The following is a 51,576-nucleotide window of genomic DNA, read 5'->3' as shown; positions in this document are numbered from 1 at the left end:
TAGAGGTCTTTGGTGGTGGCGTGTCGGGCTATGACGTCGGTGTTGCCGTCGTTGTTGAAGTCGCCGGGCGAGAGGATGGTGTCGAATGCGGACCAGTTGGCCCCGATGATTGTCGAGCCGGAGATGAAGCTTCCGGTGCCGTTGCCTTTGTAGAGGTAGAGGTCTTTGGTGGTGGCGTGTCGGGCTATGACGTCGGTGTTGCCGTCGTTGTTGAAGTCGCCGGGCGAGAGGATGGTGTCGAATGCGGACCAGCTGGCCCCGACGACGGTCGACCCCGACTGGAAGCGACCGCCGCCGTCGCCCTTGTAGAGAAGGATGTTGTTGTTGGGCGTGTACCGCGCCATAACGTCCGGGTAGCCGTCACCGTTGAAATCTCGTTGAGGACCAGCCGGAACCGCTTGGACCGGGCTCACCACCGTGTTCCATGCGAGCACCTGGCTAAGCTGACCCTTGAACCAGCCGCCGTGCCCGGTAGCGGACGTCCGGTGCGCGCCCATCCGGAACGGCCCGTTCGCCGTCCAGTTCCCGGCGTGGTTGACCACCGCCTTGTTCAGGTTGCCGAGGTAGAGCCCGAGACGGCTGTTGGCTTTCTCGTAGCTGACCGTCACGTGTGTCCAGACACCCAGCCTGGCGGTGTTCGCGCCAGCGCTGGCGACGTCCCACACCGGGCTAGTCACGTCACTTTGTGACATCGCGACGCGCCAGCTGCTGTCCGAGGCGTCGATCCAGAGCTTGAAGCCGGCCGTGTTCGTTGCGTCCTGGGAGAGGACGGTGCCGCCCGCGGCGGTCGGCTTGACCCAGGCGGACACCGTGAAGTCGGCGTTCGTCGCCACCGCGGGCCCGGTTGTGGCCAGCATGCTGTTCGTACCATCCAGCAGTACGTCCCGCTCGAACAGGTCTCCGGTGTTCCAGGTGCTGTTGCCGGCCCCGGTGGCGTGCAGGATGCCGACGGAGTCCTCAGCCACGTCGGCGCCGGTCACGGCGCCGCTTCCCGCGTCGTTGAGTTGCCAGCTGTGGTCCGCGGTGATGAGGTTTTGGGTGGGTTGGGCGGCGATGGTGCCGGTGCCGGTGGTGAGGTTGGTGACCTTCCAGAGGGTGATGTTGCCGCCGGTGCCGGTGGTCCAGAGGTCAGGGGTGCCGTCGGCGTTGGTGTCGGCGGCGCGGAGGGTGAGGTTCGTGCCGGTGTTCCAGGTGGTGGAGAGGGTGTGGGGGGTGTAGGTCAGTTGACCGGTTTCTTCGGTGTAGTTGAGGTCGGTCCAGAGATGTAGGGCGCCGGTGGTGCGGTTCCACAGGAACATGGCGGTGCCGCCGGTGAGTTGGGCGGTGGTGATGGTCCAGTTGTTCCAGTCGGTTCCGCCGTTGGGTGTGGTGGCAGTGGTGTATTGGGGGTTGACGTTGCCGCCGATCATGCCGAGGTTGGGGTAGTAGGTGAGGTGGTAGCCGTTGGTGGGGTCGCCGCTGGTGCCGATCAGGTCGGGGTATGGGGAGTTGAGGTTGCGGGTGTCGTCGGCGTTGGCGAGTTGGATCGGTCGGTTGCCGTTGTCGTCGAGGAGTTGGCCGGGGTCGATGCTGAACTGGTTGCCGCTGAGTTGGGCTTGGATGGTGGAGCCGTCGCCGTTGGTGCGGAGGATTCCGGCGCCGCCGGGGTTGACGCCGCCGGGATAGTAGACGAGGACGTCCTGGAGGCCGGTGCCGGTGAAGTGTCCGGTGAGGGCCTGGGCGCCGTCGAAGTCGGCGGGAGAGTTGTTGCCGGTGACGCCGTTGCCGCGGGTGCCGATGTTGGTGCCGGGGAGGGCGGTGCCCTCAGTGTTGCCGGCGCCGAGCCAGAGTCCGGAGGGCAGGCCGTTGGTGGCGCCGACGGTGAGTAGGTCGGCGGTGCCGTCGCCGGTGAGGTCGGCGTCGGCGGCTGTGGCGGCCGGGTTCGAGTTGAAGGTGACGCTGGCCGAGTCGCCGAAGTTGCCTCCGGTTGACACGCTCGTCACGGTCAGCGTGTTCGTGAACCGGGTGGGGGAGACGGCGATCGTGGCGTTGCCGTTGCTGTCGGCTGGGACGTCGTTGGGCGGGCCGGCGTTGAGTTGGTAGACGTAGCTGGTCGGGGTGCTGCCGGTGCTGCTCTCCGACTTGGTGATGGTGAAGGCCGCCGGCTCGCCCACCGTGGTGGTCAGGTCGCCCGGGTGGGAGACGGCCGGTGACCCCGGCCGGGTCGGGTCGAAGGTGAATGTGCAGGTGGCCGACCAGTCGCTGGGGGTGCGGAAGTCGGTGGCCTGGACCTTCCAGGAGAAGCTGGTGGCCGCGCCGGTGCTGGTGGTGGTGACGCCGGACGCTGTGCGGAGGGTGGCGACGGGGACGACGAGGACGGCGGTGCTGCCGGAGGAGTAGGTCAGCAGGTTCGGGTTGGAGGAGGCCAGCGCGGTCTGGGTGGCGTCGGTGGTCTTCCAGAGCTTGAAACTGGTGCCGAGGGTGCCGCCGTTGCGGTCGGAGACGGGGGCGTAGAGGGACACGCCGGCGTCGCCGATGGTGGTGCCGCCCGTGCAGACGGTCTTCGGCGAGGTTGTCAGGCCGGCCGGCTTGTTGGGTTTGTGGTTGTAGCGGATGGTGAGGGTGGGGCTGGTTTCGAGGAACTCTTTCCAGCTCTGGGTGTCGCTGGCCTCGTTGGCGGCGATCATCCGCAGGGTGCGGGTGGCCTTCTGAGCGGTGACGTCGGCCTCGACCTGGTTCGTGATGTCGAAGGAGACGGCGGCGGCGTCGCAGCCGCTGTAGCCGTGGGCGAAGCTCTTCGACGCGGCCAGGGGGCCGTTGGCGACGCCTTCCCAGTGGTTCCAGGTGGCGTTGGCGGCGGCCAGGGTCGTCGCGGGGGCGTAGACGTTGACGGTCTTGGCGGTGCAGCTCCAGGACAGGGTGTTGGTGATTTTGAAGATGGCGTCGTAGATCTCGGCCCCGGCCAGGGTGCTGTAGGGGATGGGGAAGTTGACCAGGGTCTGGGAGCGTTGGCTGCCGGAGTTGCCGACCTGCATCCGGTCGTTCGGGTCCGGGGTGTCCTTCCAGTAGTTGGTGGACTGGTGCTGGTAGGAGATCGTGGCCCAGCCGGACATCTTCGGCCCGACCGGTGTCCAGGTGAACGTCGGGTCGATGAAGACCGGGTAGACGCTGCGTGGATCGTTCAGGAGCTTCCGGTCAGGGGTCAGGCGGAGCGTGCCTGCGGTGATCTTCACTGCGATGGGGGCGCTTTTCGCGGCGAGGCCGGGGGCGGCGGGGCTGGAGGCGGCGGTGCCGCGTCGCGCCGTACCCGCTGCCTTGGCGGCGGTGGAGTCCCACATGGTGGGGGCGGGAGCGGTGAGGACGGTCTGGCCGGCGCGGTCGCGGCCGGTGATGTTCCCGGCCGTGTCGGCGGCGAGGGCGATCCCCTTGGCGGTGGTGGCCAGGTCGAGGGCGGCGAGTTTCGGGTTGGCGGCGGCCTGGCGGTTCTTGACCACGAAGACGTGGGAGAAGCCGCCCTCGGCGGTGACGGTGACGGTGAGGTCGACCCCGGGCAGGACCTCGGGGTAGGTGGCCGTCGGGCCGGTGAGGGCGGGCTTGGGCAGGGGCATGGGGGCGGCAAGTGACAGGGCCCGGTCGCCGCTGACCAGCTCGGCCAGGGGGCCGGTGCCGCCGGGGGACAGCCGGACCTCGTTGGTCGTCACCGCCGGGGTGATGCTGCCGTCAGCGTGCCGGACGAGGGTGGGGTCAAGGTTCTTCCATGCCCCGTCGACCCGGGTGCGGGTCGGCACGGCGGTCTGGGTCAGCTCGATGGTGCCGTCGGGGCGGGCGGTGAGGGTGGCGGTGGACGTGCCGGCGGCGTTCGCCTCGACCGGTCTGCCGGTGCGGCGGGCCTGCGCCACCGCCTGATCCACCCCGAGCACGGGTGCCGGCGTGGCGGCGGCTGGGGCGGCTGTTGCCACCGCTGGCGAGGCGGCCAGGACTGCGGCCGAGCTGGCCGCGACGAGGCTCACCACCGCGCTGATCGCGATGGTTCTCGTCGATTTCGTCGGGTGTGGTGGGTGACCTGTGGGCATGGCGTGGTTCCTCCCCGTGAGCGTGTCCGATGGACACATGACCGCGTCCGCTGAGCGGCCACAGTGAATCAGCTCGCGCTCACTCAAGGAACGGTTGAGGTCACACTGTGTCGTCCCTTTCGGACGCACTGCGACGGATTTGATCTATGGAAGTATGTCTATCGTTATCCCCTCGTGACCTTTGGCGGCTCTGGACGTGAAACATTGTCGGGCGCCACGGGGGTGCGCATTCGACCACCCTGCGTGGTTTTCCTTGTCTCTCGCGGAGTGGGGTGCGCATGATCGAGTACGGGGGCTTACGCCTGCTGACTCGTCCCAGACGTCTGGTCGCGGTGATCGCGTCGGCGTCATTGGCGGCGGGCATGTTGACGGGTACGCCGGCGTCGGCGAAACCCAAGGGCGCGGAGGTGACGAAGCCACCGGCGACGTCGCCGGGGCAGTCGGTCAAGGGCGTGAAGCCGTTGCCGACGCGGTTCGTGACACCACCGGACGACGCGAAGTCGAACCACCGTCCGTCGCGGACGGTGTGGCCGAGGGCCGCGTCGGGGCAGGTCGAACTGTCGGCGTCGCAGGCACTGTCGGCGTCATCGGTCAAGGCACGGGTGGCGGGTACGCCGGTGTGGGCCCAGCCGGTCGCGGCCAAGGACGGCAAGCGCACCGGGCCGGCCCGGTTGACGGTGACGGTGGCGGACCGGAAGGCCGCGGAGGCCACCGGAGTCGACGGTGTGCTGCTGTCGGTTGTCCCCGACACGTCGTCCGGTGCGGTCCGGGTCGGGGTGGACTACGAGGGGTTCGCGGAGGCGTACGGCGGTAACTACGGCTCCCGGCTGAGGCTGGTGCGGCTGCCCGAGTGCGCGCTCACCACCCCGAATCTGCCCGCGTGCCGGACGGGCGAAGCGCTGTCCTCGACCAACGACGTGGCGGCGAAGTCGGTCTCGGCCGTGGTGCCCATGGCATCCTCCGGTGCGGGCGCGCGGACGGTGCTGGCGGCGGTGGCCGCGGCGGGTGATGAGGGCGGTAAGGGCGGCACGTACGCCGCGACGGACCTGAAGCCGTCGGGTTCCTGGACCGGTGGCGGGAACACGGGTTCGTTCACGTACTCGTACCCGGTCACGGTGCCGCCTGCGGCGTCGGACCTGGTGCCCACGGTCGCCCTGTCCTACGACTCGGGCAGCGTGGACGGGCAGACCGCCTCGACCAACGCGCAGGCGTCCTGGGCCGGCGACGGCTGGTCGAGCCCGCGCTCCTATGTCGAGCAGACCTTCGCCTCGTGCATGGACGAGCCGGGCGGCAGCGCGTCGCCGGTGAAGACCGCGGACCGCTGCTACGACGGGCCGATCCTGACCCTGTCACTGAACGGCTCGTCCACCGCACTGGTCTGGGATTCGACGACGAGTGTGTGGGAGCCGGAGTCGGACAACGGCGAGGTCGTCACCCGGGTGACGAACTCGAACAACGGCAGCGGCACCTACAACACGGACTACTGGCGGGTGACCCTGCGCGACGGCACCATGTACGAGTTCGGCCGCAACCGGTTGCCCGGCTGGACCTCGGGCAAGGCGGAGACCAAGTCGGTCGACCACAGCCCGGTGTACTCCCCGCACTCCGGGGACCCGTGCTACGACTCGGCCGGGTTCTCCTCCTCGGTCTGCACGATGGCGTACCGGTGGAACCTGGACTACGTCAAGGACGTCCACGGCAACGCGATGGCCTACTACTACAACCAGGCCACCAACTACTACGGCCGCAACAAGGGCGCCACCGACGTCGCCTACATCCGGGACAGCAACCTGGCGCGCATCGACTACGGCTTCACCGACGGCAACGCCTACGGCACTGTGCCGAACCAGGTCGTGCTCAACACCGGCGACCGGTGCCTGTCGGGCACCTGTCAGCCGCTGAACTCGGCGAACAAGGCGAACTGGCCCGACGTGCCGTTCGACCTGATCTGCAACTCCGGTACCGACTGTGACGACTGGAGCCCGTCGTTCTTCTCCACCGTCCGGTTGACCTCGATCGAGGCGCAGCAGTACAACACCGCCACCTCGGCCTACGAGAAGGTCGACTCGTACGCCCTGACCCACACGATGCCGGCCACCGGTGACGGCACCTCCCCGACGCTCTGGCTCTCCTCGATCGCCCGGACCGGGCACGACACCAGCGCGGGCGGCTCGACGGCGGCGATCACCCTCCCGTCGATGTCGTTCACCGGCATCAAGCTGGCCAACCGGGTCGACACCACCGGCGGCCTGCCCAACTTCTACCGGCAGCGCATCGCGACCATCACCACCGAGACCGGCTCGGTAATTTCCCCGACGTATGAGTTGCCGGTGCCGTGCACCGCGCCGGTCACCACCGCCCCGGCCAGCAACACCAAGTCGTGCTACCCGGTGTACTGGACCCCGGACGGGTACGTGAACCCGTTCCTGGACTGGTTCCACAAGTACGCCGTCACCCGAATCACCTCCACCGACCCGACCGGCGGGGCACCGGCGCTGTCGACCAGCTACAGCTACCTGGGCGGGGCGGCCTGGCACTACGACGAGAACGAGGTCGTCAAGAAGAAGTACCGCACCTACGGCCAGTTCCGCGGCTACGGCAAGGTGCGCACCTTCAACGGTGACGGCGTCAACGACCGTCGTACCCAGTCCGAGGTGGTCTATCACCGCGGGATGAGCAAGAACAACAACACCACCGTGGTCAACCTGACCGACTCCGCCGGCGGCACCCACGAGGACATCGACGAACTCGCCGGTAAGGAACTGGAGACCACCCAGTACCTCGGTGAGGGCGGCCGGGTCGACTCCTCGACCATCACCTCGTACTGGGTGTCCGGGGCCACCGCGACTCGGACCCGTACCGGCCTGTCGGCGTTGACCGCACAGTGGGTAGCGCCGATCAAGACGTACACCCGGCAGGCGGTCACTAGCAGCGGCGCGGTCACTTGGCGGTACACCGCCACCGACAGCGCCTATGACGCGAGCACCACCAGCGCGACCGTCGGCGAGCTGAAGCACACCTACAGCTACACGGTGCCGATCAACGCGGAGCACGACCAGTGCACTACCTACACGTATGCCCCGGTCAATGCTGGCAAGAATCTGGTTGGCCTGGTGGGCCAGACCGAAACGGTGTCCGTGGCCTGCGGCGGCTTCACCCTGGGGAGCCCAGCCTCGGAGCCAGGTGGTGTGAATACGCTAACTGCGCCGGGGACAGTGAACCGGCCGGCCCAGGTGGTCAAGGTCGAGCGGAGCTTCTACGACGACCCGACCTTCGCGACCACCTTTCCCCAGACAGCCGCCCCGACCAAGGGCAACGTCACCATGACCCAGATCGCCAAAGATTCTGGCTCGGGCACCTATATCTGGCAGACCGGAAGTAGGTCGGCATACGACTCCTTCGGCCGGGTGACGGACTCCTTCGACGCCAAGGGGAACAAGACGACCAACGGCTACACCATGAACACCGTCAATCTGGTCACCGGCACATCGGCGACCAATGCCCTGAACCAGACCTCGTCGGTCACGGTGAACCCGAAGCGCGGTAGCAGTATGGCCAGCACCGCTGTGAACACCGTGGTGACCCGGCAACAGTATGACGCGCTTGGGCGGAACACCGCTGTCTGGTTGAACAACCGCCCCCTGAGCAGTGCAGCCAACCATAAGTTCACCTACACGGTGTCGAAGACCGGTGTCACGGCCGCGACCAGCCAGAAGCTGAACAACTCCAGCGGCTACCAGACCTCGGTCACTCTCTACGACGCGCTGCTACGTAATCGGCAGACTCAGTCGGTCACCCCACAGGGTGGCCGGATGATCACCGACACGTTCTACGACACCCGGGGCTGGACGAGGGCGTCGTACAACGGCTGGTGGGACGACGCGACGACGCCGACGGTAAGCGCGCCGGTGTCGGCCGCGGACCTGGGTAAGCAGGTGCCGAACCAAACCTTCACCACCTACGATGGCCTCGGCCGTGCCGTCATCACCGCCGCTGTCAAGAACGGCGTGACCGTCTCCACCACGACCACGGTCCAGGGCGGGGACCGCGCCACGGTCATCCCGCCCGCCGGTGGCGTCGTCATGGCCACCGTCACCGACGGACTCGGGCGCAAGAAGGAACTGCACGAGTACAGCACCCGTCCGACGGTGACCGCTCCGGCGGACACGTTCACCGGCGACTTCGCGGTCACTGGCGGCACTGCCGCGATCAGCAGGTACGGGTACGACAGCCGCGGCAACCAAGCGACCCTGACCGACGCGGACAACAACGTGTGGACCTCGACCTACAACCTGCTCGGCCGGGTCGTGGCAAAGTCCGACCCCGACGCCGGCAACAGCAGCATGGTCTACGACGCCAACGGCAACCTCGTGCAGTCCATCGACGGCCGCAACAAGACCCTGTCGTTCACCTTCGATGCCCTGAACCGCAAGACCGGCGAGTACGCCGCCACGGTAGACAACCAGTCGACTGCCAACCAGCGAGCCGCCTGGATCTACGACAACAGCAACGCCGTCGCCGGGGTTACCAACGCCATCGGCAAGCTCACCACCACGATCGCCTACCGGGGCGGGCAGGCGTACACCACCCAGCAGAAGGCGTTCGACAGCTTCGGCAACAGCCTCGGACAGACGATCACCATTCCCGCCACCGAAGGCTCCCTCGGCGGGTCCTACGTGTTCGGGCACACCTACACCTCGGTGCTGGGCCTGCCGCTGACCGACACGTACCCGGCCAAGGGCAGTCTGCCCGTCGAGACCGTCCTGCACGGCTACTCCGGCCTGCTGGACCTGCCCTCCACCCTCGGCGGACTCGCCGGTTACGCCAACGGCGTCACCTACGATGCATGGGGCCGGGTCAACCAGCAAACCCTCGGCACCGCCACCAGCGCCGCCTACGTCACCAACACCTACGATGCGCACACCAGCCGGCTGACCAACCAACTTGTCACCCGCTCCACGGTTACCCCGAGCACGATCGACGAACAGGAGTACAAGTACGACCTGGTCGGCAACTTCACCCGCAAGACCAGCAAGCGCCTCGGTGTGACCACCCCGGCGGAGACGCAGTGTTACGGCTACGACGGCCTCGCCCGACTCGCCGAGGCCTGGACCGCCACTGACAACTGCGCCATCACCCCGACTACCACCAACAGGACCATGGTCGGCAACACCATCGGTGCCGGCAGCGCCTACTGGACGAGCTGGACCATCGACCCGATCGGCAACCGCACCCAGCAGGTCGACCACAACCTCGGCACCGGCGCCGACACCACCACTACCTACACATACGACGGCAACGGCCAGAACAAGCCCCACACCTTGACCTCCTCCGCCACCAGCGGCGGAGCGGCCGGGGCCACGGCCTACACCTACGACAACGCCGGCAACACCACCGGCCGCAACGCCGCCCAGGGTAACCAGACCCTCACCTGGGACGACGCCGGCAAACTCACCGGAATCACCGGCGGTACCAGCGGCGTCAATACCTTCACCTACGACGCCGACGGCAATCTGTTGCTCCAAAAGGAAACCGGCAAGACCACCTTGTACCTGCCGGGACAGCAGCTCACCCTCATCACCAGCACCAGCGCAATTGATGGAAACCGCTACTACAGCCTCCCCGGTGGCGGTAGCTGCATCCGCTCCGGCAGCGGCACGGCCTACTCCTTCGCCATCGTCGACCATCAGGGCACCCCGACCCTCTACCTCGACAACACCGCACAGCACCCCACCTGGCGCCAGTACACCCCGTACGGGGCGGCTCGGGGCGCGGCCGTCACCGCACCCGACAACCGCGGCTTTCTCAACCAGCCGACCAGCCCCACCGGCCTCGCCGTCGTCGGTGCCCGCGCCTACGACACGGCAACGGGACGATTTACCTCCGTCGACCCCGTTATTGACGTCGCTGACGCACAGCAGTGGAATCCCTACGCCTATGGGCATAACAGCCCCATCCGCTACAGCGATCCCACCGGCATGAAGGACTGCGGTGACGACCGGTGCACCACCTACTCCACCCCCGCACCCGGCGGCGGCTACACCATCCACGAGCCCGGCGGCAAGAAGACCACGTACGGGGGCGGCAAGGGTGGTAAGGGCAAGGGTGGCGGCAAGCCGAAGCCCCCGCCGGAGGCATGCACGCTCGGGACGCCGGAGTACTGCCACGCGGAGGGTACGCGCCACGAAAGCCCTGACGCCATAGTGAAGAAGTGGTTTCAGAACATGATTCAGGGCTTCAAGTCCCCGAACCTGAACTGTGGCATCCTGGGCCCGACTGATCAATGTGCGACCTATGAGTACTTCCGCTGGGGCGATCGGATGACCAGGGAACTCTGGATGACGTCCGAGTTTGCGAACATCTATCTGGAAATCGATAGGCGTGCTGCTGCGGGTGAACTGGGCGGGCGTCAGGACTTCCACTACTCTGACATGCCGAAGAGTGAAAGCTACAAGCACTTATTCGGAGACATGCTGAGTAACGCGTCGAAGGGTGCGTTGGGTAGTAGCAGATTCATGGCGGTCACCGGATCGTATGACGTTGACTGGCGCGTTGTGGGCTACGAGAACGACAATCCTGTCGTCGAGTATCATGTACAGAACGCCACTACCATTTACTCTGGATCTCGAATTCCTGGAGTGACACCGCCGCGCGGTGACGGGAATGCAGGGAGTGGAGCGGATGCCTACCCGATCGAGCGTTACATGATTCAGAGTTACCGTTTCAGGTCTACCACCTGTGTCAACGCGGCGTGTCCGCAGTGACGAGACGTACCCGGTGGCGACTCGCTGTGGGAGTTGCCGCGGTCGCCTCATCCGTGGTGTGCCTTGTCGCCGTGGTCGCCATCGGCGTAGTGAGGTGGTTTGACGATCCCCGTCCGGAGTTGTCGAGCGACATGGTGGCCGGTGTGTGGCAGGGGGCTGATCGGGCGGAGTTGTCGTTCGACGGCGATGGGTTGTTCCGCGCGTCGCGGATTCCCGTCTCGCTGCTGGGATCGGCGTCATCCGGGCCGACGACAAGGTCAGGGACTGGAAAATGGTCAATCCGCGCTGCGGTCAACGACCCCAGCGAGAAGAAGACCCAGGTTGCTCTCGTCTTCGAGGCGCTTGACGGGTTCCCGGTTCCTTATTCGGTCAATCTGCGAGCTGAGTCAGTCGACGGAAAGGTGGTTCTGTTCTGGTTTGTCGGTGATCCTGACCTGAATCGTCGGTTCATTCTCGAAAGGAACTGACCGGGTCGTGCTCTCGCGCACGCACCGAAAGTCGACACGCTGATTCCGGTACGACGTGCGGGGCTCCTGCGGGTGCCCCGCACGTCGTACCCGCGGATCCAGAGCATGCCGAGGCCGCAGGCTGACGGGGAGGCACGCCGTCGAGATCGGCGTTGCCTTGGCGGCACCGACGACTTCACGGTCGCTGGGCGTGACATCGGGGTCGGCGAGGGCGAGACCGTCGACCTGTGCTGTGCGGCTTCCCAGGGCTATCGCGGCGAACTTGGTCAAACTGCGCCTTTGACTACGTCGTCTGACGACCGTGCAGGTAACTGACGGGCGGCCTGCGGTGCGGCCAACCGCGGGCCCCGATCCCGCCCGGACGTAACGTGAGCAGATCGCCGCGTATGAGCGGCGCGGCCCGTCCTGGGGGCGCGTGACGCAGTTCGCGGTGGTGGTCGCCGCGATCGTCGGTTCGACGCTGGTGTTCGACACGCTGGCGAGCTTTCATCCGGGCACCGGGGCGGGGAAGTCAACCCCTGCCGAGCGGTCGGCAGAGGCCACGGTGCGGGACTGCCGCAGGGCCGGCCCGGTGAGCGGCGACGGCCTTGGGTGCTGGTGGCGCTGCGCGGTAGCCGTCCAGGTCAGCGACGGTCGCGAGGTGGAGACCGTGGCCGGCGGCACCACCGGTACGACGTCGTACATCTACGACCGCCGTAGGCGACAGCACCGGCCGCAACGCCGCTGAGACCCGCTGGTCCACCTGGAATCCCACATCAGGCACACGATGGAATCCGTTGCCGCCTTGCGTTCCCGACCTCGCTGAACCGCCGCGAAAGAGCGGGGAAGGGCCTGACCCTGGGGCTCACCGGGCCGGGCCGGGCAGCAGGGTGCCGGAGTGACCCCGGTCGGTGAAAGTTGTGAAGGATACTTGCGCAACAGCCCGGCAGCATCGAATATTCTTTTCGTGCGCAGAGACTATGGTCGATTCCTGTCCGGCGCGGCGCTGACGGTGGCGCTGGCGCTCGGCGTGGCCGTCCCCACGGGCGCCACCGCCTCCCCGCCCAGCACGCCCGAGACCGCGCCGATCGCCGCCCAGGCGGCGGCCTGCGTGACCGATCCGGCCACCCCGAAACGGCAGTTCCGGGGCATGTGGATCGCCAGCGTTGCCAACATCGACTGGCCCAGCCGCACCGGGCTCACCCCGGCCGCCCAACAGGCGGAGTACCGGGGCTGGCTCGACCTGGCCCAGCAGCGGCGGATGAACGCCGTCGTCGTGCAGATCCGCCCCACCGCCGACGCGTTCTGGCCGTCGACCTACGAGCCCTGGTCGCACTGGCTCACCGGCACCCAGGGCGGCAACCCCGGCTACGACCCGCTGGCCTTCATGGTGGCCGAGGCGCACGCCCGCAACCTGGAGTTCCACGCCTGGTTCAACCCGTACCGGGTCGCCAACCACACCGACCTCACCAAGCTGACGGCCAGCCACCCGGCCCGCAAGAACCCGGGCTGGGCCGTCGCTTACAACGGCCAGCTCTACTACAACCCCGGCATTCCCGCCGTCCGCGCCTTCGTGCAGAACGCCATGATGGACGCCGTCAGCCGGTACGACCTCGACGCCGTGCACTGGGACGACTACTTCTACCCGTACCCGGGCAGCGGTGGCGGCTTCCCCGACGCGGCCACCTTCGCCCAGTACGGCACCGGCTTCAGCAACATCGCCGACTGGCGGCGCAATAACGTGAACCTGCTGGTCCAGGAGATGCACAACCGGATCCAGGCGATCAAGCCGTGGGTGAAGCTCGGCGTGAGCCCGTTCGGCATCTGGCGCAACGCCGGCACGGACCCGCTCGGCTCGCGCACCACCGGCCTCCAGTCGTACGACGCGATCTACGCCGACACCCGCCGCTGGGTGAAGCAGGGCTGGATCGACTACATCGCCCCGCAGATCTACTGGCACATCGGCCACCCCTCGGCCGACTACGCGGAGCTGGTCCGCTGGTGGTCGGAGACCGTGACCGGCACCAACGTGCAGCTCCTCGTCGGGCAGGCCACCTACCGCGCCGGCGCATCGGGGCAGGACGCGGCCTGGCAGGACCCGGCCGAGCTGACCGACCACCTTACGCTCAACCGCGCCCACCCCCGGGTCACCGGGGACATCCACTTCAGCGCCAAGGACGTCCGCGCCGACCGGATCGGCGCCGTCTCCCGGGTGGCGGCCGACCACTACCGCCGGCCGGCGCTGGCGCCCGCCGGGGTGGGCGGCAGCGCGCCCGCCGCGCCGAGCCTCACCTCGGCCGTGCGCGGCACCGGCGGCGTGACCCTGAGCTGGCAGCGCGGCGGCACCGGCAGCACGGCCGCGTACGCGGTGTACCGGCTGCCCGGCGACGGCGCGGTCGACCCCTGCGACCTGGCCGACGCCCGCAACCTGCTCGGCACGGTCCGCGCCTCGGGCAGCACCGGCACGTTCACCGACGCCACCGCCGCGCCCGGCTCGACCTACCGCTACCTGGTGACCGGCCTGGACCGGCTGCAGCACGAGAGCCCCGCCAGCAACGCGCGGGTGGTCACCGGCACCGGCGGCACGTTCAGCGTGATCGTGGACAACGCCACCGCCAGCGGCTTCACCGCCGCCGCCACCTGGGGCACGTCGTCGTACTTCGCCACGCGGTACGGCACCAACTACCGGTTCGCCGAGCCGCAGGCGGTCAGCGACCCGGCCTGGTTCACCGCGACCCTGCCCGCCGCCGGCTCGTACCGGGTCGAGGTCTGGTACCCGGCCGACGCCGGCTACAACAGCGCCACGCCGCACCTGGTGGCGACGGCGAACGGGACCGTGACGACCAAAGTCGACCAGCGCACCGGCGGCGGGCAGTGGCGGGTGCTGGGCACCTACGACTTCGCTGCGGGGACGCGCCAGGTCGTCGGGGTCAGCCGCTGGACCAGCACCCAGGGGTACGTCGTCGCCGACGCCGTCCGGATCACCCGGCTCTGAGCCGGCAGAGAAACCTCTCGTACGGTCAATGCCGTGCCCGCTCCATTCGGCCGTAGGTGCTCTTCCGGGTGCCTACGGCCGAATGGCAGCAGCCACGTAGGCCTCGGTGAACTCCCGGCTGGCGGCCGTCGACCGTTGCGGCTGTCCCAGGGGCGACCGGAGTTGCGCGAAGGTGTAGACGTCCCCCGGACGCCAATCATCTCGTGGTCGGTCACGAAGCCAAGGAACGGCAGATCGTCTTGATGGGTGCCACGCTCGAACTCGCGACGTGCCTTCCTGCGGCGGAACTCTTCGACCAGGGAGGTGGCGAAGCGCCAGCTTAAGATCAAATTGACGGATAGTCGGCGTGCTGGGCCGCCGAGGCGGGTTTCGCCGGGGGCAGCGTTGTCGTGGCGGGGGCCGCCTGCGGGCTAGGCCGGGACCCACGCACGGCCAACATGGCGATGCCGCTCGCTATGGTGCCGGTCAGCGCGACTGCGGCCACCGGCACGCCGACCAGGAACACCGTCCGCCAACTCACCGCCTGCGCCACTATGCCGCTCACGACGGGTCCGAGCAAGAGAGCGGCGCCGAGCGCCAGGCCGAGCACCAGTCGTGCCTGGGAGCGCCAGCGTCCGAGCTGGCCGGACAGGGCGAGAGCCACGCCGATCACAGTTCCGGCACCCAGCCCGACGACCACCCCCCCAACCGCCATCAGCGCCGCCCCCGGCGCGAACGCGCTCACCACGCTCCCGAGGACCAGGAGCACCAGCGCTGGCACCCCGGTTGCGGTGGGCCACCGGCGGCCGAGCAGGTAGCCGGGCACGACCAGGGCCGCCGTCGTCACCGCGTACGGTGCAACCACGGTCATTGTCACGGCCATCGTGGACAGTCCGAGGTCGCGGCTGATCGCGCTGCCCAGCGGGCCGATCGGCGCGGTGAGCAGTCCGGCAGCGACCATTGCACCAAGCGCTGGACCGGCCAGCGACCACAGTGGGCGAACCACCGGCGGTCGGGCCGGTGCGGGGTATCCGGGTGCGCTCATACGGCGAGTGTAGGCCCCGGCGAGGCAGCCTCGAACGGCACGACCAGGCACCGGCGAGGGAATCCGATGCTCCGCCCCGTCGCGCCCCGCCTAGTTCCGGCGCAGCCAGAGCGCGCCCAGCGGCGGCACCCGCAGTGCCACGGATGCCGGCAGGCCGTGCCACGGCACGTCCTCGGCTTGGACCTCGCCCAGATTTCCCACCCCCGACCCGCCGTAGTGATGGGCGTCGGTGTTGAGCACCTCCGTCCACGTGCCGGCGGCGGGCAGCCCGATCCGGTAGTCCTCCAACGGCAGGGCGGAGAAGTTCGCCACGCAGACCAGGGTCGCGCCGTCGGGGGCGATCCGGATGAACGACACCGTGTTGTGGGTGACGTCGTCGCCGGCGATCCAGCGGAACCCGGCCGGTTCGGTGTCCTGCGCCCACAGCGCCGGGGTGTCCCGGTAGACCCGGTTCAGGTCGCCGACGAGGCGCTGCACGCCGGCCCGCGCCGGGTCGTGCAGCAGGTACCAGTCGAGGCCGCGTTCCTCGCTCCACTCCCGGTCGTCGCCCAGCTCGCAGCCCATGAAGAGGAGCTGCTTGCCCGGGTGCGCCCACATGTACGCCAGCAGCGCCCGCACGTTGGCCAGCCGCTGCCAGGTGTCCCCGGGCATCTTGGCGGCGAGGGAGCCCTTGCCGTGGACCACCTCGTCGTGGCTGATCGGCAGCATGAAGTTCTCGCTCCAGGCGTACGCGAGGGAGAAGGTGAGCTGATGGTGGTGGTGCTGCCGGTGGATCGGGTCCTTCGAGGTGTAGAGCAGGGTGTCGTGCATCCAGCCCATGTTCCACTTGAACCCGAAGCCCAGCCCGCCGTCGGCGGTCGGCCGGGTCACCCCCGGCCAGGACGTGGACTCCTCGGCGATCATCACCACCCCGGCGTGGTGCTTGTAGACGGTGGCGTTGACCTCCTGCATGAGGGCGATCGCCTCCAGGTTCTCCCGGCCGCCGTGCTCGTTGGGCAGCCACTGGCCCTCGGGGCGGGAGTAGTCCAGGTAGAGCATCGAGGCGACGGCGTCGACCCGCAGCCCGTCGACGTGGAACTCGTCGCACCAGTACAGCGCGTTGGCGACCAGGAAGTTGCGTACCTCGCGGCGGCCGAAATCGAAGACGTACGTGCCCCAGTCGGGGTGCTCGCCCCGGCGCGGGTCGGGGTGCTCGTACAGCGGGGTGCCGTCGAACCGGCCCAGCGCCCACTCGTCCTTGGGGAAGTGCGCCGGCACCCAGTCCAGGAGCACCCCGATCCCGGCGGCGTGCAGGGTGTCGACGAGGTGCCGGAAGTCGTCTGGGTTGCCGAACCGGGACGTGGGCGCGTAGTAGCCGGTGACCTGGTAGCCCCAGGAGCCGCCGAACGGGTGCTCCATCACCGGCATGAACTCCACGTGGGTGAAGCCCAGCTCGGTGACGTACGCGGTGAGCTGCTCGGCCAGCTCCCGGTAGCCGAGGCCGGGCCGCCACGAGCCGAGGTGCACCTCGTACACGCTCATCGGCTCCTGGTGGGGCTGCCGCCGCGCGCGTCGCGCAAGCCAGTCGGCGTCGTTCCACTCGTACGTCGAGCGGTGTACCACCGACGCGGTGGCCGGCGGCACCTCCGCGTACGCGGCCAGGGGGTCGGCCTTGTCCCGCCAGTGCCCGTCGGCGCCGAGGATCCGGTACTTGTACCGCGCGCCCTCGGGCGCGTCGGGGACGAAGATCTCCCACACCCCGCTGGAGCCGAGCGAGCGCATCGGCCAGCCGTCGTCGGGGCCCCAGCCGGTGAAGTCGCCGACCACCCGCACGCCGCGCGCGTTGGGCGCCCACACGGTGAAGGCCACGCCCCCGTCGCGGACCCGGGCGCCGAGCGCCTCCCACAGCCGTTCGTGCCGCCCCTCGCCGATCAGGTGCAGGTCCAGCTCGCCGAGGGTGGGCGGGTGACGGTACGGGTCGTCGTGCACCGCGCCGTCGACCTCGACCCGGTAGTCGAGCACCTCACCCGGCAGGACGGCCTCGAAGACGCCCGCGTCGTGCACCCGGGTCGCCGGGTGCCGCTCGTCGCCGACGAGCACGCTCACCACCTGAGCGCCCCGGCGCAGGGTGCGGACGGTGGTGCGCCCGTCTGCGGGGTGCGCGCCGAGCACGGCGTGCGGGTCGTGCGCCACGCCGGCGATCAGCTCGTCCATCGTGCGTCGTCCTTGTCAGCCGCAGCGGTGGGGGTGGTGCCCCCGGAGAGTTCGGAGGGCACGTCCTGCACGGTCAGGTCGGGCGCGGCCGGCGCGGCCGGCTCCACCGGGGGCGGGACCGGCCGGCGCACCGTGAACACGTGCGCGGGTTGCAGGTACGGGTCGAGCCGTACCGCGTTGTGCTGCCCCCAGTCGTAGCTGGCGCCGGTCAGCTCGTCGTGCACGGTGAACCGCTCGTGCCAGTCGAGGCCCAGCTCCGGCATGTCGAGGGTGGTGTTGCCCCACTGCACGGCCTGCGAGTCGAACGAGCAGACCACGATCACCGCGTTGCCGGTGTCCGGGTCGTGCTTTGACCAGCACAGCAGCGCCGGATTGTCGATGTCGTGGAAGACCAGGTTGCGCAGCCGGTGCAGGGCGGGGTTGTCGCGCCGGACCCGGTTGAGGGTGGCGACGAACGGGGCCAGCGAGCGCCCCTGCGCCTGCGCGTCCGCCCAGTCCCGGGGGCGCAGCTCGAACTTCTCGTTGTCCAGGTACTCCTCCGCGCCGGGGCGGGCGGTGTGCTCGAACAGCTCGTAGCCCGCGTACATGCCCCAGGAGGGGGAGAGCAGCGCGGCCAGCACCGCTCGGATCTTGAACATCGGCGGGCCGCCGTGCTGCAACGTCTCGTGCAGGATGTCCGGCGTGTTCGGCCAGAAGTTCGGCCGCATGTGGTCGGCCGAGGCGACCAGCTCCTCGCAGTACTCCCGCATCTCGGCCGGCGTCGTGCGCCAGGTGAAGTACGTGTACGACTGGGTGAAGCCGATCTTGCCGAGCCCGTGCATGATCGCCGGCCGGGTGAACGCCTCGGCGAGGAACAGCACGTCCGGTTCGACCTTCTTGACCTCGGCGATCAGCCAGTGCCAGAAATCCAACGGCTTGGTGTGCGGGTTGTCCACCCGGAAGATCCGGATCCCCTCGCCGATCCAGTGCAGCACCACCCGCAGGATCTCCGCCCGGATGCCCTCCGGGTCGTTGTCGAAGTTCACCGGGTAGATGTCCTGGTACTTCTTCGGCGGGTTCTCCGCGTACGCGATGCTGCCGTCGGCCCGGGTGGTGAACCACTCCGGGTGCTCGGTCACCCACGGGTGGTCGGGGGCGCACTGCAACGCCAGGTCCAGCGCCACCTCCAGGCCCTGCTCGGCGGCTGCGGCGACGAAGTCGCGGAAGTCCGCCGGCGTACCCAGGTCGGGGTGGATGGCGTCGTGGCCGCCCTCGGCCGCGCCGATCGCCCACGGCGAGCCCACGTCGTCGGGGCCGGCGGTGAGCGTGTTGTTGCGGCCCTTGCGGTTGACCCGGCCGATCGGGTGGATCGGCGGCAGGTAGAGCACGTCGAAGCCCATCGCCGCCACCCCGGGCAGCCGGTCCCTCGCCGTGACGAACGTGCCGGAGCGGGCCGGGGCGTCGACCGTGGCCGGGACCGCGCCCTCGGAGCGGGGGAAGAACTCGTACCAGGAGGAGAAGAGCGCCAGGGGGCGGTCCACCCAGAGCCGGTGCTCCTCGCCGGTGGTGACCAGCTCGCGCACCGGGTGCGCCCAGAGCAGGTCGGCCAGGTCGAGGGCCGGGGCGACCCGCCGGGGCAGCGCCAGCCGCTCGTCGCGCAGCGCCGCCACCGCCGCCGTCACCCGGTCGGCGTCGCCGGCCGGTACGAGGTCCACGGCCGCGGTCAGCACCCGCGCGCCCTCGGCCAGGTCGTTGGCCAGATCGGCCGCGCACTGGCCGGCGGCGACCTTCTTGGTCACCGCGTTCTGCCAGGTCAGGTACGGATCCTGGAACGCCTCGACGGCGAAGGCCCACGCGCCGACGGCGTCGGGGCGAACGGTGGCGTGCCAGCGGTCCTGGCCGGGCTCGCCGGGGCGCATCCGGGTGAACGGCCGGGCCTTGCCGTCGGGGCCGAGCCAGACCACGTTGCAGCCCAGCGCGTCGTGCCCCTCCCGGTAGGCGCGTGCCGACACGGGCACCGCCTCGCCGACCACCGCCTTGGCCGGGTAGCGACCGCAGGAGACGACGGGGGAGACGTCTTCGATCGGGAACCGTCCAGTCACTCCGCCAACCTACTGTGCGAGATCGTCTCGCGCGCGGCCAAGCGGCCACCGGCACCCGCCCCGGCTCACCCGGCCTGCGCCGGAAGCATCCGAGGGCCGACGACGGATACTCCCAGCTCCGGTTCGGGTACCGAGCGTGATCACGCAGCGCTACTTACTGGCGTCAATTTGTGCGCCTATGCGGCTTTGATCCTTTCTGTTTGTAATCTTCATTGACCTGCCGCCTGACCGGCGGATAGCTTGTGCCAAGGCAATGATTGATGGATAGCAATCAGCTGCATATACGGGGGATACATGAGTCAGGACGAAAGTCGAAATTTACCCAGCTCGCAGTGTTGACGATGCGCATTGTTGTGCTCTCCTGCGGGCTGGCGGTCGCGGCGTGGCTTGTTCCGCTGTTCGCGGAGGCGGCGTCCCGCGTGAATCGGGATCTGGCATCTCTGGCGGAGGTCGGGCTGACGTGTGAGGCGGTTGCCCACCAGCCGCGCGTCGGCGACTGACCGCGCACCAACCTTCCGAGACAATTCTCTTTCATTACTTTCTTGGCGCCCGCATATCCGGGGTGCTGTTTCAGCCTGCGCCGGTTCGGCTTTATGCCGTGCCGAGTGCGGTGAGGTGTGTCCAATCTCCGGTGGAAACAGGTCCGCCGGTCATCCATTGTCAGGAGTGTTCATGGTTCAACGTCATGCGGCTGTAGGGGTGGCGTCCGCGCTGCTGGCCGCTTCGGTGCTGGCGGTTCCGCCGGCCGTGTCCGCCGCGCCAGCGGCGGCGAAGGAGACGGCATCGGCGCCGCAGGTGTCGCCGCGGTCGTCGTCGAAGGTGTGGTTGTTCGACAGTCCGCGGCGTGCGGCGCTGCCGGTGTCGGCCGCGGGGGCGGCGCCGTCGGTGCCGAAGGGCACCGGCCCGGTGCGTAGCGGCACGCAGGTGTCGTTCTCGCTGACCGACCGCCTCGAGGCGAAGGTCAACGTCGGGTCCGGGAACCTGATGCTGCTCAGCACCGACCTGACGCTGCCGGGGACCGCGGGGAACGTGACGCTCGGTGCGGCGTTCAACAGCCTGATGCTGGGCAGTGACCTGGCGGTCGGGGCGCACGGTGCGGGGTGGCGGACCCGCTCCGGGCAGGACGTGAAGCTGTACCCGGCCGACGACGGTTCGGTGACCTACGCGGCCGCCGACGGGGTGGTGGGCAAGTTCACCGCCTCCGGTTCGGCCTACACCTCGCCCGGGGAGTTCAAGGCCACCCTCGCGCACAACGGCACGGGGTGGAAGCTGACGGAGCACAACAGCGGCAAGGAGTTGTTCTTCACCTCGGACGGTCTGCTGGACAAGACCGAGGACCGCAACGACAACGTCACCGACTACGTCTACAGCGGCGGGCAACTCACCCAGGTGACGTCGGACCGGGGTGGCGCGTATGCGCGTAAGGCGACGGCCACCTTCGCCAGCGGCCGGCTGACGAAGTACCAGCAGAGCGACGGATACGACGTGCTGCGGGAGGTGACCTACGAGTACGACACCAACAACCGGCTCAAGGCCATCCAGACCCCGGCGTCGGCCCGACGGTGGGCGTTCGAGTACGACACCGCCGGTGACCTGGTGAAGATCTGGACCAAGGACGACACCTACAGCACCGTCACCTACGACGGTCAGCACCGGGTCACCTCGTTCACCCAGGTCACCAACAACGCCACCGGTCAGGGCGCGACGACCCGGTTCGCCTACCCCACCTCGTCGCAGACCAAGGTCGCCGACCCCCGGCAGGACCTGTCGCAGCCGGTCGCGTCGGTGCCACACACCACCTACGACCTCAACAGCGACAAGCGGGTCACCAAGACCACCGACCCCGCCGGCAACGAGCGCTCCAAGACCTACACCCCGTTCAGCGACGTGGCCACCGACGTCAGCCCCGAGGGCGGCACCGTCACCAACACCTACGGAGCCAACGCCGGGTCGTCGCTGACGAAGTCGGCCTCGCCGTCCGGGGCCAGCGCCTCGGCGGCGTACGCCAACGCGGCGACCTCGACGAACCCGACGGCGAACTTCCAGCCCTCTTCGTCGATCGACACCCAGAGCAACTCCTCCACCTTCACCTACAACGGCGCCGGTAACCGCACCTCGACCGCCGACGCCCTGGCCGCCAAGGCCGACGTCGACTACAACACCAACGGCACCGTCAAGTCCTCCACCGACCCGGCGAACACCGGCAACCCCACCACCTACACCTACGACAGCGACAAGCAGATCACCACGCTGACCCCGCCCACCGGCAACGGCCTGGCGGTCAAGACGTTCACCTACGACGTCCTCGGCCGGATCGCCACCGTCACCCAGGGCGGGTGCACCACCACGAACGAGTGGAGCAAGGACGACCGGGTCCAGAAGACCAGCTACTCCGGCTGCGGGACCCTGTCGGACGTGACCTTCGAGTACGGCCGCGCCGGCAACCTGGTCAGCCGTACCGACTCCACCGGCGTCACCACCTGGGAGCACGACCAGCTCAACCGCCTGCACAAGCGCACCAACCCCGGCACCGCCGCGTTCGTCTACGAGCACGACCTCGCCGGCAACCTCACCGAGCTGACCGACGGCCGCGGCACCACCACGCACTACTACAACACCCGTAACTGGCTGGTCCGCACCGACACCGCCAGCGCCACCCGCTACAACTACTCCTACGACAAGGACGGCAACCGCCTCAACACCTGGTTCGCCACCGACGCGACCAACAGCGTCTACGCCCTGCGTGTCAAGACGGTCTACGACAAGTCCGACCGGCCCACCCGCATCACCGCCACCCGCAACTCGGCCGCCCCGGCAACGGTCTTCGACGTCACCTACTGCTACGCCGAGTACAGCTCCGGGCAGCCCTGCTCCACCGCCACCGCCGACGACACCGGCCTACGCCAGTGGCAGAAAGACGAGACCAGCGGTGCGGTCAGCGAGTTCACCTACGACCAGGCCAACCGGCTGACCAAGGCCACCAACTACAACGGCAAGACCTACGAGTACGCCTACAACAGCAACGGCAACCGCACCAGCGTCAAGGTCGACGGCACCACCACCCAGACCCTGACCTACAACACCGCCAACCAGATCACCACCACCAACAACACCTACGACAACCGCGGCAACCAGACCCGGACCAGCAGCCCGACGGTCAACCCCGTCACCTACAACGGCGCCAACCAGATGACCGCCGCGAACACCGGCACCTACGCCTACGCCGGCACCGACCAGGTCGAACTCACCCGCGCCGGCACCACCACCCTGCAGTACGGCTACGAAGACCAACACGGCATGCCCTGGCTCCAGTCCTGGACCGCCAGCGGCACCACCGTCTACGTCGAACGCGACGCCATCGGCACCCCGCTGGGCCTGCGCATCGGTACCACCGACACCGCGTTCGTCCTCGACGGACTCGGCACCCCCGTCGCCGCCGTCAAGACCAACGGCACCCTCGCCGCCACCTACAAGTACGACCCCTACGGCAACGCCACCACCACCGACGAAACCAACCTCGGCACCACCAGCCTCATCCGCTACACCGGCGGCATCTACGACCAGAGCACCGGCCTCACCAAGCTCGGCCAGCGCTGGTACAACCCCCAACAGGGCCGCTTCACCCAACAGGACAACCTCAGCTTCATCGGCAACCCCCAGCACGGCAACCGCTACGCCTACGCAGGGGCCAACCCCGTTACTCACGTTGATCCCACTGGTCAGTCGTGGGGAGACGCTGCTGCTGCCATCGTGGGTAACGCCGTGGGCGCAGTAGCGACGGCCGGGTTGATGGGAGCTTGCCTGGGCGGCGCGACGGTAACCATGGGATTTACACTCCTGGCCTGTGCTGCTGGCGGGGCAGTCGGGGGTGCCACGTTTGGGATGCTCGGCGGTGTCACCACTGCGCTCTTGACCGGCGGCGATCCCGAGGATGCTGCCTTCAATAGCATCTGGGGCATTGCGGGTATTGCTGGCAACCTCGTAAATTAGCGATGATGATTGGTCCTATGAAATTCAACGTGAAGCTCATGCTTACCGTATTTGTGGTCGGCCTGGCCGGCAGCGTTCTGTTTCAGGCTGTAACCGCGGATTGGCCGACAGCTGACCGGGCGCTCGTCGCGGTAACGGTGCTTGGAGGACTTGTTGCGACGCTCGTGGGGCTGGCGATCTATCGGAGCATGCGCGAGTGATTTAAACGCGATAACTTGAATGGCGAATGCTGATCCAGGGAAGGCGGCTGTCGTCATCTTCCCTGGATCAGACCCATCAACGGACGTTACACCGCCGCCTGCTCGTCCTCGCGAAGGCGGTGCGGTGCCGCCTCCAAGCTTTTCAGGTGATCGCCACAGGGATTCGATTAGTTTTGGGATGACGCGGGCATCACGTCCATAATGGGCTATGCGGAGACCGGGGCGTGTGGCTCTCGATAGGCAGGTTCTGCAGAGGAATCCGGTCCAACGGCACCCTCGCTGCCATCTACAAGTACGACCCCTACGGCAACAACACCACCACCGACGAAACCAACCTGGGCACCACCAACCTCATCCGCTAAACCGGCGGGAGGCGCTGCCGGAGTGACAGGGGTCGGCATGGCATTTATCAGCGGGGGGATGGAGGACTGCGATAACGACGGCGACTGATGGTAGGTAAATCTCCGGTTGGGCTGGCGGAAATTGCCAGCCCAACCGGGGGTGTTAGTGTCAATGGTGTTTACGAATGGAAGGCTTCCAAGTAGAATGTCCAAAAAGCCGATGCATCCGTCCATGGCGCTCTACGTCGTGATCTTCGGCTCTCTCCTGGCAGGTTTAATCACACTCGGGCTTCGTGAGATACAAGCTCCGGTATGGGTAATCTTCGCATCCTATCTGTTGCTTATCGCCGCAGTGCTCGCGATTCTGATTCCTCGATGGCCTGGCTCGAGGCGGCCTTAAGACCTGAACGTGCCCTTGACCTAGTTGTCAAGCCGTACGGTGGTGGCAGAGTCTGTGAAATCCACGCCCCGTCTTGTCACTGCTGGTACCAGCGGGTTTACCGGGAGCGCGCCCCGGGCGTCGGCCAACGCTGGCTGCACGTACCACTCCTGCTCAGGGCCGGGGGGTGTCGCCGGTATCGAAGACCCACTCGCGCCGCTTCTGCACGAACGGGCCGGCCGGAGTCAGGACAGGGCCATTGCTCTTTTCGGTTAACTGCTGGTTACGGCGGTGATGAGGTCGTGTGAGCGGCGCCTGCGGTGCACCTGGTCAGGTCATGCGCAAGAATATTGCTGGTGATCAGTGGCGTGGAGCGTTCCGTAGCGTGAACCGCTGCCCCCGTGGATGCAGAGCAAAAGAGGTCCTTGGCTGCGGCGGTGCCGAGGTAAAGGCAACGAGATGTAACGGGATGACGATGAGCTGGGTGTTGATCCGGATCGTCGGGCCGCCGGGACGGAAGGCGAGCTCGGTTGCGCATGTGCCGCCTGCGGGCGGGTTCATGCTTATCGTGACGCCTCATGCGAGGTCGGTTGGTGCTTGTGCGGGGAATGGTTGTCCCAGGTCGGATCAGCGATGCGAGCCGGGCGAGCAGGTGTGCGGGCCTCGGAGGAATCCGAATTTCCTTCGTGAGAGACCAGGACCTGGGTGGGCTGGGCAGGTCCGGGTCTGCGGGGAGCCCTTGTTGCCAGAACATCACGGTGTGCGTAGGGTCGAGTAGAGCATTGACCGATCGCAATGTGGAGGCAGGATGGACCGGCTAAAGTCTCGTACCGTGGCCCTACTGACAAGTGCCGCACTCGCCAGCCTGGGCGCCGTCGCGGTTCCCGGCGGCGCTGCCCAGGCCGGCTATTACCAATACCGCAAGTGCTCGAATGCAGTCTCGCTCTCCTTCTTTGTCGACAGCACCTCCTCGACCACGAAGTGGCCGCACCAGGTCGGATTCAACAACGAGATGTACGCGGCCCAGGAGGCCAACGGCCGCTACCACGTCTCCCTCTGGGACACCTCCGGCAACACCAACGGCTGGGTCAGCACGGCCTGGGTCCGAGCCTGCTGAAAGGCTCGCCCACGGCATCCGCCGCGGCACCGGCGCGGCCTGGACACCCACAACCCGACGACGCGGAGGCACCCATGAGTACGACCAGCAAGCGTGCGCTCGCCCTTCTGACGGTGACCGCCCTGACCAGCCTCGGCACGACCGTGGCGACCGGCGGCGCCGCGCAGGCGGGCTACTACCAGTACAGCAAGTGCTCCACCGCCAGCACCCTGTCCGTGTTCGTGGACAGCACCTCGTCCACCACGAAGTGGCCGCACTCGGTCGGCTACAACACCCGGATGTTCGCGGCGCAGGAGGCAAACGGCCGCTACCACGTCTCCCTGTGGAACGACAGTGGCGACACCAACGGTTGGGTCAGCACCGCCTGGGTCCGGCCCTGCTCGTAACCCCCGGCGTGGCCTAGCCCGGCCCGGATCAACCCAACGCCCTCCGCATCGGTGACGCACGCGCCGATGCGGAGGGCGTTGTTGGAAGGGGTGAGCCTCGGTCGCGACGCGAATGCCGGAAGCCCGAGGGCCTGAACCGCTTATCCGCTCGGCCATCCCGGCGACTCGGCCAGGGCGGCAAGTCTCACGTCGCGAACGTGGCGGTGGCCACCACCGCCGTCTCACAGGCCATCGCCCCCAGGCTGACGATGCCCAGCACCCCCGACCGGTTCGTCCGCAGCTCGGTGACCAGCCCTCAGACCACGACGAGGACGCGGTTGCTCCCGGCGTGTTCGCCGTCGGCCGGTCAGTGCCGGGTGGCCCGCCAGGCCTTTGCGCGTCGCAGGTAGCGGATGATCCCGGCTGGGCCGGTGGAGGCGGGCCAGTCGTCGGTGCGGAAGTAGGCGTCGGAGCCGCCGTCCAGGAAGATCACCGAGCCGCAGAGGAAGTCGGCGGCCGGCGACAGCATGAACGCCACCCACTCGCCGACGTCCGCCGGCTTGCCGCGTCCGCCGATCGGCACGGCCAACTGCTCGACCGACTCCTTCTCGCCCCGGGCGATCTGCTCGTCGAGCAGCGGGGTGGCGATGATGCCGGGGGCGAGGACGTTGACCCGGATGCCGGCGCCGGCCCACTGCGGCGAGATCGCGCTGCGCCGCGCCCACCGCGTCACCGCCATCTTCGAGCTGGCGTACGCGAAGGGCGCCGAGCGCTTGCCGAAGCGCCGCAATACGCGCATGGCCCTGTCGGGGTTCCGAGCGAGCAGGGCCCGCACGACGCTCTCCGGCACCATCGGGGTGAGCGTGGTGGAGTTCGAGCCGAACACCACGACCTTGCTGTTGCCGGCTGCGGCCAGCACGGGCCGCCACGCCTCGAGCAGATCCACGACGCCGAAGAAGTTGACCTGCTGCACCATGCGGTCCCGCCCCGGGATACCGCCGAGTCCGGCCGCGCAGACCGCGCCGTCGAGCCGGCCGCCGACGCGCTCCAGCACCTCGGCCGCCGCCGCCGCGCGCCCCGTCGGCGTGGACAGGTCGGCGATGACCTCGACGTCCCGCAGGTCGACGCCGATGACGGTGTGCCCGTCACCGCGCAGCCGCTCGGCTGTCGCCCTGCCCATGCCCGAGGCGGCGCCCGTCACCGCGTACGTACCCATGTCGGTTCCTTCCCGTCCGCCGGCAGCCGGTCGAGCCCGGCCAGTTCAGTCTCGCCGGATGCTGGCGCGTGGTGGTCGCTTCGGCCGGAAAGCCGGCCTGCGGCGTGGCGCCGGCCGGCGAGACTGTCGGACGGGTGCGCGAGGATGCGGCCACGTCGTACCCGGACGTGGTACGGCTGGACCGTCCACCGCGACGATCTGCTCGCGGGGCGCTTCGACCGCGTCCGGCACACCTGTCACTGCTGACATACTCGAAAGGATCATGGTGATGGCCAAGGTTGTCTCCACGCTGTTCATCTCGGCCGACGGGGTGGCCGAGATCGATCCCGACTGGCACCTGCCGTACTTCGACGAGAACATGGGCCGCGCCGTCGGCGAGGACTACGACACCGCCGACGTGCTGCTCATCGGCCGCGAGACCTATGGCAGCTTCGCCGGAGCCTGGCCCGACCGCGAGGCTGCGGGCGGGGACGACGCGGCGTTCGCCAAGCAGCTCGGAGACATGCGCAAGGTGGTCGTCTCGCGCCAGCGGCTGGAGTTCTCCTGGCGGAACTCCGAGCTGATCCAGGGCGATCTCGTCGACGCCGTCACCGTCCTCAAGGCCGACACCGGCATCAGGGGCATCGTCATCCCCGGGTCGATCTCCGTGGTGCAGCAACTGCTCGCCGCAGGGCTGGTCGACGAGCTGCGCCTGCTGGTGCATCCGGTGGCGGCGCGTAAGGGACGCAAGCTCTTCGACGACGGTGACGTGCCGTACCACCTGAGGGTGGTGGCGACGGAAGCGTTCCCGACGGGCGTGATCCGCGTGAACTACTCGCCGACCGCCGCACCCGCGAAGGTCGGCTACGACGACATCAAGGACCAGGTGCCCGCTGGGTAGCCGCCACGCCCTCGCGCTTGAGGCGTCCCGCCATGATCGTCTGCTGATAACCGGCACGACACGCCGGCAGAGTTGTCCGTGATCAGCAGACGATCATGGGCAGCCTGCGACGGGCCTCAGGCGGGCGGTTCCGGTGCCACGAACGAGCCCTTGCCCTGGTACACCTCGATCCAGCCCCGCTCGTCCAGGATCCGCAGGGCCAACCTGATCGGGCTGAGCTGTTCGTACACAGGCTTGCGCGGCATGGTCGACCACCTCTCGTCAGCCTGGCCAGAATCGCACCGGGCGCGACGCGGCGTGGCCCCGTGCCGACGTGTTGGCTGGACAGCGGGGATCGGCGGGGACGACGTTGTTGAGCCGGTCTAGGCGGGCGGTGCCGCCGCGACGAAGAGGCCGGCGCCCTGCACGCCGACGATGATGCCCTGGGCCTGGAGCAGCATCACCGTCCGCTGGACGGTGGAGACACTCGCGGAGTAGAGCTGGGCCAACTCGGCGTACGTGGGCAGCCTCGTCTCCGGTGGGTACTCGCCCTGTTGGATGCGGGCGTGCAGGTCGGCGGCGATCTTCCGGTAGCCCATCGGGATGGTCATGGGTGCTGTCTGCGTTCGGCAGCCCGATTCGACCACGCCACCTCATCGCCCGGCTTCCCGCGACCCGCAAATCCGAGGAGCCACGATTCGTGAGCTTCCTGGTGAGGACATGCCCTTCGGCCCCTATGGAGCTGCCCCGTCTATGCTCCCGCTTCCTCGATAGCACAAACGGGGCAGCTCCATAGGGGCCGCAAGAGGGTAGGTCGACCCGGCGGAGGTCGACCGACAGGGGGTGATGACGTCGGTAGGCGGGGGCATTCCCCCCGGGGCCTGCGACGGCCAGGCGGTGTCCAGCTCGGCAACCGGCTTTGGCCCGGCGGTTGGCGGAGCGGCCCAACAGTCAACAGTCAACCCGGATCGGATCTAAGCGGGCGGCTTCGGGGCCACGAACGATCCCTTGCCCTGGTGGACCTCGATCCAGCCCCGCTCATCCAGGATCCAAAGGGCTCGCTTGATTGGGTTGTCGGACGAGCTGTATTGCCGGGCGAGTTCGGCGATAGTCGGCAGCCTGTCACCCGGTTTGAGCGTGCCGCTTCGGATTGACGCAGTGACGTCATCGATGACCTGCTCGTACACGGGCTTGCGGGGCATGGTGGACCACCTCTCGTCAGCCCGTTCAGGATCTCACCAGCGCGACACGGTGTGAACCCTCTGTTGACTCTTGGTACTGAGGGTCCTAAGTTGCGATGTAGGAGGTCCTCTCGTCAGCAGCGGAGCGCCTCTGCCCCGGGCGGGGTGGCTCCTCCCGCCACCCCGCCCTCCGCCCTCCAACCCTGAGGAGGCAGAGATGCACGAGCGTCCGCATGACGGGCCGTTGCCGGCGGCGTACCCGGTTGCGGGTGCCCCGCCGCCGCAGCCCGACGGGGACCGGGTGCCCTGTCCGGCCCGCCCGGACCGCGCGACCCCTCACCCGGCGGCAGTACGCCTACGGCCTCACGGTCGCGCTGGTCGTACTCGTGCTGCTCCTGCTCGGGATCTTCGGGTGAGCGGGACGGGCCGGCGGTGAACGAGCTGCCGGTGGGCCGCCGCGTCGCCCAGTGGCGGGTGCGGCGGAACATGACGCAGCAGCAGTTCGCCGACCGCCTCGGCAAGTCGAAGAGCTGGGTGGACAAGGTCGAGCGTGGGGCGCGCCGGCTGGAACGGGTGTCCAGCCTCCGGGAGATCGCCGAGGCGCTCCGAATCGACCTGGAGGTCCTGCTGGCGGAGCGACCCGGGCGGCCGGACCCGGCAGCCGCCGGGCTGGAGGGGGTGCGGGCCGCCCTGGCCCGGTACCACGTCGAGGCTGCGACCCGGCCGTCCGACATCGCGGAGTTGCGAGCCCGCCTCGACCACGCGGAGCTGACCTACCGGCACGCCCGGTACCCGGAGCTGCTCGCCCGGCTGCCCGGCCTGCTCGACGCCGCCCGTACGGTGCGGGCCGCCCGCCCCGGCCGGGCGACCGATGACGTACTGGTCGACGTGTACGGACTGGTCGCCCTGGTGCTCGTGAAGATTGACCAGGGGGAGCTGGCCTGGCTGGCCGCCGACCGGGGGATGGCCGCCGCCGTGGCCACGCACGACCCGTGGGCGGTCGCCGTCGCCACCGTGCCGCTGGCCCAGGCCCTGCGGTACGGCGGCCGGCGACAGTCCGCGATGCAGGCCGCCGTCGTCGCCGCGCACCGCATCACGCCGCCCCGGACCGGTGACGCTCCCTCGGGCGACCCGTCCCTACGCGGGACGCTGCTGCTCCAGGCCGCCCTCGCCGCCGCCGGCCGGGGCAACGAGAGCGTCGCCCGGGAGTTGCTCGACCGGGCCGAGGGAGTTGCGGACGGGGGCTTCGGCCGGGCGGCGGTCGAGGCCGCGCGGGTGGTGGCCGAGTCCGCCCTCGGGGACGTCGCGGCGGCGATGGCACGCCACGAGCGGCTGACAGCCGGCGACGAGTGGCGGTGGCTGCCGCCCGAGCACCGGGCCGCGTACCTCGTCGACGCCGCCCGCGCGTACGCGCAGACGGGCGACATGCTCCGGGCGGGCCGGGCGCTGCTCGACGCCGAACGCACCGCCCACGGCGAGGTGCACGACCGGCCACCGGTACGGGACCTCGTGGCCGTGGTGGCACGCTCCGCCGCTGCCCCGTCCGACCTGGTCCGGCTCGCCGCCACCCTGCACGTCACCTGACCCCGGCCCGGCTGCGCAGGGGGACTTGGTGCCCGCTTCTTCCGCCAACCCATGCCGCCATTCTGCCCACCGTCGGGAAGAGTGGCCTGGCTGCCTTACCCCAACAGCGAGCGGTAGAGGTCGAGGGTGCGGGCGGCGATGGCGTCCCAGGAGAAGTGCGCCACGGCGCGACGCCGCCCGGCCCGGCCCAGCTCGGCGGTCTTCACCGGATCGGCGAGCAGGGTGTTGATCGCGGCGGCCAGGTCGGCCACGAACCGGTCCTGATCCAGCGGGGTGCCGGAGCCGTCGGCGGCCTGCTCGATGGGGACCAACAGGCCGGTCTCGCCGTCGGCGACGACCTCGGGGATGCCGCCGGTGGCGGTGGCCACCACCGCCGTCTCGCAGGCCATCGCCTCCAGGTTGACGATGCCCATCGGCTCGTAGACCGAGGGGCAGGCGAAGACCGTGGCGTGGGTGAGCACCTGGATCACCTCGGGCTTGGGCAGCATCTCGGCGACCCAGACCACTCCGGACCGGTTGGCCCGCAGCTCGGCGACCAGGCCCTCGACCTCGGCGGCGATCTCGGGGGTGTCGGGGGCCCCGGCGAGCAGCACGAGCTGGACGTCGGCCGGCAACTCGCGGGCCGCCCGCAGCAGGTAGGGCAGGCCCTTCTGCCGGGTGATCCGCCCCACGTACACGACGCTCGGGCGGGTCGGGTCGATGCCGAGCCGGTCCACCACGTCGGTGCCGGTGTCCGGGGCGTACTGGACGGTGTCGATGCCGTTGTGGAGCACCCGCACCCGGTCCGGGTCCACCGCCGGGTACGCCGCCAGCACGTCCGCGCGCATCCCCGCGCTCACGGCGACGATGGCGTCGGCCGCCTCGTACGCCGTGCGCTCGCACCAGGAGGACAGCGCGTAGCCGCCGCCGAGCTGCTCGGCCTTCCACGGCCGCAGCGGCTCCAGGCTGTGCGCGGTGACCACGTGCGGGACGCCGTGCAGCAGCTTCGCGGTGTGCCCGGCGAGGTTGGCGTACCAGGTGTGGCTGTGCACCACGTCCGCCCCGGCGCACCCGGCGGCCATCTCCAGGTCGACGCCCATGGTGCGCAGCGCGGCGTTCGCGCCGGCCAGGCCGGCCGGCTCGGCGTACGCGGTGACGCCCGGCTCGGTGCGCGCCGCCCCGAAGCAGTGCACCCGCACGTCGGCGAGTCGGCGCAGCTCCCGGGCGAGGTACTCGACGTGCACCCCGGCCCCGCCGTACACCTCCGGCGGGTACTCGCGGGTGAGCAGATCGACGCGGAGTGTTCCGGTGGCCGGGGAGGAGTCGGTCATGCCCGCACCCTAGTGCAGCCGTCCGAGTGGTGAAGTGGCACGCGGGTGGTTAGCGTCTGGTCATGGCTGACAAGGTGCTCGCGATCGTCCTGGCCGGTGGGGAAGGCAAGCGCCTGATGCCGCTCACCACGGACCGGGCCAAACCGGCCGTCCCGTTCGGCGGGATGTACCGCATGGTCGACTTCGTCCTGTCCAACCTCGCCAACGCCGGCTTCCTCAAGATCGTTGTGCTGACCCAGTACAAGTCCCACTCACTGGACCGGCACATCACCAAGACGTGGCGGATGTCGACCCTGCTCGGCAACTACGTCACGCCGGTGCCGGCGCAGCAGCGGCGCGGGCCGTGGTGGTTCGCCGGGTCGGCCGACGCCATCTACCAGAGCTTCAACCTCGTCCACGACGAGCAGCCGGACTACGTGATCGTCTTCGGCGCGGACCACATCTACCGGATGGACCCCCGACAGATGGTGGACGACCACATCGCCTCCGGCGCCGGGGTGACCGTCGCGGGCATCCGCCAGCCGCTCTCGATGGCCGACCAGTTCGGCGTGATCGAGGTCGGCGAGGACGGCCGGCGCATCCGGGCGTTCCGGGAGAAGCCCACCGACGCGGCCGGGCTGCCCGACGCGCCGGACCAGATCTACGCCTCGATGGGCAACTACGTGTTCACCACGAAGGTCCTCCTGGAGGCCGTCGAGCGGGACGCGGAGGACAAGACCAGCAAGCACGACATGGGCGGCAGCATCATCCCGATGATGGTCGAACGGGGCGAGGCGAACGTCTACGACTTCCGCGACAACGAGGTGCCCGGCAGCACCGACCGCGATCTCGGCTACTGGCGGGACGTGGGGACGCTCGACTCGTTCTACGACGCGCACATGGACCTGATCAACGTCCACCCGGTGTTCAACCTCTACAACTTCGAGTGGCCCATCTACACCGATCAGCCGCCGTACCCGCCGGCGAAGTTCGTCCACCAGTGGGGTGAGCGGGTCGGCCGGGCCGTGGCGTCGATGGTCTCGCCCGGCGCGGTGATCTCCGGCGGCCTGGTGGAGAACTCGATCGTCTCGCCGAAGGTCAAGGTGCACTCCTGGGCGCACGTCGACGGCGCGGTGCTGATGGAGGGGGTCGAGATCGGCCGGCACGCCGTGGTCCGCCGCGCCATCCTGGACAAGAACGTCGTCGTCCCCGAGGGGGCCGAGATCGGTGTCGACCTCGAGAAGGACCGGCAGCGCTACACCGTCTCCGACAACGGCATCGTGGTGATCGGCAAGGGCCAGCGGGTCGAGCCCTGAGTCACGTGTGACCCCGGCCGTCTCCGGGAAAGAGTCAGCGTCCGTCCCGTCCCTGGAGGTTGCGCAGTGGCCCACCCCCGTGCCGGTCAGCCCGCCGAGCCCGCCGACCTGGTCGACGTGCCCCGGCTGGTCACCGCCTACTACGCCGAGCACCCCGATCCGGACGACCCGACGCAGCAGGTGTCCTTCGGCACCTCCGGGCACCGGGGGTCGAGCCTGCGCAACGCGTTCAACTCCGACCACATCCTCGCCGTCACCCAGGCGCTCTGCGACTACCGCCGGAAGCAGGGCCTCGACGGCCCGCTCTTCCTCGGCCGGGACACCCACGCGCTGTCCGCCCCGGCGGCCGTCGACGCGGTGGAGGTGCTCGCCGCCAACGGGGTCACCGTGCTGCTGGACAGCCGCGACGGCTACACCCCCACCCCGGCGGTGTCGCACGCCATCCTCACCCACAACCGGGGCCGCACCTCCGGCCTGGCCGACGGCATCGTGATCACCCCGTCGCACAACCCGCCCGACGACGGCGGGTTCAAGTACAACCCGACCAACGGCGGTCCGGCGGACACGGACGTCACGAAGTGGATCCAGGACCGGGCGAACGCGATCCTCGCCGCCGGGCTCAAGGAGGTGCAGCGCATCCCGTACGCGCGGGCCCGCGCCGCCGACACCACCGGCGGGTACGACTTCCTCGCCCGCTACGTCGACGACCTGCCCGCCGTGGTCGACCTCGACGCCGTGCGGGACGCCGGGGTGCGCATCGGCGCCGACCCGCTTGGCGGGGCCAGCGTGGCGTACTGGGGGGAGATCGCGCAGCGGCACCGCCTCGACCTCACGGTGATCAACCCGACGGTCGACCCGACGTGGCGGTTCATGACCCTCGACGGCGACGGCAAGATCAGGATGGACTGCTCGTCGCCGAACGCGATGGCGTCGCTGATCGCGGCCCGCGCCGACTACCAGGTCTCCACCGGCAACGACGCCGACGCCGACCGGCACGGCATCGTCACCCCCGACGGCGGCCTGATGAACCCCAACCACTTCCTGGCGGTGACGATCGGCCACCTGTTCCGCACCCGGTCGCAGTGGGGTCCGGCCGCCGCGGTCGGCAAGACCCTGGTCTCCTCCTCGATGATCGACCGGGTCGCCGCCGACCTGGGGCGGCCGCTGCTGGAGGTGCCGGTCGGGTTCAAGTGGTTCGTGCCGGGCCTGCTCGACGGGTCCGTCGGCTTCGGCGGCGAGGAGAGCGCGGGGGCGTCGTTCCTGCGGCGTGACGGGAGCACCTGGACCACCGACAAGGACGGCATCCTGCTCTGCCTGCTCGCCTCGGAGATCATCGCGACCACGCAGAAGACGCCCAGCCAGCACTGGGCCGAGCTGGCTGAGCGGTTCGGCGCCCCCGCGTACGCCCGGATCGACGCCCCGGCGAGCCGGCAGGAGAAGGCGGTGCTCGCCAAGCTCTCCCCGGACCAGGTGACCGCGACCGAGTTGGCCGGCGAGCCGATCACCGCGACGCTGACCACCGCCCCGGGCAACGGCGCGGCGATCGGCGGGCTCAAGGTGACCACCGCGTCCGGCTGGTTCGCCGCCCGCCCCTCCGGCACCGAGGACGTCTACAAGATCTACGCCGAGTCCTTCCAGGGCCCAGACCACCTGGCCCGGATCCAGCAGGAGGCGCGGGAGCTGGTCTCGGCGGTGCTCAGCCGGGCGTGACGGGCCGCAGCATCCTGGTGAACCGGGCGAATCCCTCGGCGTCCCGCCCGTCCCGGACGGCCCAGGCCCGGGTGGCGCCGAGCGGCCCGGCGAGCGCCGCCGCGAGCCCGCCGGCCTCCGGGCCGGCGGGCACCCGCAGCGTCGGGCCGACCGCCCGGACGGTCACCGGGCCGGCGGCGGTGAGCACCCGCAGGTCGCCGAAGCCGTAGGCGGCGCGGTGGGCGGCGAAGGCCGGCCAGTCGGCGAAGCGGAGTCCGGGGCCGGCCCCCGCGGCGATCGGCACCTCCGCCCAGGAGCTGTGCGACCGGCCGGCGAAGCCGAAGCGCCGGTACAGCCGTCGGGCGCCGGCGTTGTCGCGCGACACGTCCAGGGCCAGCGCGGCGCACCGCAGCCGGCGGGCCAGCCGCAGGCCGTCGGCCAACAGTGCGCCGCCCAGGCCCGACCCGCGCACCCCCGGGGCCACCGCGATCCCGTTGAGCAGCAACTGCCGCCCGAGCCACCGCCAGTCCGCCACGGCCAGCACGTCCGTGCCGTCCCGGACGCAGCGCAGCAGGACGGTGCGGGAGCCGGCCGGAGGGGCCAGCGCGGCGGACAGGAACGCGGCGTACCCGGGCGCGTGGTACGGCACCAGCCCCGCGCAGTCGGCCGGGATCGCCTCGGCCAGCAGCCGGGTGACCGGGCCCAGCGCAGGGTCGGTGGGTCCGTCGAGGGCGGTGACCCCGGCGGTGATCCCGGCGGGGGCGGTCAGGACGGCAGACATGTGAGCTGCCGCTCCTGGTCGAGGTCCAGCATGTGCGCGGACGGGTCGAGGACGACGCCGGTGCCCCGCAGCACCTTCCCCACCGTGCGGGCCAGGATCCACAGGTCCAGCCGCAGCGACCACTCATCGACGTAGCGGGTGTCCAGGGCGAGCCGGTCGTCCCAGGCGAGGGTGTTGCGCCCGCTGATCTGTTGCAGGCCGGTCAGCCCGGGCGGCATGAGGAAGCGGCACCGCTCCCGGTCGGTGTACCAGGGGTCGTAGCGGGGCAGGAGGGGCCGCGGGCCGACCAGGCTGAGGTCCCCGCGCAGGACGTTCCAGAGCTGGGGCAGCTCGTCGATGCTGAGTCGACGCAGGACGGGACCGACCCCCCGGCAGCGGACCCCGTCGGGCAGCAGGGCGCCGTCGGCGTCGCGCTCGTCGGACATCGTCCGCAGCTTGTAGATCCGGAACCGCCGCCCATGCCGGCCGGTCCGGACCTGGCTGAAGCACACGGGCGGGCCGAACTGGGCCAGTACGAGCAGCGCGGCGACCGCCACGACCGGCGCGGTGAGCACCAGCACGGCCAGCGCCAGCAGTACGTCGACGGCGCGCTTGACCCGCAGTTGGGCGGGCGAGGGACGCCCGCTCACCGGGCGGTTCCCGATCCCCGTGGTGTCGCCAGCTCCCGGCGAACGTTCACGTTCCGACCTCCCAGGACTCGGCGGTGAATAGGCCGAATCGTGTTTCTATCAGGCTTGGGAGGCTTTCATGTGATGTTTCCGATTTCCGGTGTCATGCACCTTCCCGGCACCGGCCACGCGGCGGCGTGTCGACCCCGGCACGCCGGGCGGACGTGCGGGTGCGCCGGCGGCATCCCACCACCGGCGCACCCGTCACCCGGTCAGCGGCGCCCCGCGCCGCGCGACGTCACCGGCGGGAACCGCCGAGTAGGTGGGTCAACGACCGGGCCACCAGATCGTTGCGGGCCGCCGGGGCCAGCCCCTCCAGGCCGAAGCCGAGGTAGACGGTGTCCGGGGTGACCACCGCCGCCCCCTCCTCGAAGGCCTGCTGGCTGCGGGACCAGTCGTTCGCCCCCGGCGCGGAGCCGGGCGGCGGGCCGGCCACCGTCCAGCCGCCCAGGTCGGCGGCCTCGAACGAGGTCTCGCTGACCGTGGCGCCGTCGACGATCACCCGGGCGTCGTCGAGGAAGACGCCGAGCCCCTGGGTGCCCCAGTCGGAGACGTACGAGATGGAGACCTCGACCTTCTTGCCCGCGTACGCCGACAGATCGACCGCGAACTCCTGCCAGCCGCCGGAGGCGCCGGTGGCGGCGTGCCAACTCCCGGTGCTACCGGTGGGGGAGCAGTCGGTGCCCTGGTAGTGGGCCAGGAACGGGTGCAGCTCGTTCGCCCAGCCGGCCTCGCAGCTCTCGCCGGTGGCGGTGCCGGTGTGCCCGTTGGCGTCCGGCAGGGTGGTCCAGTCGTCGCTGCCCACCTCGTGCGCCTCGACGGTCAGGAAGTCCCAGTTCTCCTCGATGTCGTAGGAGGTGAAGAAGCGGAGCTGGGCGTTGCCGGCCGAGGTCAGGTCGACGGTCCGGGTGAGCCGCTTGTACGACTCGTCGGCCCGGCCGCTGTACAGGTACCACGCGCCGGTGCGCGGGTCGAACGGCGCGCTGCCCGGGCGGACCCAGTCCACCGTGGCCGCCCCGCCGAACTGCGGGAACTCGTCCGGCGGCAGGAAGCTCGACGTGGTCAGGAACGACGCGGTGTGGTCCTGGTTGCCGGCCGAGCCGTCGGCGTTGAGCCGGCCGGCGAACCCGGCGAAGGCCCCGGCGGACCCCTGGACCGGATACGGCGTCCCGTCGGCGTCGCCGCCCCCGCCGCTGACGTACGTGTACGCCCCCAGCCAGTACTGCTGGAAGTCGTTGAGCACCGGCAGGCAGGTGACGTCGTCCGGGTCGGTGCACTCCGGCGGGGCGTCCGGGCGGTACAGGTAGGAGCCGTTCGCGGCCTGGGCGAACAGCGCGTACTTGCCGCTGACCAGCACCTTGCCGCCCTCGTTGAGGTAGTCGCGCACCGCCAGTTCGGTGGTGAGCGCGGCCTCGGCCGTGGTGCCGCCCACCTGACCGGGGGCGCGCAGGATCACGTCGTCGCCGGTCTCCCAGACCACCGCCCGGTAGTGCGACAGCACGCCCAGCGGGTGCGGCGCGCGGCGGCCCACCGCGTCGAAGTCGTACACGTCGCTGGTGCGCCCGGCGGCGCTCAGCGCGCTGGTGACCTCGTCGGCGTACTTCGCCGTGGTGGCGTCCTGGACGGGGCTCAGCCCGGTCACGTCCTCCATCGCGAGGACCAGCACGTCCCCGCCGACGTCGGTGTGTACCCGGTAGGTGAACCGCTCGCTGGCCACCGGGCCCTTGCGCGGCTTGACCCCGGTGAACCAGACCTCGACCCGGTCACCGGGTTTCGTGCCGGTCACCGTGCCGCGCTGCTCGGCGTACCAGACGTTGTTGGTGTCCCCGTACCGCTCGCCGCCACGCCACTCGCGGACCTTGACCGTCCTGGGTCGTCCGCCGTTGACCACGTAGTGCATCCGAACGTCGCGCAGCGCCCGCCGGGCGATCGTGGCCACCTGCTGGGTCCGCCCGTACGAGGTGTCGAAGGCGTCCACCACGAAGTCCGGGGTGCTGCGGCCGACCACCGACACCGGCTCGTCCGGGTCGGCCGCCGACTTCGCCACGGCGAGGGCGAACGGCAGATTCTTGGCCACCTCGGCGGAGATCAGCTTCTCGTCGTCGGGGAAGACGAAACCGCTGACGCAGTCCTCCGGCCGCCACTGGTCGTCCGGGTCGACGGCGGAGGCCGTCTCGCAGGTGGACATCTCCGGGGTGAAGCCGAGCGTGCCGTAGCGGACCTGGGCGTGGGAGTCGGTGTCGCCGTTGGTGGTGTACAGCTCGGCGGAGAGGTCCGGGTCGTAGCCGGGCACCGCCGGGTTCGCGTCGTCGCCGGCCATCGCCTGGTAGATCACGTCATCGGGGGTGGGTGTGCTGACCTGCCAGCCGGCGCCGTAGAGCAGCAGTTGGGCCGCCGAGTGGTAGTTGACGAAGAACTCGAAGCCGACCCGCCGGAACAGCCGGTCCAGCGCCTTCGTCTCCGGCTCCGAGCCGGGGGCGGTGCCCCGGTAGGTGTCGCTGTTCGGCTCCGGCGAGGAGCCCTCGTTGTCGTACCCCCACCGGTAGCCGAAGTTGCGGTTCAGGTCGACGCCGTCGGCGGTGGTGATCCGCCCGTCGCCGTCGTTGTCCCGCAGGTTCTTGCGCCACAGCCGGTTGCCGGGGGTGAACGTGTGGTCGTAGCCGTCAGGGTTGGCCACCGGCAGGAACCACAGCTCGGTGGTGTTCAGCAGCCGGGTGATCCCGGCGTCCGTTCCGTAGTTGTCGAGCACGTGGTGCAGCAGCCGGCGGGTCATCTCCGGGGTGATCCACTCCCGGGCGTGCTGGCTGCTGGCGTACAGCACCGCCGGGCGCTTCCCGTCCGGCACCGTCCGGGCGTCCCGGGTGACCTTGACCGCGAGGATCGGCTTGCCCTGCACCGTGCGGCCGATGGTCTCCACCTTGGCCAGCTTCGGGAAGCGCGCGGCGGTGGCCGTCAGTTCGTCGCGGATGCCGCCGGCCTCGCTGTACGACCGGAACGCCGACCACCCGGCGGCGGTCTGCTCGCGCAGGGCCTGGGAGGCGTCCCGGCCGTGCACCCGCTTCACGGTCAGCCGGACGCCCTGGCCGGCGAGCCGGTCCGCCTGCCGCCGGCTCAGCACCGTCTCCACGCGGGTGGCCCCGGCTCCGTCAGTGCCGCGCTGGTCGTGACCGAGGTCGACCCCGGCCGCCCGCAGCTTCTCCCGCTGCTCCGGCGTGACCGTGCCGACGTACACCTCCAGGCCGTCGCGGCCGGCGGGGTCCGACGGTGGCCGGGCGCCCGCCGGCGGGGTCAGCGCCAGCGCGCCGACCAGTGTCAACACGCCGGCTATCGCCAGCCGTGCCTTCTTCATCCGCGCTCCTCGGTGTGCAGGGACCTGTAGCGCGAGCCTTCTGCGATGCGGCACCTATGTCAATGCCTCAATGTGTTGCCGGGTTGGCGTGGTGATGACCCGCCCGGTCAGCGGTTGACGCCGGCCGCGCTGGCCGCGCTGGCGGACCTCGCCGGGACACCGTCGGGGGCGGCCCCCGGGCCGGCGACGAACGCGCTGACGACCGGGGCCCACAACCGGTAGTCGAAGGACCCGGCCCGTTCCCGGGCGGCCCGGCTCATCGCCCGCCAGGCGGCGTCGTCGAGGGCCAGGGCGCGGACCAGCCCGCCCCGGACGTCGTCGGCCGTGGGCCCGGCGAGCACCAACCCCTCCCGGCCGTCCACGACGTACCGTCCCAGGTCGCTGGTGGAGTTCAGCAGCACCGGGCACCCGGCGGCGAGACTCTCCGGCACCTTCGAGGGGAAGCCTGCCTGCGCGTACCCGGCCAGAGGGCGCACCAGCAGGGAGAAGTGCGACCGGCGCAGCTCCGCCAGCACCCGGTCGCGGGGCACCCGGCCGAGGAAGGTGACCCGGTCGGCCAACTCCGTGAGCAGGCCCTCGTCGAGGTCCGACAGGCTCGCGGCCCGGTCCCGGTCGAAGCCGGCGATCACCAGGTGGACCCGGTCCCGCTCGGCCCGGGACAGCCCTCGCATGCCCGCCAGCACCACCGACAGCAGGTCCTTCGGCCCGGCCGAGCCGGCGTAGAGCAGCCGGACCCCCTCGGTGATCGGGGGAGGCGACACCGGAGCGGTGTGCTCGGCGAGGTCGACCTGCGGCGGTACGACCAGGGTCGGCAGTCCACGCCGGACGAAGTGCCCGGCGATCGTCTCGGACACGGCGATCACCCGGTCGGCGAGCCGGCCGACCAGGAACAGGCCCCACCGGTGCCGCAGGAAGTAGGGGGTGAGCCGGCCCCGGGGGAACTGCTCCGGGTCGTGGCGTTCGAGCACGTCCACCGTTACCGGGCAGCGCGTCGCGGCGCGCAGCACCGCCCAGGTGGTGAGGTCCCACAGGTTCACCGGCAGGTAGACGCCGGTCAGGTCGCGGGGCCGCACGCCGGCCCGCCGCAGCTCGGTCAGCACCCGCAGCGGCCGGGCACGCCGGCGCAGCCAGCGCGCCAGCGGCCCGTGGGTGCCCCCGCCGAGGGAGATCAGCCGTACGCCCGGCGGCAGGGACGGGTCGGCGGGCGGCCGGGTCCCGTCGGCCGGCCAGTCGTTGACCACGAGAGTGGGCGTGCCGGGCGGGGTGGCGGACCGGGCGAGCTGGAGCAGCCGGTTGGACATCGCGTCGCCGTGCGGGAACCGGAAGGCCGCGAGTGCGAGCAGCCGTGGCGGCGCGGCACCTGGCGGCGGGGTGGCGTCCTCTTCAGATGATGTCGGCATATTCCCCATCTTTGCGTGTCTGCGACTTGTGCCCGATAGATCGGTTTAGTGTAGGCACTCCGGCGGGGCAGGGCCCGTCTCCTGCCTGGCGCGTCGATAGGAGCGGGTGTGGACCTGAGCACTGACCTGGCCGGTGCCCGGCGCGCGGGGCCCGGGACCCGCACCCGCCCCGTGGTGGTGCAGCACTCGGCCGGGACGCCGGGCGCGAACGGGCCGCTCACCGCCGTCGAACGGGTCCTCGCCTCCCGGCTGGCCGACCGGTACGACTTCGTCCGGATGCACCAGAGCAGCGGCAACGGCGCGCTCAACGTCGGCCTGCTGCGGGACTGGGTCGCCCTGCTGCGCCGGGTCCGGCCCGACCTGGTGCACGTGCGCGGCCTGCAGAACGAGGGGTTCCACGGCGTCCTCGCCGCCCGGCTGGCCGGTTGCCGGCGGGTCCTGGTCACCGTGCACGGAACCGTGCGGGACCTGCGCCGCACCGACCGCCCGGTGCGCCGCGCGCTGCTGGTGCGCGGCGCCGAGCCGCTGACCCTGCGGGCGGCCAGCCACGTCGCCACCGTCTGCGAGTACGCCGCCGGCCGGGACTTCCTGCGCGGCTGCGCCGACCGGTTCCTCGGCGTCATCCCGAACGGGGTGCCCGTGCCGGCGCGGCCGGACGCGGCCCGGGACCGGGTCCGCGCCGACCTCGGGCTGCGCCCCGACGACCTGGCGATGATCGTGGTGGCCCGGCTGACCTGGGAGAAGGGCTTCGGCGTACTGGCCGAGGCGCTGCGCCGGCTACCGCCGGCCCCGGACCGGCCGGTGCTGCTGGTGGCCGGCGACGGCCCGGCCCGCGCCGACATCGAGGCCGCCCTGCGGCACGCCGGCACGGCGCGGGTACGGATGCTCGGCAACCGCGCCGACGTGCCGGACCTGCTCTGTGCCGCCGACCTGTTCGTCTTCCCCACCCTGCACGAGAACCTGTCCAACGCCCTGCTGGAGGCGATGGCCCACGGGCTTCCGGTGGTGGCCTCGGCGGTCGGTGGCAACGTGGAGGTGCTGCGCGACGGCGGCGGGCGGTTGGTGCCGGCCGGTGACCCGACGGCGTTGGCCGACGCGCTCGCCGCGCTGCTGGGCGACGCCGGGACCCGGGCGCGGCTCGGCGCGCGGGCCCGCCGCACGGTCGTCGACCGGTACAGCCTGGACGCGATGCTCGGGGCGCTGGACACGGCGTACCAGCGGATCCTGGCGGGCTGAGCGGTGCCGGCCGGCGACGCGCGTGACCGGGAGGTGCCGCCCCGGGTCGTCCTGCTCGGCTTCACGCTGCCCGACGAGGCGCTGGACCGGGTGATGGCCGGGGACGCCGTCCACTCCACCCAGACCCACGCCTTCGCCTGGGGGCTGGTGAGGGCGTTGTGCGACGCCGGCTGCCCGGTCCGGCTGCTGTCTGCCGCCCCGGTCTCCACCTACCCCCGCAACCCCCGGATCCGGTACCGGGCCGCCCGGTTCCGCCACGCCGGGGTGGACGGCCAGCTCCTCGGCTTCGTCAACCTGCTCGGATTCAAGCACCTCACCCGGTTCGTCGCGGCCTGCCGGCGGGGCTCGCGGATGCTGCGGGAACAGCCCGCCGACGTGCTGCTGGTCCACGGGGTGCACACGCCGTTCCTCTGGGCCGGCCTGGTGCTGGGCCGGCTGCGCGGGGTCCGGGTCGTGCCGGTGCTGACCGACCCGCCGGGGGTGCCGCTGCCGCACGAGGGCCGGCTGGTCCGGCTGCTGCGGTCCGTGGACGTCGCGCTGGTCCGGGCCGCCCTGCGCCGGTGCGCCGGCGTGGTCGCCCTGACCGGGCCGCTCGCCGAGGACTTCGCGCCCGGCCGTCCCCGGCTGGTGCTGGAGGGGATCTGCGCCCCGCCGGCCGGCGTCCGACGCCGGGTCGCCGTCGCCGACACCCGGCAGATCGTGTACGCCGGCGGGCTCAGTCGCGCCTACGGCGTGGACCGCCTGGTTGAGGCGTTCCGCGGGCTGCCGGGGCCGGACCTGCGGCTGTGCGTCTTCGGCCGGGGCGAGCTGGAGGGGTGGCTGCACGAACAGGCCGCGCTCGACCCGCGCGTCGCTCCACCGCGGCTGCTGGACCGCGGCGACCTGGCCGGGTGGCTCGCCGGGGCGGCGGTGCTGGTCAACCCCCGGCCGGTCGACCAGCACTTCGTGCCGTACTCGTTCCCGTCCAAGCTCATCGAGTACCTCTCGGCGGGGGTCCCGGTGGTGACCACCCGGTTGCCCGGCATTCCCGCCGACTACGACCCCCACCTGGTGTTCGCCGCCGACGACAGCGCCGCCGGGCTCCGGGACTCGATCCGGCGCGTGCTGGAGCTGCCCCCGGCGACGGCCGCCGCGCTCGGCGCGGCGGGACGGTCCTTCGTCGCCGAGACCAGGGGCCCGGTTGCGCAGGGCCGCAGGCTGCGGGCGTTCCTCGGCGCGCTCGGTCCCGCCGCCGGCCGGATCGACGTCGGCGGGCACCGGGCCGGGGGTGCCCGGCAGCCGGCCGGCGGGCGTGGGACGGAGCGGCAGCCGCTGGCCGCGCCCGAGCCGCGGTAGTGAGCCGCCCCCGGCGGCCGACTCCTCCTCCGTCCCTTTTGCAGTAACTTGCCGGATCGGCGGTCGTTGTTCAGCGGGTGGCCCGGCTACGCGCCGGCCGCCGTGCAGACCGACCAGTGGTGGGGGAGATCGTGAAGGTAGTGGTGACCGGAGGCGCGGGTTTCATCGGCGCCAACCTGGTCCGGGCGCTGTGCGAGGCCCCGCAGGTGACCGACGTGGTGGCGGTCGACGACCTCTCCACCGGGGCGGTGGAGAACCTGCTCGACGTGCCGGTCCGGCTGGCGCGGGGCACCGTCCTCGACCCGGACCTGCTCGACGAGGCATTCGTCGGCGCGCAGAGCGTGGTGCACCTGGGCGCGCTGGGCTCGGTGCCCCGCTCCATCGACCGGCCGCTGCCCAGCCACCACGCGAACGCCACCGGCACCCTGATGGTGCTGGAGGCAGCCCGGCGGCACGGGGTGCCCCAGGTCGTCCTCGCGTCGTCCTCCTCGGTGTACGGGGCGAACCCCGTCCTGCCCCGGCGGGAGACGCTGCGTCCGATGCCGGTCAGCCCGTACGCCGTGTCCAAGCTGGCCGCCGAGGCGTACGCCCTGTCCTACGCGTCCTGCTACGGGCTGTCCGTGCTGCCGTTCCGCTTCTTCAACGTGTTCGGCCCCCGGCAGGCGGCGCACCACGCGTACGCCGCCGTCGTGCCCCGCTTCGTCGCCGCCGCGCTCGCCGGCCGGCCGCTGCTGGTGCACGGCGACGGCCGGCAGACCCGCGACTTCACCTACGTGGGAAGCGTGACGGCGGTGATCGTGGAGGCGGTGCTGCGCCGGGTGGCGGCACCCGACGCGGTCAACCTGGCGTTCGGGGCCCGGGTGTCGCTGCTCGACCTCGTCTCCGAGCTGGAGGACGTGCTCGGCCGCCGGCTGCCGGTGGTGCACGAGCCGCCCCGCCCCGGCGACGTGCGCGACTCGCAGGCCGACTGCGGCCGGCTGCGGGAGCTGTTCCCCACGGCCCGCCCGGTGCCGCTGCGCGTCGGTCTGGAGGAGACCGTGGCCTGGATGGCCGGCCACGTGCTCGCCGGACACTAGTGCCGAGCGTCCCGGCCGGACTCGTCGAGCGGGAGAGACCCCCGCCCGGGGCCCACCGGCGCGCGCCCGACCGCACCCGCCGGCTCGTCACCGGCGTCTGCACCGCCGTGCTCAGCCGGCTGGCCGGGTTCGTGGTCCCGATCGTGCTGGTCCCGGTGACGCTGCCCTACCTCGGCACCGACCTGTACGGCCTCTGGATGGCCGTGGCCGCGCTCGCCGGGATGGCCGCCTTCGCCGACCTCGGCCTGGGCAGCGGCCTGATGACCAAGCTGGTGCCCTGCCAGGCGGCCGGCGACCACGAGCTGGCCCGCCGCTACGTCTCCAGCGCCTACCTGACGCTGTCCGTGTTGGCGGTCGCCCTCTGCGGCGTGCTCTGGCTGATCGCCGACGCGGTGCCCTGGGCGTCGGTGTTCAACACCGCCGGTCAGATCACGCCCGGGCAGGCGCGGACGATCGCCCTGACCTGCCTCACCGCGTTCGTGCTCAACGTGCCGCTGTCGCTGATCGTCCGGGTCCAGTACGCCTGCCAGCAGGTCGGCCGGAGCAACCTCTGGCAGGCCGGGGCGGGCCTGGTCGGGCTGCTGGTGGTGCTCGGCATCGTCCGGGCCGGGCTGCCGCCGGTGGCGATCATCGTGGCCTCGGCCGTCGCGCCGCTGGTGGTCAACCTGCTCAACAGCCTCTGGTTCTTCTGGCGCGACGGCTCCCGGATCCGGCCCCGGCTGCGCTGCGTCGACCCGCGCGCCGCCCGCGAGCTGCTGAGCCTCAGCGGGCTGTTCTTCGTGGTGACCGTGGTGACGTCCGTCGCGACCAGCGTGGACACGCTGATCGTCGCCCACGCCCTCGGCCTGTCCGCCGTCGCCGCCTACGTGGTGCCGGCGAAGCTGCTCGCCCAGCTCGGCCAGCTCGTGGTGCTGGTGAACGTGCCGCTCTGGCCGGCCAACGGGGACGCCCTGGCCCGGGGTCAACTGGCCTGGGTGCGGCGGATCACCCGCCGGATGACCGTCGTCTCGGTGCTGGCCACCCTGCTGCCCACGGTCGTTCTGACGGTCGCCGGTCAGCGGCTCCTCGACGCCTGGCTGCCCGTGCCGATCGGGGCCGACCCGTGGCTGCTGGCCGGGCTGGGCGGCTGGTGGGTGGTGCAGGCGGCGCTCTCGCCGCGCTTCATGGTGCAGAACGCCGCCGGCGTGGTCACCCCGCAACTGGTCGGCTGGGCGGTGTTCGCCGTCCTGTCGCTGGCCGGCAAGTGGTACGGCGCCTCCTGGTTCGGGCTCTGGGCGGTCCCCTGGGTCGCGGTGGCCGGGTTCGCGCTCACCGTCGTCCCCGCCGCCCTGTACGGCTACCGCAAGGCGCTGCGCCGGGCCGGGCGTCCGGCGCCGGAATGGAGATCCGATGGACAGTTGGTCGGCTGAGGAACATCCCCGGGTGCTGGTCGTCGGCGCGGCGGTGTTCGGCCGCGCCTCGGGCACCGGGATCACCCTGTCCAACCTCTTCGCCGGCTGGCCGCGACAGCGGCTGGCCCAGCTCTACGCCGAGGACCGGGAACCCGACACGGACGTGTGCCAACGGTTCCTGCGGCTCGACCCGCGCTCCGCGCCCGTGGAGTACCACCTGTTCCGTTGGCGGGCCCGCACCACCCGGGGGACGTCGGCGGGCGCGCGGAACGGGTCGGCCGTCGTCGGGGCGGGCGTAGAGCCGGGGCCGCTGCGCGCCCGGATGCGGGCCGAACTGCGGGCATTCGTCGACCTCAGCCCGCTGCGGGTGCCCGCCGGGACGCGCCGGTGGCTGCGGGAGCAACGCCCGCAGGTGGTCTACGCGATGCTGGGCAGCATCCGGCAGATGCGGCTGGCGGTGCTGGCGGCCCGGGAGTGCGGGGCGCCGCTGGTGCCGCACTTCATGGACGACTGGCCCACCACCCTGTACACCGACCGGCAGACGTTCGGCGTCGCCCGGCACGCGCTGCTCGCCGGGGTCCGGGAGGTGGTCCGGCACTCGTCGTACGGCCTGGGGATCAGCGAGCCGATGGCGCGGGAGTACCAGCGCCGCTACGGGCTGCCCTTCGCGGCCTTCGGCAACTGCGTCGACCCGGCGGACTTCGCCGACCGGCCGGACCCGGCCCGGCCCGCCGGGGCGGTGCTGGACCTCGTCTACGTCGGCGGGCTGCACCTGGACCGCTGGCGGTCGCTGCGCCGGGTCGGCGAGGCTCTCGGCCGGCTCGCCGCCGACGGGCTGCGGGCGCGGCTGACCGTACACGCGCCCCCACCTGATCTGGACCGGTACGGCGAGCGGCTCGGGCTGCCCGGCGTCCGGCTGGGCCGGTCGCTGGCCAGCGACGAGGTCGCCGCGGTGCTGCGCCGCGCCGATGTGCTGGTGCACGTCGAGTCGTTCGCCGAGGAGCACCGCCACTACACCCGGTACTCGCTGTCCACCAAGATCCCCCAGTATCTCGCCGCCGGCCGCCCGGTGCTTGGCTTCGGCCCGGCGGAACTGGCCTCGATGGCCCACCTGGACGCGGCCGGGGCCGGCGCGGTGGTCGGCGTCGACGATCCCGACCGGCTGGCCCGGGAGCTCGCCCGGCTCTGCGCGGATCCCGCGCTGCGCGAGCGGCTGGGCCGGCAGGGGCTGGACTTCGCCGTCCGCCACCACCGGGCGGACCAGGTGGCTGCCCGGTTCGCCGAGACCCTGGCGCGGGCCGCCCGGCGGCCGGTCGGTCCCGCGCCGGAGCAGCCCCGGCGCGACCCGGCTGGGCTGACCCCGGGTGCCGAGCGCCGCTGAGCGCCCCCACCCGCCGCCCCGCCCCAGGCCCCGCCGGGCAGTCGGCCCGAAGCCGGACGGTCGTCCGGGGCGAGGCCTGAGGCCGGACGGTCGTCCGGCGAGGCATGAAGCCGCGCGACCGTCCGGGCGAGGTTCGGGCGGAGCGCGACCGGCCGTTCCGCCCGGGTCGGCCCGGGGCAAGGGTCAGGCGGGGCCGGACCACGTGTTCCGCCCGGGCTCACCCGGTGGCGGGCACCTCGGCTGCCGGCCGCAGGCAACGCGCTCGGTGCTGCGGTGTCGCCGGGGCGCGCAGCGTGGGCAGGACGGTCAGCATGGCCAGGACCAGCCAGGCGGCCGGCGACGCCTCCCACTGGCCGGTGAGCCAGATCGGCAGCATCAGCGCGGTGAAGCCGCAGGCCAGCAGGCGGCCGACCGGCGCGGCCCGGGCGGTCGCCACCAGGGCGGCGGCGAGCGTGCCGAAGTAGAGCAGTACGCCGATCAGTCCCAGGTCGTTGCCGATGGTCAACAGCAGGTTGTGCGGGCCGACGCCGTACGGGTTGGTCGCCATGAGCACCCCCGGCCCGGAGCCGGTGAGCAGGTGCTCCGACCAGGTGGTGACGGCGTAGGGCCAGAGCCACAGCCGTCCGGAGATGTCGCCGGTCGCCCGGCCGTACATGCCGTCGAGCCAGGTCATCGTCCAGCTCGGGGTTCTGCCCAGCGGCACCAGGAAGAGCAGCGCGGGCCCGAGCACGCCGAGGCTGAGCACCGTCGGACGGGGCCAGAACCGGGCCGCCAGCATGGCGATCACGCCGAGCAGCACCCCGATCGCCGCGCCCCGGGAGCCGGTGAGCAGCACGGCCCAGAGCAACAGCGCCCCGGCGGCCGGCGGCACGAGGCGCCACCGCCGGTGGGGTGCCACGGCCGCGGTCAGGATCGCGGCGACCACGATCCCGGCGACCAGCGTGTAGGCGGTGAGATTCACCTCCCGGCCCTCGACGCCGAACCGGTGGGCGACGTCGAGCACCTGCCCCCGCGAGCGGAGGTCCTCGGCCGCTCCCGTGACCACCTCCTGGGCGACGACCACGCAGCCGGCGAGGAACGTCCCGCCCACCAGCAGCAGGTCCCGCCGGGTGCGCAGCACGTGCCGGCAGGCCACGAAGAGCAGGCAGACCGTCGCGTACCGGTAGGCGCCCACCGCCGTGAGGTCCGGCCGGTCCGACCAGAGGTTGGTGTTGTACGCCCAGCCCGCGGTCGCCGCCGCCAGGGCGTCCGCCCAGCGGGGCCGGGGAAGCCGGCCACTGAGCAGCAGCGCCACCACGGCCATCGGGGCCAGCCAGTTGAACGACCACCACGGCGGGCGGGCCGCCCAGAACGCGATCCAGCAGAGCAGGACGACGCTGGGCAGGCCGGTCGGCCACGCGCGGAGCAGCCACGCGGCGGGCCCATCCGCCCCACGGCGCCGTCGCCCCGGGCCGGACGGGACCGGGCCCGCCGGGCGGTCCGCTGTCCGCGACTGCCGCGCCCCGGCGGGGGTACGCGGGCCGAGTCGAGGTGGCGAGGTGGTCATCGGAGCGCGCACCGCCCGGGGGCGGCCACGGTCGGGCTCGCGGCGGCCGGGCGGCACCGGGCCGGGTGCGGTGGTCGAACTGGCGACATGGTGCTCCTTCGCTGACGGACCGCGCCGCCGCCCCGGTCGACCACTCTGCTGTGGAGCGTGACGGGACCGGTCGGGACCGCATAGTCCGCGCCCTTTGTACCAGTTGTGGCGTACCGAGGTGGGTGAATCGGCGCGAACCGCTCTCGATGGGCCCGCCCACGGCAGGCCCGCCAACGAGCTCACGGGAGGGTATTTTCCCCCTGTCTTATCCGCTTGAGAGTGATTCGAGGATATAACCCGAAACGCGTATCTGTGGGTGCGGGCCGTCGTTGACCCGGGTGCCGCACCGGAGCCAGGTCAGGTCCGGGCGGTCGCCCGCGCGGCCGGCGGATCGGCGCGGCACGGGCGGGCGGAACGGGGAAAGCCGTCCGCCGGCCGTGACGAACGGGAGAGGCTATGGCTTTCACGACCTCGGGCCGCCGGGTGCTCATCACCGGCGGCACCGGTTCCTTCGGGCAGACCATGACGCGCCGCCTGCTGTCGCAGGACGTGGGTGAGGTGCGCATCCTCAGCCGCGACGAGGCCAAACAGGACGCGATGCGCCGGACCCTCGGCGACGAGCGGGTCCGCTACCACGTCGGCGACGTCCGGGACCGGGACACGGTCGAACGGGCGACCCGCGAGGTCGACTTCGTCTTCCACGCGGCGGCGCTGAAACAGGTGCCGTCCTGCGAGTTCTTCCCGCTGGAGGCGGTGCGCACCAACGTCCTCGGCAGCGCCAACGTGGTCGAGGCCGCCGCGCGCAACGGGGTCGGCTCCGTGGTGGTGCTCAGCACCGACAAGGCGGTCTACCCGGTCAACGCGATGGGCATGAGCAAGGCCCTGATGGAGAAGGTGGCCCAGGCCCACGCCCGCAACGACCCGCGCAGCGCCACCACGGTCTCCTGCGTGCGGTACGGCAACGTGATGTACTCGCGCGGCTCGGTGATCCCGCTCTTCGTCGAGCAGGTCAAGTCCGGCCGGCCGCTGACCGTCACCGACCCGACGATGACCCGGTTCCTGATGTCGCTGGCCGACTCGGTCGACCTGGTCGAGCACGCGTTCCACCACGCGCAGCCCGGCGACGTCTTCATCCGCAAGGCAGCCGCCGGGACCATCGCGGACCTCGCCGAGGCCGTCTGCCGGCTGTTCGACGTGCCGTGCAAGCTCGACGTCATCGGCGTGCGGCACAGCGAGAAGTGGCACGAGACGCTGGCCAGCCGGGAGGAACTGGCCCAGGCCGACGACTTCGGGGAGTTCTTCCGGGTGCCGATCGACGGGCGGGACCTGAACTACGCGCTGTACGTCTCCGAGGGCGAGCTGGGCGAGGTGCCCCGGGAGGACTTCAACTCGGCCAACGCGCCCCGGCTCGGCGTACCGGAGATCATGGAGCTGCTGCGCGGCCTGCCGGAGATCCGCGCGGAGCTGGCCCTGCGGGAGCCGGTGCCGGCGTGTTGAGGCTGGCCGTCACCGGCACCGGTGGCTTCCTCGGCTGGCACGTCCGGACGCTGCTGCGCGCGCTGGGCCGGCCGGAGCCCGTCGTCGTCACCCGGGCGGACCTGACCGACCCGGACGCCGTCGCCGGGAAGCTCTCCGGGGTCGACCGGGTGCTGCACCTGGCCGGCGTGAACCGGGGCGACCCCGCCCAGGTGGCCGCCGGGAACGTCCAGCTCGCCGCGCAGCTCGCGCACGGGCTGCGGCGCTGCCCCGACCCGCCGGCGGTGGTCTTCGCCAACTCGGTCCAGGCCGGCAACGGCACCCCGTACGGCGACGCGAAGGCCGCCGCGGCGGAGATCCTGGCCGGCACCGGGGCCGTCCTCGACGACGTGCTGCTGCCCAACCTGTACGGCGAGCACGGCCGGCCCTTCTACAACTCCGTGGTCGCGACCTTCTGCCGGCTGCTCGCCTCCGGCGACACGCCACAGGTGCAGCTCGACCGGGACATGGAGCTGGTGCACGTCACCGACGCCGCCGCCCGGCTCGTCGGCGTGCCGGCCGGTGGGTCCTGGGACCCGGACATGCCGGCGCTGCGGATCGGGGTGGGTGAGCTGGCCCACCGGCTGACCGGCTTCGCCGACGCCTACCGCCGGGCGGAGGTCCCGCCGCTGCGGGACCGGCACGACGTGCGGCTGTTCAACACCTACCGCTCGCACGGCTTCCCGTCCGGCGTCCCGATGCCGCTGCCCCGGCGCTCGGACGCCCGGGGCGAGCTGGTGGAGACGGTCAAGGTGCACGACGGCGGCGGCCAGAGCTTCTGCTCGGG

Annotated in this window: 36 protein-coding genes (1 of these 36 cut by a window edge); 22 read left to right on the top strand and 14 right to left on the bottom strand. The window is 70.9% G+C overall.

Annotated elements, in window-relative coordinates:
* On the bottom strand, nucleotides 1-4,052 hold a 4,052-nt coding region (locus ACH4T9_RS26545; RefSeq protein WP_396686864.1), incomplete at its 3' end, for an FG-GAP-like repeat-containing protein.
* Between the two features lie 407 nt (nucleotides 4,053-4,459).
* Here ACH4T9_RS26545 and ACH4T9_RS26540 point away from each other — a divergent pair.
* The 4 genes from ACH4T9_RS26540 (at nucleotide 4,460) to ACH4T9_RS26525 (ending at nucleotide 14,257) form a co-directional block, all read left to right on the top strand.
* Nucleotides 4,460-10,816 carry an RHS repeat-associated core domain-containing protein gene (locus ACH4T9_RS26540; RefSeq protein WP_396674057.1) on the top strand — a complete coding sequence of 2,119 codons (6,357 nt, stop codon included), beginning with the start codon at nucleotides 4,460-4,462 and terminating at the stop codon, nucleotides 10,814-10,816.
* A gap of 71 nt (nucleotides 10,817-10,887) precedes the next feature.
* Nucleotides 10,888-11,283, top strand: a complete 396-nt coding sequence (locus tag ACH4T9_RS26535; protein WP_396674056.1) for a hypothetical protein — start codon at nucleotides 10,888-10,890, stop codon at nucleotides 11,281-11,283.
* 415 nt (nucleotides 11,284-11,698) lie between these two features.
* On the top strand, nucleotides 11,699-12,010 hold the full coding sequence (locus tag ACH4T9_RS26530) for a DUF6346 domain-containing protein (RefSeq protein ID WP_396674055.1): 312 nt from the start codon (nucleotides 11,699-11,701) through the stop codon (nucleotides 12,008-12,010).
* 219 nt (nucleotides 12,011-12,229) lie between these two features.
* Nucleotides 12,230-14,257 carry a family 10 glycosylhydrolase gene (locus tag ACH4T9_RS26525; protein ID WP_396674054.1) on the top strand — a complete coding sequence of 676 codons (2,028 nt, stop codon included), beginning with the start codon at nucleotides 12,230-12,232 and terminating at the stop codon, nucleotides 14,255-14,257.
* A gap of 325 nt (nucleotides 14,258-14,582) precedes the next feature.
* Here ACH4T9_RS26525 and ACH4T9_RS26520 read toward each other — a convergent pair whose 3' ends face one another.
* From ACH4T9_RS26520 to ACH4T9_RS26510, 3 genes are all read right to left on the bottom strand, one after another.
* Nucleotides 14,583-15,281: an MFS transporter gene (locus tag ACH4T9_RS26520; RefSeq protein WP_396674053.1), complete on the bottom strand. Its 699-nt coding sequence runs from the start codon at nucleotides 15,279-15,281 to the stop codon at nucleotides 14,583-14,585.
* A 90-nt stretch (nucleotides 15,282-15,371) separates the two neighbouring features.
* A complete protein-coding gene (gene glgB / locus ACH4T9_RS26515) occupies nucleotides 15,372-17,474 on the bottom strand; it encodes a 1,4-alpha-glucan branching protein GlgB (RefSeq protein WP_396674052.1) in 2,103 nt (700 codons plus the stop codon).
* On the bottom strand, nucleotides 17,462-19,555 hold the full coding sequence (locus ACH4T9_RS26510; RefSeq protein WP_396674051.1) for a maltotransferase domain-containing protein: 2,094 nt from the start codon (nucleotides 19,553-19,555) through the stop codon (nucleotides 17,462-17,464). Before ACH4T9_RS26510 ends, glgB begins: the two co-directional genes overlap by 13 nt.
* A 260-nt stretch (nucleotides 19,556-19,815) precedes the next feature.
* On the opposite strand from ACH4T9_RS26510, the gene ACH4T9_RS26505 reads away from it, so the two are divergent.
* The 6 genes from ACH4T9_RS26505 to ACH4T9_RS26480 all read left to right on the top strand — a co-directional run bounded on the left by ACH4T9_RS26505 (nucleotide 19,816) and on the right by ACH4T9_RS26480 (nucleotide 25,968).
* Nucleotides 19,816-20,055 (top strand): hypothetical protein, encoded by a 240-nt coding sequence (locus ACH4T9_RS26505; RefSeq protein ID WP_396674050.1) that lies wholly within the window; start codon nucleotides 19,816-19,818, stop codon nucleotides 20,053-20,055.
* 172 nt (nucleotides 20,056-20,227) lie between these two features.
* Nucleotides 20,228-23,545, top strand: a complete 3,318-nt coding sequence (locus ACH4T9_RS26500; RefSeq protein ID WP_396686863.1) for an RHS repeat-associated core domain-containing protein — start codon at nucleotides 20,228-20,230, stop codon at nucleotides 23,543-23,545.
* Nucleotides 23,546-23,562: 17 nt separating this feature from the next.
* A complete protein-coding gene (locus tag ACH4T9_RS26495; protein ID WP_396674047.1) occupies nucleotides 23,563-23,745 on the top strand; it encodes a hypothetical protein in 183 nt (60 codons plus the stop codon).
* 224 nt (nucleotides 23,746-23,969) lie between these two features.
* Complete coding sequence (locus ACH4T9_RS26490) at nucleotides 23,970-24,107, top strand: hypothetical protein (RefSeq protein ID WP_396674046.1); 138 nt, start codon at nucleotides 23,970-23,972, stop codon at nucleotides 24,105-24,107.
* 1,190 nt (nucleotides 24,108-25,297) lie between these two features.
* Complete coding sequence (locus tag ACH4T9_RS26485) at nucleotides 25,298-25,582, top strand: hypothetical protein (RefSeq protein ID WP_396674045.1); 285 nt, start codon at nucleotides 25,298-25,300, stop codon at nucleotides 25,580-25,582.
* A 74-nt stretch (nucleotides 25,583-25,656) separates the two neighbouring features.
* Nucleotides 25,657-25,968, top strand: a complete 312-nt coding sequence (locus ACH4T9_RS26480) for a hypothetical protein (RefSeq protein ID WP_396674044.1) — start codon at nucleotides 25,657-25,659, stop codon at nucleotides 25,966-25,968.
* Nucleotides 25,969-26,314: 346 nt separating this feature from the next.
* Here the strand turns inward: ACH4T9_RS26480 and ACH4T9_RS26475 are convergent, their stop codons facing one another.
* On the bottom strand, nucleotides 26,315-27,163 hold the full coding sequence (locus ACH4T9_RS26475) for an SDR family oxidoreductase (RefSeq protein WP_396674043.1): 849 nt from the start codon (nucleotides 27,161-27,163) through the stop codon (nucleotides 26,315-26,317).
* Between the two features lie 268 nt (nucleotides 27,164-27,431).
* Between ACH4T9_RS26475 and ACH4T9_RS26470 the strand changes: the two genes are divergently transcribed.
* Nucleotides 27,432-28,043 carry a dihydrofolate reductase family protein gene (locus ACH4T9_RS26470; RefSeq protein ID WP_396674042.1) on the top strand — a complete coding sequence of 204 codons (612 nt, stop codon included), beginning with the start codon at nucleotides 27,432-27,434 and terminating at the stop codon, nucleotides 28,041-28,043.
* Nucleotides 28,044-28,159: 116 nt separating this feature from the next.
* On the opposite strand, the gene ACH4T9_RS26465 is transcribed toward ACH4T9_RS26470, so the two are convergent.
* From ACH4T9_RS26465 to ACH4T9_RS26455, 3 genes are all read right to left on the bottom strand, one after another.
* On the bottom strand, nucleotides 28,160-28,288 hold the full coding sequence (locus ACH4T9_RS26465) for a hypothetical protein (protein ID WP_396674041.1): 129 nt from the start codon (nucleotides 28,286-28,288) through the stop codon (nucleotides 28,160-28,162).
* A gap of 117 nt (nucleotides 28,289-28,405) precedes the next feature.
* Nucleotides 28,406-28,633 (bottom strand): GntR family transcriptional regulator, encoded by a 228-nt coding sequence (locus tag ACH4T9_RS26460; protein ID WP_396674040.1) that lies wholly within the window; start codon nucleotides 28,631-28,633, stop codon nucleotides 28,406-28,408.
* Nucleotides 28,634-28,996: 363 nt separating this feature from the next.
* Nucleotides 28,997-29,224, bottom strand: coding sequence for a winged helix-turn-helix domain-containing protein (locus ACH4T9_RS26455; RefSeq protein ID WP_396674039.1), 228 nt, complete (start codon nucleotides 29,222-29,224; stop codon nucleotides 28,997-28,999).
* Between the two features lie 212 nt (nucleotides 29,225-29,436).
* Here ACH4T9_RS26455 and ACH4T9_RS26450 point away from each other — a divergent pair, with 212 nt between their 5' ends.
* Both ACH4T9_RS26450 and ACH4T9_RS26445 read left to right on the top strand, forming a co-directional pair.
* On the top strand, nucleotides 29,437-29,619 hold the full coding sequence (locus ACH4T9_RS26450) for a hypothetical protein (protein WP_396674038.1): 183 nt from the start codon (nucleotides 29,437-29,439) through the stop codon (nucleotides 29,617-29,619).
* Nucleotides 29,620-29,635: 16 nt separating this feature from the next.
* On the top strand, nucleotides 29,636-30,787 hold the full coding sequence (locus ACH4T9_RS26445; protein ID WP_396674037.1) for a helix-turn-helix domain-containing protein: 1,152 nt from the start codon (nucleotides 29,636-29,638) through the stop codon (nucleotides 30,785-30,787).
* Nucleotides 30,788-30,882: 95 nt separating this feature from the next.
* On the opposite strand, the gene glgA is transcribed toward ACH4T9_RS26445, so the two are convergent.
* The gene (glgA, locus tag ACH4T9_RS26440) at nucleotides 30,883-32,097 is read right to left on the bottom strand and encodes a glycogen synthase (RefSeq protein ID WP_396674036.1); all 1,215 of its coding nucleotides are present in this window, start codon (nucleotides 32,095-32,097) and stop codon (nucleotides 30,883-30,885) included.
* A 62-nt stretch (nucleotides 32,098-32,159) separates the two neighbouring features.
* On the opposite strand from glgA, the gene glgC reads away from it, so the two are divergent.
* Nucleotides 32,160-33,392 (top strand): glucose-1-phosphate adenylyltransferase, encoded by a 1,233-nt coding sequence (gene glgC, locus ACH4T9_RS26435; RefSeq protein WP_396674035.1) that lies wholly within the window; start codon nucleotides 32,160-32,162, stop codon nucleotides 33,390-33,392.
* A gap of 66 nt (nucleotides 33,393-33,458) precedes the next feature.
* On the top strand, nucleotides 33,459-35,102 hold the full coding sequence (gene pgm, locus ACH4T9_RS26430; RefSeq protein WP_396674034.1) for a phosphoglucomutase (alpha-D-glucose-1,6-bisphosphate-dependent): 1,644 nt from the start codon (nucleotides 33,459-33,461) through the stop codon (nucleotides 35,100-35,102).
* Here pgm and ACH4T9_RS26425 read toward each other — a convergent pair.
* The 4 genes from ACH4T9_RS26425 to ACH4T9_RS26410 form a co-directional block, all read right to left on the bottom strand.
* Nucleotides 35,089-35,862 (bottom strand): GNAT family N-acetyltransferase, encoded by a 774-nt coding sequence (locus ACH4T9_RS26425; RefSeq protein ID WP_396674033.1) that lies wholly within the window; start codon nucleotides 35,860-35,862, stop codon nucleotides 35,089-35,091. The genes pgm and ACH4T9_RS26425 overlap by 14 nt on opposite strands.
* Nucleotides 35,847-36,491: a sugar transferase gene (locus tag ACH4T9_RS26420; RefSeq protein WP_396674032.1), complete on the bottom strand. Its 645-nt coding sequence runs from the start codon at nucleotides 36,489-36,491 to the stop codon at nucleotides 35,847-35,849. Before ACH4T9_RS26420 ends, ACH4T9_RS26425 begins: the two co-directional genes overlap by 16 nt.
* Before the next feature lie 277 nt (nucleotides 36,492-36,768).
* Entirely contained in the window at nucleotides 36,769-39,879 is a 3,111-nt protein-coding gene (locus ACH4T9_RS26415) for a M14 family zinc carboxypeptidase (RefSeq protein ID WP_396674031.1), read from the bottom strand.
* Nucleotides 39,880-39,986: 107 nt separating this feature from the next.
* Nucleotides 39,987-41,279: a glycosyltransferase gene (locus ACH4T9_RS26410; protein ID WP_396674030.1), complete on the bottom strand. Its 1,293-nt coding sequence runs from the start codon at nucleotides 41,277-41,279 to the stop codon at nucleotides 39,987-39,989.
* A 108-nt stretch (nucleotides 41,280-41,387) separates the two neighbouring features.
* Between ACH4T9_RS26410 and ACH4T9_RS26405 the strand changes: the two genes are divergently transcribed.
* The 5 genes from ACH4T9_RS26405 to ACH4T9_RS26385 all read left to right on the top strand — a co-directional run bounded on the left by ACH4T9_RS26405 (nucleotide 41,388) and on the right by ACH4T9_RS26385 (nucleotide 47,698).
* Entirely contained in the window at nucleotides 41,388-42,515 is a 1,128-nt protein-coding gene (locus ACH4T9_RS26405) for a glycosyltransferase (protein WP_396674029.1), read from the top strand.
* Between the two features lie 3 nt (nucleotides 42,516-42,518).
* Nucleotides 42,519-43,850 carry a glycosyltransferase family 4 protein gene (locus ACH4T9_RS26400; protein WP_396674028.1) on the top strand — a complete coding sequence of 444 codons (1,332 nt, stop codon included), beginning with the start codon at nucleotides 42,519-42,521 and terminating at the stop codon, nucleotides 43,848-43,850.
* A gap of 143 nt (nucleotides 43,851-43,993) precedes the next feature.
* Entirely contained in the window at nucleotides 43,994-44,926 is a 933-nt protein-coding gene (locus tag ACH4T9_RS26395; protein WP_396674027.1) for an NAD-dependent epimerase/dehydratase family protein, read from the top strand.
* Nucleotides 44,926-46,335 carry a lipopolysaccharide biosynthesis protein gene (locus tag ACH4T9_RS26390; protein ID WP_396674026.1) on the top strand — a complete coding sequence of 470 codons (1,410 nt, stop codon included), beginning with the start codon at nucleotides 44,926-44,928 and terminating at the stop codon, nucleotides 46,333-46,335. Before ACH4T9_RS26395 ends, ACH4T9_RS26390 begins: the two co-directional genes overlap by 1 nt.
* Nucleotides 46,316-47,698, top strand: coding sequence for a glycosyltransferase (locus ACH4T9_RS26385; protein WP_396674025.1), 1,383 nt, complete (start codon nucleotides 46,316-46,318; stop codon nucleotides 47,696-47,698). Before ACH4T9_RS26390 ends, ACH4T9_RS26385 begins: the two co-directional genes overlap by 20 nt.
* Nucleotides 47,699-47,915: 217 nt before the next feature.
* Here the strand turns inward: ACH4T9_RS26385 and ACH4T9_RS26380 are convergent, their stop codons facing one another.
* Entirely contained in the window at nucleotides 47,916-49,244 is a 1,329-nt protein-coding gene (locus ACH4T9_RS26380; RefSeq protein ID WP_396674024.1) for an O-antigen ligase family protein, read from the bottom strand.
* A 486-nt stretch (nucleotides 49,245-49,730) separates the two neighbouring features.
* On the opposite strand from ACH4T9_RS26380, the gene ACH4T9_RS26375 reads away from it, so the two are divergent.
* Nucleotides 49,731-50,771, top strand: a complete 1,041-nt coding sequence (locus ACH4T9_RS26375) for an SDR family NAD(P)-dependent oxidoreductase (RefSeq protein WP_396674023.1) — start codon at nucleotides 49,731-49,733, stop codon at nucleotides 50,769-50,771.
* Nucleotides 50,765-51,576, top strand: partial view of an NAD-dependent epimerase/dehydratase family protein gene (locus ACH4T9_RS26370; protein ID WP_396674022.1) — the 5' portion only. Its footprint extends 316 nt past the window's final position; 812 of the gene's 1,128 nt are visible here — the first part of the coding sequence; it begins with the start codon at nucleotides 50,765-50,767; the stop codon falls past the right edge of the window. Before ACH4T9_RS26375 ends, ACH4T9_RS26370 begins: the two co-directional genes overlap by 7 nt.

Origin of the sequence: Micromonospora sp. NPDC020750 (assembly GCF_044334565.1) — a bacterium.
In the GTDB taxonomy this organism is placed as follows: Bacteria; Actinomycetota; Actinomycetes; order Mycobacteriales; family Micromonosporaceae; genus Micromonospora.
The sequence above is the reverse complement of the archived record's forward strand: the minus strand, read 5'-3'. Positions and strand labels throughout refer to the sequence as shown.

Coding starts and splice junctions, on each gene's coding strand:
- ACH4T9_RS26520 (WP_396674053.1), bottom strand. CDS start 15,281: ATGAGCGCACCCGGATACCCCGCACCGGCCCGACCGCCGGTGGTTCGC.
- glgB (WP_396674052.1), bottom strand. CDS start 17,474: ATGGACGAGCTGATCGCCGGCGTGGCGCACGACCCGCACGCCGTGCTC.
- ACH4T9_RS26505 (WP_396674050.1), top strand. CDS start 19,816: ATGGATAGCAATCAGCTGCATATACGGGGGATACATGAGTCAGGACGA.
- ACH4T9_RS26500 (WP_396686863.1), top strand. CDS start 20,228: ATGGTTCAACGTCATGCGGCTGTAGGGGTGGCGTCCGCGCTGCTGGCC.
- ACH4T9_RS26495 (WP_396674047.1), top strand. CDS start 23,563: ATGAAATTCAACGTGAAGCTCATGCTTACCGTATTTGTGGTCGGCCTG.
- ACH4T9_RS26480 (WP_396674044.1), top strand. CDS start 25,657: ATGAGTACGACCAGCAAGCGTGCGCTCGCCCTTCTGACGGTGACCGCC.
- ACH4T9_RS26475 (WP_396674043.1), bottom strand. CDS start 27,163: ATGGGTACGTACGCGGTGACGGGCGCCGCCTCGGGCATGGGCAGGGCG.
- ACH4T9_RS26470 (WP_396674042.1), top strand. CDS start 27,432: ATGGCCAAGGTTGTCTCCACGCTGTTCATCTCGGCCGACGGGGTGGCC.
- ACH4T9_RS26465 (WP_396674041.1), bottom strand. CDS start 28,288: ATGCCGCGCAAGCCTGTGTACGAACAGCTCAGCCCGATCAGGTTGGCC.
- ACH4T9_RS26460 (WP_396674040.1), bottom strand. CDS start 28,633: ATGACCATCCCGATGGGCTACCGGAAGATCGCCGCCGACCTGCACGCC.
- ACH4T9_RS26455 (WP_396674039.1), bottom strand. CDS start 29,224: ATGCCCCGCAAGCCCGTGTACGAGCAGGTCATCGATGACGTCACTGCG.
- ACH4T9_RS26450 (WP_396674038.1), top strand. CDS start 29,437: ATGACGGGCCGTTGCCGGCGGCGTACCCGGTTGCGGGTGCCCCGCCGC.
- glgA (WP_396674036.1), bottom strand. CDS start 32,097: ATGACCGACTCCTCCCCGGCCACCGGAACACTCCGCGTCGATCTGCTC.
- glgC (WP_396674035.1), top strand. CDS start 32,160: ATGGCTGACAAGGTGCTCGCGATCGTCCTGGCCGGTGGGGAAGGCAAG.
- ACH4T9_RS26425 (WP_396674033.1), bottom strand. CDS start 35,862: ATGTCTGCCGTCCTGACCGCCCCCGCCGGGATCACCGCCGGGGTCACC.
- ACH4T9_RS26415 (WP_396674031.1), bottom strand. CDS start 39,879: ATGAAGAAGGCACGGCTGGCGATAGCCGGCGTGTTGACACTGGTCGGC.
- ACH4T9_RS26410 (WP_396674030.1), bottom strand. CDS start 41,279: ATGCCGACATCATCTGAAGAGGACGCCACCCCGCCGCCAGGTGCCGCG.
- ACH4T9_RS26385 (WP_396674025.1), top strand. CDS start 46,316: ATGGACAGTTGGTCGGCTGAGGAACATCCCCGGGTGCTGGTCGTCGGC.
- ACH4T9_RS26380 (WP_396674024.1), bottom strand. CDS start 49,244: ATGACCACCTCGCCACCTCGACTCGGCCCGCGTACCCCCGCCGGGGCG.
- ACH4T9_RS26375 (WP_396674023.1), top strand. CDS start 49,731: ATGGCTTTCACGACCTCGGGCCGCCGGGTGCTCATCACCGGCGGCACC.